This is a genomic window from Lysinibacillus sp. NPDC098008 (assembly GCF_044760715.1).
GTDB lineage: Bacteria > Bacillota > Bacilli > Bacillales_A > Planococcaceae > Lysinibacillus.
The window spans coordinates 1-57,671 of record NZ_JBIWBA010000004.1 but is presented as its reverse complement, the minus strand read 5'-3'; the positions used below and the strand labels follow the sequence as shown (position 1 = coordinate 57,671).

At 38.0% G+C, this 57,671-nt stretch carries 61 protein-coding genes, 1 tRNA gene, 1 CRISPR repeat array and 1 riboswitch (1 of these 64 running past the window's edge); of the genes, 54 read left to right on the top strand and 8 right to left on the bottom strand.

The features are described from left to right. The 5 genes from thrS to ACIQVU_RS06150 form a co-directional block, all read left to right on the top strand. A protein-coding gene (gene thrS, locus ACIQVU_RS06170; protein WP_340806878.1) for a threonine--tRNA ligase crosses the window boundary here: on the top strand, positions 1-872 show its 3' portion. The gene continues 1,060 nt to the left of window position 1, outside the view; only the last 872 of its 1,932 coding nucleotides appear in the window; the start codon falls outside the window, past its left edge; it ends in the stop codon at positions 870-872. A 399-nt stretch (positions 873-1,271) separates the two neighbouring features. Then, on the top strand, positions 1,272-1,775 hold the full coding sequence (gene infC / locus ACIQVU_RS06165; protein WP_016994853.1) for a translation initiation factor IF-3: 504 nt from the start codon (positions 1,272-1,274) through the stop codon (positions 1,773-1,775). 31 nt (positions 1,776-1,806) lie between these two features. Next, complete coding sequence (gene rpmI / locus ACIQVU_RS06160) at positions 1,807-2,007, top strand: 50S ribosomal protein L35 (RefSeq protein WP_004226312.1); 201 nt, start codon at positions 1,807-1,809, stop codon at positions 2,005-2,007. 62 nt (positions 2,008-2,069) lie between these two features. Beyond that, a complete protein-coding gene (gene rplT, locus ACIQVU_RS06155; protein WP_340806872.1) occupies positions 2,070-2,429 on the top strand; it encodes a 50S ribosomal protein L20 in 360 nt (119 codons plus the stop codon). Between the two features lie 103 nt (positions 2,430-2,532). Then, the gene (locus ACIQVU_RS06150) at positions 2,533-2,796 is read left to right on the top strand and encodes a DUF1294 domain-containing protein (protein WP_340806870.1); all 264 of its coding nucleotides are present in this window, start codon (positions 2,533-2,535) and stop codon (positions 2,794-2,796) included. Positions 2,797-2,815: 19 nt separating this feature from the next. Here ACIQVU_RS06150 and ACIQVU_RS06145 read toward each other — a convergent pair whose 3' ends face one another. Further along, positions 2,816-3,208 carry a sigma-w pathway protein ysdB gene (locus tag ACIQVU_RS06145; protein WP_340806868.1) on the bottom strand — a complete coding sequence of 131 codons (393 nt, stop codon included), beginning with the start codon at positions 3,206-3,208 and terminating at the stop codon, positions 2,816-2,818. 104 nt (positions 3,209-3,312) lie between these two features. Between ACIQVU_RS06145 and ACIQVU_RS06140 the strand changes: the two genes are divergently transcribed. The 3 genes from ACIQVU_RS06140 (at position 3,313) to argF (ending at position 6,331) form a co-directional block, all read left to right on the top strand. Continuing rightward, entirely contained in the window at positions 3,313-3,798 is a 486-nt protein-coding gene (locus ACIQVU_RS06140; RefSeq protein ID WP_340806867.1) for a dUTP diphosphatase, read from the top strand. Between the two features lie 94 nt (positions 3,799-3,892). After that, the gene (locus ACIQVU_RS06135; protein ID WP_340806866.1) at positions 3,893-4,981 is read left to right on the top strand and encodes a M42 family metallopeptidase; all 1,089 of its coding nucleotides are present in this window, start codon (positions 3,893-3,895) and stop codon (positions 4,979-4,981) included. Positions 4,982-5,365: 384 nt separating this feature from the next. Beyond that, positions 5,366-6,331 (top strand): ornithine carbamoyltransferase, encoded by a 966-nt coding sequence (argF, locus tag ACIQVU_RS06130; protein WP_340806864.1) that lies wholly within the window; start codon positions 5,366-5,368, stop codon positions 6,329-6,331. Between the two features lie 222 nt (positions 6,332-6,553). Here the strand turns inward: argF and ACIQVU_RS06125 are convergent, their stop codons facing one another. Then, positions 6,554-7,930 (bottom strand): FAD-binding oxidoreductase, encoded by a 1,377-nt coding sequence (locus tag ACIQVU_RS06125; RefSeq protein WP_340806862.1) that lies wholly within the window; start codon positions 7,928-7,930, stop codon positions 6,554-6,556. 78 nt (positions 7,931-8,008) lie between these two features. Further along, complete coding sequence (gene sspI, locus ACIQVU_RS06120; RefSeq protein WP_340806861.1) at positions 8,009-8,218, bottom strand: small acid-soluble spore protein SspI; 210 nt, start codon at positions 8,216-8,218, stop codon at positions 8,009-8,011. A gap of 238 nt (positions 8,219-8,456) precedes the next feature. Here sspI and ACIQVU_RS06115 point away from each other — a divergent pair, with 238 nt between their 5' ends. Together ACIQVU_RS06115 and ACIQVU_RS06110 are read left to right on the top strand one after the other, a co-directional pair. After that, positions 8,457-8,984 carry an RNA polymerase sigma factor gene (locus ACIQVU_RS06115; RefSeq protein WP_340806860.1) on the top strand — a complete coding sequence of 176 codons (528 nt, stop codon included), beginning with the start codon at positions 8,457-8,459 and terminating at the stop codon, positions 8,982-8,984. A gap of 193 nt (positions 8,985-9,177) precedes the next feature. Further along, positions 9,178-11,322, top strand: coding sequence for a putative bifunctional diguanylate cyclase/phosphodiesterase (locus ACIQVU_RS06110; protein ID WP_340806859.1), 2,145 nt, complete (start codon positions 9,178-9,180; stop codon positions 11,320-11,322). A 59-nt stretch (positions 11,323-11,381) separates the two neighbouring features. On the opposite strand, the gene ACIQVU_RS06105 is transcribed toward ACIQVU_RS06110, so the two are convergent. Beyond that, positions 11,382-11,573: a small, acid-soluble spore protein, H family gene (locus ACIQVU_RS06105; RefSeq protein ID WP_340806858.1), complete on the bottom strand. Its 192-nt coding sequence runs from the start codon at positions 11,571-11,573 to the stop codon at positions 11,382-11,384. 58 nt (positions 11,574-11,631) lie between these two features. Then, on the bottom strand, positions 11,632-11,796 hold the full coding sequence (locus ACIQVU_RS06100) for a YfhD family protein (protein WP_340806857.1): 165 nt from the start codon (positions 11,794-11,796) through the stop codon (positions 11,632-11,634). Between the two features lie 204 nt (positions 11,797-12,000). Between ACIQVU_RS06100 and ACIQVU_RS06095 the strand changes: the two genes are divergently transcribed. From ACIQVU_RS06095 to pheT, 3 genes are all read left to right on the top strand, one after another. After that, the gene (locus ACIQVU_RS06095; RefSeq protein ID WP_402894426.1) at positions 12,001-12,765 is read left to right on the top strand and encodes a TrmH family RNA methyltransferase; all 765 of its coding nucleotides are present in this window, start codon (positions 12,001-12,003) and stop codon (positions 12,763-12,765) included. Positions 12,766-13,146: 381 nt separating this feature from the next. Then, the gene (pheS, locus tag ACIQVU_RS06090; RefSeq protein ID WP_340808601.1) at positions 13,147-14,184 is read left to right on the top strand and encodes a phenylalanine--tRNA ligase subunit alpha; all 1,038 of its coding nucleotides are present in this window, start codon (positions 13,147-13,149) and stop codon (positions 14,182-14,184) included. Positions 14,185-14,196: 12 nt separating this feature from the next. Continuing rightward, positions 14,197-16,614 carry a phenylalanine--tRNA ligase subunit beta gene (pheT, locus tag ACIQVU_RS06085; protein ID WP_340806855.1) on the top strand — a complete coding sequence of 806 codons (2,418 nt, stop codon included), beginning with the start codon at positions 14,197-14,199 and terminating at the stop codon, positions 16,612-16,614. 682 nt (positions 16,615-17,296) lie between these two features. Here pheT and rnhC read toward each other — a convergent pair. Beyond that, positions 17,297-18,220 (bottom strand): ribonuclease HIII, encoded by a 924-nt coding sequence (rnhC, locus tag ACIQVU_RS06080; RefSeq protein WP_340806854.1) that lies wholly within the window; start codon positions 18,218-18,220, stop codon positions 17,297-17,299. Between the two features lie 134 nt (positions 18,221-18,354). On the opposite strand from rnhC, the gene zapA reads away from it, so the two are divergent. The 13 genes from zapA to ACIQVU_RS06015 all read left to right on the top strand — a co-directional run bounded on the left by zapA (position 18,355) and on the right by ACIQVU_RS06015 (position 33,316). Further along, positions 18,355-18,615 (top strand): cell division protein ZapA, encoded by a 261-nt coding sequence (zapA, locus tag ACIQVU_RS06075; protein WP_053996406.1) that lies wholly within the window; start codon positions 18,355-18,357, stop codon positions 18,613-18,615. Positions 18,616-18,620: 5 nt separating this feature from the next. After that, positions 18,621-19,160 carry a CvpA family protein gene (locus ACIQVU_RS06070; RefSeq protein WP_340806853.1) on the top strand — a complete coding sequence of 180 codons (540 nt, stop codon included), beginning with the start codon at positions 18,621-18,623 and terminating at the stop codon, positions 19,158-19,160. 60 nt (positions 19,161-19,220) lie between these two features. Further along, on the top strand, positions 19,221-20,930 hold the full coding sequence (polX, locus tag ACIQVU_RS06065) for a DNA polymerase/3'-5' exonuclease PolX (protein WP_340806852.1): 1,710 nt from the start codon (positions 19,221-19,223) through the stop codon (positions 20,928-20,930). 18 nt (positions 20,931-20,948) lie between these two features. Then, positions 20,949-23,315 (top strand): endonuclease MutS2, encoded by a 2,367-nt coding sequence (locus tag ACIQVU_RS06060; protein ID WP_340806850.1) that lies wholly within the window; start codon positions 20,949-20,951, stop codon positions 23,313-23,315. Between the two features lie 22 nt (positions 23,316-23,337). After that, positions 23,338-23,751 (top strand): DUF350 domain-containing protein, encoded by a 414-nt coding sequence (locus tag ACIQVU_RS06055; RefSeq protein ID WP_340806849.1) that lies wholly within the window; start codon positions 23,338-23,340, stop codon positions 23,749-23,751. A 478-nt stretch (positions 23,752-24,229) separates the two neighbouring features. Further along, positions 24,230-25,924, top strand: a complete 1,695-nt coding sequence (locus ACIQVU_RS06050; RefSeq protein ID WP_340806848.1) for an AMP-binding protein — start codon at positions 24,230-24,232, stop codon at positions 25,922-25,924. Positions 25,925-26,100: 176 nt separating this feature from the next. Beyond that, positions 26,101-26,682 (top strand): fatty acid metabolism transcriptional regulator FadR, encoded by a 582-nt coding sequence (locus ACIQVU_RS06045; RefSeq protein ID WP_340806847.1) that lies wholly within the window; start codon positions 26,101-26,103, stop codon positions 26,680-26,682. A 14-nt stretch (positions 26,683-26,696) separates the two neighbouring features. Beyond that, positions 26,697-27,470 carry an enoyl-CoA hydratase gene (locus ACIQVU_RS06040; RefSeq protein ID WP_340806845.1) on the top strand — a complete coding sequence of 258 codons (774 nt, stop codon included), beginning with the start codon at positions 26,697-26,699 and terminating at the stop codon, positions 27,468-27,470. A 111-nt stretch (positions 27,471-27,581) separates the two neighbouring features. Beyond that, on the top strand, positions 27,582-28,355 hold the full coding sequence (locus ACIQVU_RS06035; RefSeq protein ID WP_402894418.1) for an electron transfer flavoprotein subunit beta/FixA family protein: 774 nt from the start codon (positions 27,582-27,584) through the stop codon (positions 28,353-28,355). A 50-nt stretch (positions 28,356-28,405) separates the two neighbouring features. Beyond that, a complete protein-coding gene (locus ACIQVU_RS06030) occupies positions 28,406-29,383 on the top strand; it encodes an electron transfer flavoprotein subunit alpha/FixB family protein (RefSeq protein WP_340806843.1) in 978 nt (325 codons plus the stop codon). A gap of 170 nt (positions 29,384-29,553) precedes the next feature. After that, on the top strand, positions 29,554-29,865 hold the full coding sequence (gene trxA / locus ACIQVU_RS06025; RefSeq protein ID WP_053996396.1) for a thioredoxin: 312 nt from the start codon (positions 29,554-29,556) through the stop codon (positions 29,863-29,865). Positions 29,866-29,969: 104 nt separating this feature from the next. Continuing rightward, entirely contained in the window at positions 29,970-31,760 is a 1,791-nt protein-coding gene (uvrC, locus tag ACIQVU_RS06020) for an excinuclease ABC subunit UvrC (RefSeq protein WP_340806841.1), read from the top strand. 56 nt (positions 31,761-31,816) lie between these two features. Continuing rightward, a riboswitch (Lysine riboswitch) is annotated at positions 31,817-31,995 on the top strand. A 94-nt stretch (positions 31,996-32,089) separates the two neighbouring features. Continuing rightward, positions 32,090-33,316 carry an aspartate kinase gene (locus ACIQVU_RS06015; protein WP_340806840.1) on the top strand — a complete coding sequence of 409 codons (1,227 nt, stop codon included), beginning with the start codon at positions 32,090-32,092 and terminating at the stop codon, positions 33,314-33,316. A gap of 135 nt (positions 33,317-33,451) precedes the next feature. Here ACIQVU_RS06015 and ACIQVU_RS06010 read toward each other — a convergent pair whose 3' ends face one another. Further along, a complete protein-coding gene (locus ACIQVU_RS06010; protein ID WP_340806839.1) occupies positions 33,452-33,877 on the bottom strand; it encodes a YslB family protein in 426 nt (141 codons plus the stop codon). Positions 33,878-34,149: 272 nt separating this feature from the next. On the opposite strand from ACIQVU_RS06010, the gene ACIQVU_RS06005 reads away from it, so the two are divergent. The 24 genes from ACIQVU_RS06005 to ACIQVU_RS05890 all read left to right on the top strand — a co-directional run bounded on the left by ACIQVU_RS06005 (position 34,150) and on the right by ACIQVU_RS05890 (position 52,954). Continuing rightward, positions 34,150-34,764, top strand: coding sequence for a succinate dehydrogenase cytochrome b558 subunit (locus ACIQVU_RS06005; RefSeq protein WP_340806838.1), 615 nt, complete (start codon positions 34,150-34,152; stop codon positions 34,762-34,764). A gap of 70 nt (positions 34,765-34,834) precedes the next feature. Next, the gene (gene sdhA / locus ACIQVU_RS06000) at positions 34,835-36,589 is read left to right on the top strand and encodes a succinate dehydrogenase flavoprotein subunit (protein WP_340806837.1); all 1,755 of its coding nucleotides are present in this window, start codon (positions 34,835-34,837) and stop codon (positions 36,587-36,589) included. Between the two features lie 5 nt (positions 36,590-36,594). Next, positions 36,595-37,374: a succinate dehydrogenase iron-sulfur subunit gene (gene sdhB / locus ACIQVU_RS05995; protein ID WP_340806834.1), complete on the top strand. Its 780-nt coding sequence runs from the start codon at positions 36,595-36,597 to the stop codon at positions 37,372-37,374. A gap of 177 nt (positions 37,375-37,551) precedes the next feature. Next, positions 37,552-38,016, top strand: coding sequence for an acyl-CoA thioesterase (locus tag ACIQVU_RS05990; protein ID WP_340806832.1), 465 nt, complete (start codon positions 37,552-37,554; stop codon positions 38,014-38,016). 487 nt (positions 38,017-38,503) lie between these two features. Next, on the top strand, positions 38,504-38,725 hold the full coding sequence (locus tag ACIQVU_RS05985; RefSeq protein ID WP_004226437.1) for a helix-turn-helix domain-containing protein: 222 nt from the start codon (positions 38,504-38,506) through the stop codon (positions 38,723-38,725). A 74-nt stretch (positions 38,726-38,799) separates the two neighbouring features. Beyond that, on the top strand, positions 38,800-39,252 hold the full coding sequence (locus ACIQVU_RS05980) for a MarR family winged helix-turn-helix transcriptional regulator (protein WP_340806817.1): 453 nt from the start codon (positions 38,800-38,802) through the stop codon (positions 39,250-39,252). Positions 39,253-39,262: 10 nt separating this feature from the next. Beyond that, complete coding sequence (gene racE, locus ACIQVU_RS05975; protein WP_340806815.1) at positions 39,263-40,060, top strand: glutamate racemase; 798 nt, start codon at positions 39,263-39,265, stop codon at positions 40,058-40,060. 124 nt (positions 40,061-40,184) lie between these two features. Further along, a complete protein-coding gene (gene rph / locus ACIQVU_RS05970; protein WP_340806814.1) occupies positions 40,185-40,934 on the top strand; it encodes a ribonuclease PH in 750 nt (249 codons plus the stop codon). Between the two features lies 1 nt (position 40,935). Next, on the top strand, positions 40,936-41,529 hold the full coding sequence (locus tag ACIQVU_RS05965) for an XTP/dITP diphosphatase (protein WP_340806812.1): 594 nt from the start codon (positions 40,936-40,938) through the stop codon (positions 41,527-41,529). A gap of 11 nt (positions 41,530-41,540) precedes the next feature. Further along, positions 41,541-42,041 (top strand): metallophosphoesterase, encoded by a 501-nt coding sequence (locus ACIQVU_RS05960; RefSeq protein WP_340806811.1) that lies wholly within the window; start codon positions 41,541-41,543, stop codon positions 42,039-42,041. A 211-nt stretch (positions 42,042-42,252) separates the two neighbouring features. Continuing rightward, positions 42,253-43,224 (top strand): helix-turn-helix transcriptional regulator, encoded by a 972-nt coding sequence (locus ACIQVU_RS05955; protein WP_402894408.1) that lies wholly within the window; start codon positions 42,253-42,255, stop codon positions 43,222-43,224. 93 nt (positions 43,225-43,317) lie between these two features. Continuing rightward, entirely contained in the window at positions 43,318-43,650 is a 333-nt protein-coding gene (locus ACIQVU_RS05950) for a hypothetical protein (RefSeq protein WP_340806809.1), read from the top strand. A gap of 29 nt (positions 43,651-43,679) precedes the next feature. Continuing rightward, positions 43,680-44,405: an FxLYD domain-containing protein gene (locus ACIQVU_RS05945; protein ID WP_340806807.1), complete on the top strand. Its 726-nt coding sequence runs from the start codon at positions 43,680-43,682 to the stop codon at positions 44,403-44,405. A gap of 323 nt (positions 44,406-44,728) precedes the next feature. Then, positions 44,729-45,304: a hypothetical protein gene (locus tag ACIQVU_RS05940; protein ID WP_340806806.1), complete on the top strand. Its 576-nt coding sequence runs from the start codon at positions 44,729-44,731 to the stop codon at positions 45,302-45,304. Next, entirely contained in the window at positions 45,297-45,551 is a 255-nt protein-coding gene (locus tag ACIQVU_RS05935; protein WP_402894405.1) for a hypothetical protein, read from the top strand. The genes ACIQVU_RS05940 and ACIQVU_RS05935 overlap by 8 nt, the downstream gene beginning before the upstream one ends. 32 nt (positions 45,552-45,583) lie before the next feature. Next, on the top strand, positions 45,584-45,697 hold the full coding sequence (locus tag ACIQVU_RS05930; protein WP_340806803.1) for a WCX domain-containing protein: 114 nt from the start codon (positions 45,584-45,586) through the stop codon (positions 45,695-45,697). 158 nt (positions 45,698-45,855) lie between these two features. Further along, the gene (locus tag ACIQVU_RS05925; protein ID WP_402894401.1) at positions 45,856-46,866 is read left to right on the top strand and encodes a hypothetical protein; all 1,011 of its coding nucleotides are present in this window, start codon (positions 45,856-45,858) and stop codon (positions 46,864-46,866) included. A gap of 12 nt (positions 46,867-46,878) precedes the next feature. Then, positions 46,879-48,237, top strand: a complete 1,359-nt coding sequence (locus ACIQVU_RS05920) for a hypothetical protein (protein ID WP_402894399.1) — start codon at positions 46,879-46,881, stop codon at positions 48,235-48,237. Continuing rightward, the gene (locus ACIQVU_RS05915) at positions 48,234-48,518 is read left to right on the top strand and encodes a YkgJ family cysteine cluster protein (protein WP_053996377.1); all 285 of its coding nucleotides are present in this window, start codon (positions 48,234-48,236) and stop codon (positions 48,516-48,518) included. Before ACIQVU_RS05920 ends, ACIQVU_RS05915 begins: the two co-directional genes overlap by 4 nt. Positions 48,519-48,545: 27 nt before the next feature. Further along, on the top strand, positions 48,546-48,746 hold the full coding sequence (locus tag ACIQVU_RS05910) for a hypothetical protein (protein WP_053996376.1): 201 nt from the start codon (positions 48,546-48,548) through the stop codon (positions 48,744-48,746). Positions 48,747-48,783: 37 nt separating this feature from the next. Then, entirely contained in the window at positions 48,784-48,981 is a 198-nt protein-coding gene (locus ACIQVU_RS05905) for a hypothetical protein (RefSeq protein WP_402894395.1), read from the top strand. Between the two features lie 379 nt (positions 48,982-49,360). Then, a CRISPR array of direct repeats spans positions 49,361-50,336; the repeat unit is 33 nt; unit sequence GTTTCTCTCTGTATGGAGAGAATGGATTGAAAT. Between the two features lie 204 nt (positions 50,337-50,540). Continuing rightward, the gene (locus ACIQVU_RS05900) at positions 50,541-52,001 is read left to right on the top strand and encodes a protein adenylyltransferase SelO (RefSeq protein ID WP_402894392.1); all 1,461 of its coding nucleotides are present in this window, start codon (positions 50,541-50,543) and stop codon (positions 51,999-52,001) included. Between the two features lie 95 nt (positions 52,002-52,096). Then, positions 52,097-52,246, top strand: coding sequence for a DUF2639 domain-containing protein (locus tag ACIQVU_RS05895; protein WP_402894389.1), 150 nt, complete (start codon positions 52,097-52,099; stop codon positions 52,244-52,246). 51 nt (positions 52,247-52,297) lie between these two features. Continuing rightward, the gene (locus ACIQVU_RS05890) at positions 52,298-52,954 is read left to right on the top strand and encodes a YqjF family protein (protein WP_053996373.1); all 657 of its coding nucleotides are present in this window, start codon (positions 52,298-52,300) and stop codon (positions 52,952-52,954) included. On the opposite strand, the gene ACIQVU_RS05885 is transcribed toward ACIQVU_RS05890, so the two are convergent. Continuing rightward, positions 52,951-53,697, bottom strand: coding sequence for a glucose 1-dehydrogenase (locus tag ACIQVU_RS05885; RefSeq protein WP_402894387.1), 747 nt, complete (start codon positions 53,695-53,697; stop codon positions 52,951-52,953). The two genes, ACIQVU_RS05890 and ACIQVU_RS05885, sit on opposite strands and share 4 nt — an antisense overlap. A 243-nt stretch (positions 53,698-53,940) precedes the next feature. Here ACIQVU_RS05885 and ACIQVU_RS05880 point away from each other — a divergent pair. From ACIQVU_RS05880 to ACIQVU_RS05865, 4 genes are all read left to right on the top strand, one after another. Next, positions 53,941-54,014 (top strand) — tRNA-Arg (locus ACIQVU_RS05880). A gap of 119 nt (positions 54,015-54,133) precedes the next feature. Continuing rightward, entirely contained in the window at positions 54,134-55,099 is a 966-nt protein-coding gene (locus ACIQVU_RS05875) for a tyrosine-type recombinase/integrase (RefSeq protein WP_402894384.1), read from the top strand. 20 nt (positions 55,100-55,119) lie between these two features. Beyond that, positions 55,120-55,458, top strand: a complete 339-nt coding sequence (locus ACIQVU_RS05870; protein WP_402894381.1) for a hypothetical protein — start codon at positions 55,120-55,122, stop codon at positions 55,456-55,458. 1,961 nt (positions 55,459-57,419) lie between these two features. After that, on the top strand, positions 57,420-57,671 hold a 252-nt coding region (locus ACIQVU_RS05865), incomplete at its 3' end, for a hypothetical protein (RefSeq protein ID WP_402894378.1).

Here is a 57,671-nt window from a genome sequence, read left to right as displayed (position 1 = left end):
ACCTACCATTACGTATTGCAGAGCTTGGTACAATGCATCGTTACGAAATGTCAGGGGCGGTTTCAGGCTTACAACGTGTACGTGGGATGACATTAAATGATGCACATATCTTTGTTCGTCCTGACCAAATTAAAGAAGAATTCCAAAAAGTAGTACAGTTAATTTTAGAGGTTTATAAAGATTTCGACTTAAATGATTATTCATTCCGTCTATCTTACCGTGACCCAGCAGATACTGAAAAATACTTTGATGATGATGCGATGTGGGAAAAGGCGCAAGGTATGTTAAAAGAAGCAATGGATGAGCTTGGCTTAGATTACTTCGAAGCAGAAGGTGAAGCAGCATTCTACGGTCCAAAATTAGATGTTCAAGTGAAAACAGCTATTGGTAAAGAAGAAACACTATCAACAGTTCAACTTGATTTCTTATTACCTGAACGCTTTGACCTCACTTATGTTGGTGAAGATGGCAAGCCACATCGTCCAGTTGTTATTCACCGTGGTGTTGTATCAACAATGGAGCGCTTTGTAGCCTTCTTAATCGAAGAATATAAAGGTGCATTCCCAACATGGCTAGCACCTGTGCAAGTAGAAGTCATTCCAGTATCCAATGAAGCACACTTCGACTATGCAAAACAAATCGAAGAACAATTAACAGCAGCAGGCTTACGTGTAGAAATGGATGACCGTGAAGAAAAGCTTGGCTATAAAATCCGTGAAGCGCAAATGAAGAAAATCCCGTATATGCTTGTTATCGGTGATAAAGAAGTAGAGGCAAACGGTGTCAACGTTCGTCGCTATGGCTCAAAAGATTCTGAAACAGTAAGCTTCGAGGAATTTTTGGCAACTATTAAAGCAGAAAGCACAAAATAATACCTAGCACGAAAATCTCATTTCAATGCTTGAAGTGAGGTTTTCTGTATAAATAACCAATGTTTGGGCTAAGGTAATGATAATAAGCAAAATAAATATTTGACAGCTTATTTTATACATGCTAATATAGATAAGGTTAATGAATACAAAGTTTGTGGTTGAAGTAGAGGCTGCCCGCTTCTCACCTGATACAACGCTTTAAAGGCTGTGAACAGGTATGACACGTTGAATTGTTTTGCGTAGACTTGCGCATGCACATATAGCGGGCGGACATCTTCAAAAATGTCCGTCCTTTTTTTATGGACATGACAAGAGGATGTACCGTTCAACCGGGCAAGGCTTTGCCCAAACCATGTATTCGCGACAACTACTTGGAGGTGGATTACTATTAGCAAAGACATGTATGTAAACGAAGGCATTCGCGCACGTGAACTTCGATTAATCGATCACAATGGTGACCAACTTGGTGTAAAGACACGTAATGAAGCGCTAGAAATCGCCGCTCGTGTAAACTTGGATCTTGTCCTTGTGGCCCCTCAAGCCAAGCCGCCAGTCGCTCGTATCATGGACTATGGTAAATTTAAGTTTGAACAGCAAAAGAAAGACCGTGAAATTCGTAAAAATCAAAAGGTCATCGTAATGAAAGAGGTTCGTTTGAGCCCAACAATCGATGAGCATGATTTCCAAACGAAGTTACGTAATGCGATTAAATTCCTTGAAAAGGGCGATAAAGTAAAATGTAGCCTACGTTTCAAAGGTCGTGCGATTACACATAAAGAAATTGGTCAACGTGTGTTAGATCGCTTTGCTGAAGCTTGTGCTGAAGTATCAACGGTAGAACAAAAACCGAAGATGGAAGGCCGAAGCATGTTCTTAGTTCTTCAACCAAAGAACGAGAAATAATATTAGACGAACAGTTTAGGAGGAATTCGACATGCCAAAAATGAAAACTCACCGTGGAGCTGCGAAACGTTTCAAAAAAACAGGCTCAGGTAAATTAAAATACGACCGTGCTTATGGAAGCCACTTATTCGCAAACAAATCTACGAAACAAAAACGTCACCTACGTAAAGCAAACATCGTTTCATCTGGTGACTTCAAGCGCATCAAATCTTTACTTGTTTACATGAAATAATTGACTACAAAATAACTAACAACTAACATTCATTTTTAAATGAAAAGCAGGAGGTAATTCATATGCCACGCGTAAAAGGCGGAACAGTGACGCGCAAACGTCGTAAAAAAGTTTTAAAATTAGCTAAAGGTTACTTTGGTTCTAAACATACATTATATAAAGTTGCTAACCAAGCAGTGATGAAATCAGGTCAATATGCATACCGTGACCGTCGTCAGAAAAAACGTGATTTCCGTAAATTATGGATCACTCGTATCAATGCAGCTGCTCGTATGAACGGTCTTTCTTACAGCCGTTTAATGCACGGTTTAAAAGTTGCAGGTATTGAAGTGAACCGTAAAATGCTAGCTGACCTTGCTGTAACAGATGCTGCAGCATTCTCTCAATTAGCAGACGCTGCTAAAAAAGCAGTCGCTAAGTAATTTTTACACCCAAAGCAATAGGTGTTAAAAAGGCTGATGGATTTTTCCGTCAGCCTTTTTTATGTTAGATTAGTAGTATATGTTTTGGGTAAAGGAGTCAGGTATGGGGCAAGCATTATTAGCTTATATAAGCATTGTATCAATTGTGCTACTTATTTTAATGGGTATGGATAAATCACGAGCAAAAAATAAGGAATGGCGTATTGCAGAGCGCACGTTATTTATACTTGCAATAGCAGGAGGAGCTGTCGGCGGTGTGCTTGGTATGTATTTATTTCGCCATAAAACACGCCACAATAGCTTTGCATTTGGCTTTCCTTTGTTAGCAGCAATTCAAATCTTCTGTATTGTACAATTGTGGGCATAATAAAAGAAACACATCCTCATCATGAGGATGTGTTGCGCATAAGCTGTTCAATAGGCTGTTTCCAATTAATTTTAGCATTTGGATAGTTCATTAAAATTTCTTGCTGTAAATATTGGAAATCGCTTTTTGTAAAACCTTGCAATGTTGCAGCATCACGAGCACCGATGAAAATGGAAACAACTTCAAAGGCATCTTCTGTTGTACCTAGGTATTTTTCCCCCTCAAAAAGAGCGCCTTTATAAGAAATAAAGAAATTCTTTCGCACATTTTTTACATCGTCATAAAAATAATACTGACCTTTTTCATATGCCTCATCAAGTTTGCGCTTAGGATCGGTTATATAACGTATCGCTTTGTAAAATACATAAATAATAAGTGCTATTACAGCAAGTCGAATAAGTAACGGCAACATTTTTAAATTTCCCCCTTGAAGAAAGGTTATTCCTTCCTATACGATTAAAGGGGTCAAATAGTTTCATTTTATTTAATTATTTTTTTAAAATTTAGGAGAAGAAAATGAATTTACAACAATTGTTTAACATGCAAAAAGAGCTTGATGCTTTTATTGAGCAAACACAAAATATTCAACATGATGTATTTCAAGAAAAAGGCTTAGCATTACTAGTAGAGCTAGCCGAGCTTGCAAATGAAACGCGTTGCTTTAAATTTTGGAGTACCAAGGGACCATCAGAGCGTGAAGTTATTTTAGAAGAATATGTGGATTCTATCCATTTTATCTTATCGCTTGGCTTATTAAAGGGCTATACATCCATTGAAACATGGCCAATAAGCGCTGAAAAAAGAAATTTAACCGAGTTATTTTTAGAAACACAAAAGGCTATTTTACTGTTTATTGAAAAGCCTACCGAGAATCAATATACAACGATATGGCAATACTATGGATTGCTTGCATACAACCTTGATTTTACATTTGACGATGTTGTGAGTGCATATCTTGAAAAAAATAAAGAAAATTATAAGCGTCAGCAATCAGGCTATTAAATAAAGTAATATATCAATTTTCAGACGATTAAGCTAGGAATATTTCGATAAACGAAGTATAATAAAGAGGAAATAAGAAGTGGGAGGCAAAAGGATGACACAGCTAGATTCAACATTACAAATGTTTAAAGATTTAACAGATGCGAATGGGATTGCAGGCAATGAGCGTGCACCACGCGAAGTAATGAAAAAATATATCGCACCATATGCTGATACTGTTGAAACAGATAACTTAGGTAGTGTCATCGCTAAAAAAGTAGGCGATGAAAACGGTCCTAAAATTGTTGTAGCAGGACATTTAGATGAAGTGGGCTTTATGGTGACACAAATCGATGATAAAGGCTTTATCAAATTCCAAACAGTGGGCGGCTGGTGGAGCCAAGTTATGCTTGCTCAACGCGTCACAATCACGACACGTACAGGTGATGAAATTATTGGGGTAATTGGTTCAAAGCCACCACATATTTTACCAGCAGATGTACGTAACAAAGTAGTAGACATTAAAGATATGTTTATTGATATTGGTGCAGCCTCTAAAGATGAAGTGCTTGGGTGGGGCGTACGTCCTGGCGATATGATAACGCCATATTTTGAATTTAATGTGATGAAAAATGATAAATATTTATTGGCAAAAGCATGGGATAACCGTATTGGCTGTGCGATTGCCATTGATGTAATGAAAGCATTGCAAAATGAAAAGCACCCAAATATTCTTTATTCGGTAGCAACTGTACAGGAAGAGGTTGGGCTTCGTGGTGCGAAAACAGCAACACATAAAATTCAACCTGATATTGGCTTTGCTGTAGATGTAGGCGTAGCTGGAGATACTCCTGGTGTGACAGCGAAAGAATCAACAAGTAAAATGGGCGCAGGTCCACAAATTGTTGTCTATGATGCATCAATGGTTTCACACCGCGGCTTACGTGAGTTTGTATTAGATGTGGCAGATGACAACAATATTCCATATCAATTTGAAACAATGGCTGGTGGTGGCACGGATGCTGGCTCCATTCATCTAACAGCAAATGGCGTACCAGCGCTATCAATCGGTATTGCGACTCGCTATATCCATTCACATGCAGGTATCCTACACCGTGATGATTATGATAATGCAGTAAAACTAATGGTAGAAGTGATTAAAAAATTAGACCGTAATGCAGTCAATAAAATTACATTTGACTGATTGAATGAAAAGAACTAAATAGAAATACTATCGTTTTGCCTTCTAACTAAATGTTAGGAGGCTTTTTTTACTTATTGGTACTAAAAATGCTTATAAACAATATTACACATAGCATAAATATCGTGATTGATAATGCTCGACTCTTCATTTCTCACTATAAAATCGGATGTTTTGTATTTAAGCAGCGCGTTCATAAGTTTATATATTTCTTTCAAAAGTGACGGTATAGATGGCGACAATTTTGTTAATATGCATAAATAGTAGGTTGTACGAATTTTTGTCACAATTTAAAATAAATAAAAAAATATTATAAAAATTCAGTTGATTTTATATTTATGCATGTTATACTAAGTTCAACAGCAACGAAAGCAAGGAGCGAAGGCGATGAAATTACTCGAAGAAGTACAGTTAAAGTTAGTAGCTAGTTTAAAGGGGAAAGACTTACTAACTTTGCTAGACTATACAAGTCAAGAGGTTCAGCAATTGGTTGAGCTAGCAACACAGCTAAAAACAATTACAAAAGAAGGAAAATGCCCAAAATTACTAGAGGGTAAAACATTGGGCATGATTTTTGAAAAACATTCCACTCGTACGCGTATTTCATTTGAAGTTGGTATGAATCAATTAGGTGGAAAAGGTATGTTTATGCATGCACGTGATTTACAAATTGGCCGTGGCGAGTCGATTTATGATACGGCACATGTTTTATCAGGCTATTTAGATGGTATTATGATTCGTGCAAATTCCCATGCGATGGTGAAGGAGCTTGCTGAGCATGCAGCTATTCCTGTTATTAATGGATTAACAGATATTTATCATCCATGTCAGGCACTAGCTGATTTAGAAACAATAGCCGAAAACAAAGGGGATTTACAAGGGCTTAAAATTGCCTATGTAGGCGATGGCAATAATGTAGCGCACTCATTAGTCGTTGCTGCTGCCCATGTCGGCATGCATGTAGCGGTAGCAACACCAGTTGGTTATGAATGTGACGCGGAAGTAATAGCAAAAGCACAGGCAATTGCTGCAGCAAATGGTAGTACAATTCTTGAAACCCATGATCCTGTGGAGGCAGTGCTAAATGCAGATGTTGTTTATGCAGATGTTTGGACATCAATGGGGCAAGAGGAGGAAACAGCAAAGCGTTTACAAGACTTTGCAGGCTATCAAATTAATGATGAGCTTGTAGCACATGCTAAATCAGATTATATGTTCCTTCATTGCTTACCAGCACATCGTGAAGAAGAAGTGGCAACATCAGTTATTGATGGTCCTAATTCTTATATTTTTGAGCAAGCTGAAAACCGACTGCATGCACAAAAGGCTGTACTTGCTTCGATTCTAGCTTAAAATACAATCTCGATAAAGTTTGCTTGGGCAACAGAGGGTGTCCCTGCAAATAGGCGATAGTGGTGCACAGACAGAGGGATGTAAACCACGCGCGATGTTTGTTGTCAAGATGGATGGCTACATCGCTACATATGTAAAGCAACCTGGGAGACGCTGGGTTGCTTTTTTCTTTTAGGTAAATACATCCCGCTAATTATTTAGGTAATCAGCGGGGGCTTTTGATTATGTGAAAATTTTACCGGGATTCATAATATTATAGGGGTCTAATGCTGCCTTTATACTTTTCATGACGACTAGTGCTGCTCCATGCTCAGTTGATTGATATTTCATTTTACCAATTCCCACGCCATGCTCTCCTGTACAGGTGCCGCCTCGTAGCAAAGCATATTGAACGATACGCTCATTAAAGTGGTCTGCTTTTGCTTGTTCTTCTCGGTCAAGTGGATTGAGCATTAATAGTGTATGAAAATTACCATCTCCCACATGCCCAACAATACCACCTGCAAGTCCAACATGATCGAGCTGTTCACGTGCATATAAAATAGTTTCTGCTAGCTTTGAAATAGGCACACAAACATCTGTTGACATTAGCTTTTTGCCTGGGTATGCGTGGATATAGGCATAGGCTAATGAATGACGTGCCTCCCATAGCTTATTGCGTGCCGCATTGTCGTGCTCAAATTCAACAGATAAGCAGTTAAAGTCCTCAAAAATTTCCTTTGTAAATGCAATATCTTCTTGCATCCCTGCTTCATTTCCGTGAAATTCTAAAAATAGTGTTGGCTTTTCAGTAAAGGCTGTTTCATTATACAGATTAACCTGCTTGATAGATGCCTCATCAACGAGTTCCACTCGACCTATTGAAATACCCGCTTGCAATAATGCAGTGACAGCGCTAACAGCATCAGCAACTGTGTCAAAAATAGCACGCCCTGCTGTCACAAATTCAGGTATGCCGTAAACTTTTAATGTTAATTCTGTAAAGCAGCCAAGTGTTCCTTCTGATCCAACAAATAAACCATTTAAATGATAGCCAGAAGAGGATTTTGCAGCCAAATTTCCTGTATGGATAACAGAGCCATCTGCTAGCACCACCTCTAAATCGCGCACTTGATCTCGCATTACACCGTAGCGTACCGCAGTTGTGCCACTTGCATTGGTTGCTGCCATGCCACCGAGTGTTGCATCAGCGCCTGGGTCTACTGTGAATTGCAGACCGTGCTTTTTTAATTCTTTGTTTAATTGTGAGCGTGTCACACCGGGCTGTACCTTTACAAGAAGGTCATCTGGCCGAATTTCCAAAATGGCATTCATATCAGAGAAATCAATGGAAATACCATGTGCAATAGGAATGACATTGCCCTCTAAACTTGAGCCAACACCAAAAGGTACGACAGGTACACGTTCCGCATGCGCAATTTTTAAAATCGCGCTAACATCTGCTGTGGAACGGGGAAAGACAACAACATCAGGTAAGCTTAGTGCATGATGAGATTCGTCTTTTCCATGTAACTGTCGTACGGTTTCATTTGTAGATATTTGTTCTTCTAATAAAACTTGTTTAAGTTGATTTACAATAAGTTCTACTGCAACTGCCATGCCAATCCCTCCAAATTTTCTGATAACTAAAACTTTATCATGCATTTATTGGAAAGGGAATGCATTAACATTAAAAAGTTAATTGGCAAAAGCCTTCTCTAATTTTTGAACGAATGCATCCTGTTCAGATGTACTTGATTGCTGCCACCATTTTTCAAAAAATACACCAAGCCCCGGCAATAAATGTTCCTCTCCACGGCTAATCGCATCCTCTACAATATCTTTAAATTCGTCTGCCGATTGACCATGTACATTCGCTGCAATTGCATTTCTTATTTGAAAATTCATTGATATTCGCCTCCTTACTAGTAATTTGTCCAACCATCACTAAAATATGTATGAAGCACCAAAGAAAATAGCTTATTTTTTTATAAATAAACTATTGTTATGCATAAATATTACAAAAAATTTATGAAAACTGCTGCTGCTAAAGGGACAAATGGCTATTCGCCTATCAGCACTGTTTCAGTCTAAGATAAAAGTACCTAGGAATATTGGACTGTGCACAGTTGATAGGAAGAGGAATATGACTATTCAAGGCAAGCAAAAGCTATCACCTACCCAACCATTCGATGAAATATTGGAGGCAGTGCAACCAATGATTACAGCTATTTTTTCACAGCTCCGTATCTACAAGGATTTTGATAATTATCGTCATATTGCCGCCATTGCAGTCTGGCAAGCATGGCAAAAAGCTGATCCATCCAAAGGACAATTTTCTGCTTATATTTATACAACAGTGAAAGGGGAGCTTTTAAAGGAATTAGCAAAGGAAAAGCGTTATACAGAGAAGATAACGACTGTTGATTATGAAACACTTAACTATATATATGATGCATTGGAGGAAGGAAATAATCAAAAAAATGTTATGATGGTAGAGAGTATACTGTCCCAGTTACAGCAGGTAGAAAGAAGCATCATACTCCTTTATTATATAAAAGGATATAGTCATCAGGAGATAGCAAAGGAACTAGGTTTATCTGTCGCCGCTGTGACCAAAAGGCGTGCAAGGATAATAAAAAAGCTACAAAAACAGTTTTTTATTATAGAATAACGAAATAAATTATCAAAAGTATGCTAATATTGAAATAACATGAATATTAGCATACTTTGTAAAAATGCATACAAGTTCCGATAAAAGTGTTATGATTTGTAAGAAGTTAAGGGTATAGACAACTTATTTTAATTCGATATAGATAGTTAAAATTTCCTAGTGAATTTTGAGCATACTGTATGGAGGGTTCGGATTGGAGAAATGGTTTAGTCAGCTAGAGAAAAAAGAGGTTTGGCATGTGGTATTGCCCTTATTGCTTGTAATACCATTACTAAGCTTTAGCAATCAAATTTATGGTGTTTTTCATGGTGATATTTATAAAAATTTAAAATTAGTGATCCAAGTGTTGATTATCGTGTTTACAATGGCGATTGCTATACAATCCTATTTAGTGTTTTCACACTTATTATCAAATCAAACTTTATACATAGGGAATTTATTTTTTATCATTGCTTTGTTGGAATTAGTTAGCTTAGTGTTTAGTCAACAGCATTTAGCTGCCTGGGATTTTATGGGTGAGCCATTACATATATTAGCGCGTTTATATGTGTCACTTGGATTTTTATTTATTATTTTATGCCCTAAAAAACAATTATCGCTAAAATATCGAGCATTGACGTATGGCAGCTCTTTTCTTTTTGTGATCGCAAGTATTTTTCTTGCCTATCTAGCTACACAATTACTACAAACGCAATGGCTGATTCGCATTGATAATATAGTTCATCTTTTTTCAGTAGTTTTTCAAATCATTACAATCATCATTGTTAGTAGGTATATATACAAAATACCAAAGCGTTCAATGTGGATAATTGGTGCTGCTGCTGCTCTTATTGTAAGTGATATCTTTTTTATGATTAGCCGTGATAACAATGCGATATGGGACTTCTCAGCACTGATTTATCAATTTTTAGCGTTCTACTTTTTCTTAATGGCGATTTATTATACATCTGTTGAAAAACCATTTCAGCAGCTATTAAAAATTAAGAAGGACCTTGAGCATTCCCAGCAGGAGCTGCGATTTCAGGCATGTCATGATGATATTACACTATTGCCTAATGAACATTTATTGCTCAAAACATTAAAGGACCATTTACATGAAAATAGTTTGCAAAAGGCGGTTATTGCAGTTGAAATTGATCGCTTTGCAGCCATTCGCTCTTCTATAGGCATCAGCAACTCCAATAAAATGATGAAGCTCGTAGCGGATCGTATTCAAGCAATTGTGCCCCCCAATTATTTTGCTACGAAATTGCGTGAGGAACAGTTTGTTATTTATGTAAATGATGTAAAGAGTATTGAGGAGCTATTACAATTTTGCTTAAATTTAAAAAGTGTAATGAAGGACCCTGTGCAAGTGCAGTTGTTTTCCTTAAATGGTAACTTAAATATAGGTATTGCCTTATACGAGGAAAAATGGACAGGTGAGGAGCTATTAATGCATGCACAGTTAGCTATGCAGGAGGCAAGGCAAATCCCTCAAAGATTGCTGTTTTATAAGCCTTATATGTCAAAAGGCATTGCAGATCGTATTCTTTTAGAGCAGGAGTTACATAAAGCATTAGAAAACCATGAATTTTATTTAGATTATCAGCCACAGGTTAATTTAAAAACAGGCACCATTGAATCGGTAGAGGCTTTAGTGCGCTGGCGTCATCCAACACGTGGCTTTGTATCACCAGAATTATTTATTCCTATCGCTGAGGAAAGTGGTTTGATTATTCCACTTGGTGAATGGATATTAGAAGCAGCCTGTATGCAAGCAAAAATTTGGGAGCAGCAAGGATTACCACCGCTTAAGGTGGCAGTAAATTTATCACTTGGTCAACTATTTCAGCAGGATTTAGTGGAAATGGTGGAAGCCATTTTAGTACGTACAAAATTAGAGCCGAAATTTTTACAGTTGGAAATTACAGAAAGTATGACGATGAACATTGACCAAATGACACAGCTACTTCATGAACTAAAGGCACTTGGTATTCAAATTGCTGTAGATGATTTTGGTACAGGTTACTCATCCTTATCTTATTTAAAGGAATTTCCAATTGACTGTTTAAAAATTGACCGTACATTTGTGAGAAATGTTCCACATAATCCAAATGATGAAGCACTTGTAGCGATGATTATTTCGATGGCAAAGCATTTACGTCTAAAAGTTGTGGCAGAGGGGATTGAGGATGTGGAGCAGCTTGCATTTCTTAGCGATGGCGGCTGTGATTATATTCAAGGGTATTTATTTAGCAAGCCCATCTCTCCCCAAGAGATTTCAGAAACGTTTACAGCGCTGCATCAACATGTAAAAGAAACATTACGACGACTAAAAGGTGATTATACAATTTAGGGTGTTCAATAAACAGAACCTGCTTTTTCTAGGGAAAATGAAGCAGGTTCTTTACTTATTTAGTGGACAAGGTATTCTTCTTTTAGCTCGGATATCGCCACTTCGGAGCGCTCCTCTAAAGAGCGGCGAAGATGAACAGTGGCTGTTTTTTCATCATTATGAAGTTGGTCGATCCATACAGAAACGCCATTATAGGTTACTTCATATTCTAATGATGAGGTGACAATTTCCTGTGCACGTTGAAAATCCAATTGTAACACCCCTTTATTCCGTATTAACAGGCTGTAAGACTTCGATTGAAGGCTCGCTTTATTTTTTCTTCTTATTTTGCTGTTGTGTAACGGAATGAATAAGTTCCATAAACTCTTGGGAAAATTCCTCAGCGACCTTATTTGGCGCGATTTTTTGATTTTTTGGCGTTTGTGGTAATGAGCCTTTATTATTGCTTTGACCTTGTTTATTATCTCTACCCATATCAGTTGCTCCTTTCTTGTTGATATATCTTAATATGGCTTTGAAATAAACTTTTTTTCATGGGAAAAATTATAAACAAGGTCATGACAAATAGCCTTATATTGAAATTGGCTTATTTGTTGTTTGCAATATCGCTATGAAATAGCTTATTTTCTAATGTATAATAATGATCAATATAGAGAAAAAAGGCGGTAAGAGGCAGCGATGAAGAGAATCGAATCTACGCAAAATGCGTTAGTGAAATACTGGAAGAAATTAGCGATGACGCGAAAGGAACGTGAACGATCAGGCGAATTTATTGTGGAAGGCTTTCATCTTGTTGAAGAGGCTTTAAAAAATAAAGACCAAGTCATACAAATTATTGTGCGCGAAGGTATTGATTTACCAATGCTTTGGGCAATTGATAATGTTTCGATAGTGGAAGTATCAGCAGCTGTGGCGAAGGAATTTGCAGAAACGGAAACTTCTCAAGGTGTTTTTGCCGTGTGCAAGCAGCCTATTTTAGAGGAAGCCGTGATGACAACATGGCGTAAGGTATTGTTAATTGATGCTGTGCAAGACCCAGGGAATATCGGGACAATGATTCGTACAGCAGATGCAGCAGGGTTAGATGCCGTTATTTTAGGCAAAGGCTGTGCGGATATTTATAATCCTAAAACATTGCGCGCTGCACAAGGCTCACATTTCCATATTCCTGTTGTACGAGGCGATTTAGCAGAGTGGATAGATTTGCTGCAACATCAAGGAGTTCCTGTATTTGGCACAGCTTTAGATGAGGATGCTGTCATCTATAGCGATATTCAGCATACTGGAGCATTTGCCATTATAATGGGGAATGAAGGCAGTGGCATTCATCCGCAATTATTAGCATTAACAGATCAAAATATGATTATTCCACTTTTTGGTCAGGCTGAGTCGTTAAATGTTGCCGTAGCTACAGGTATTGTTTTATATGGCTTTGTGCAATAATGAACCAATTATTAGGCATTTGCTGCTTGCTTTGCTATCATTTATTATTGTATAATCTATTCTAAAATGTAAGCTAAATAATAAATGCGTTGACCAGGAAGTAGTAAAAAGTGTGAATGGACGACAGGGAGCGTAAGGCCATGGATTGAAAGCCAACGCCGTACCACTATACTTTTGAATTCAGCCTGTGAGCAGCTACCGGGACCAGCAGCAAGCTGTAAAGGTGTGCCGGCTTTTATAAAGTCGTTATATAAATGAAGTGATTGTAAGGCACAAACCTTACAGTAACTAGGGTGGTACCGCGAATATGTCCTCGTCCCTTTTTAGGGGCGATTTTTTTATGCCTAAAAATAGGCATGTATTTTCTAAGGAGGTTTTATGATGGAAGCACAGTTAAAACAATTAGAGCAAGAAGCACTTGCTAAAATTGAAGCAGCAGCAAATTTAAAAGAACTAAATGAAGTGCGTGTTGCTTATCTAGGGAAAAAGGGGCCTATTACAGATTTACTAAAGGGAATGGGGAAATTATCGGCTGAAGAACGCCCTAAAATGGGTGCATTAGTAAATACAGTTCGTGAAAATGTCACAGCGGTATTAGAAGCAAAGGCAGTTGTTTTGGAAGAAGCGGCTATTGCTGAAAAATTAGCGAGTGAGTCGATTGATGTCACTTTACCAGGTCGAGCAGTAAAGGTAGGGAATCGTCATCCTTTAACTCGTGTTATTGAGGAAATTGAAGATTTATTTATCGGAATGGGCTATGAAATTGCAGAAGGTCCTGAGGTAGAGAAAGACTACTATAACTTTGAAGCATTAAATTTACCAAAAGGACACCCAGCTCGCGATATGCAGGATTCGTTCTATATTTCCGAGGAAATACTACTGCGTACACATACGTCCCCTGTACAGGCTCGCACAATGGAGGCAAAAAAAGGCGAATCCATTCGCATTATTTGTCCAGGAAAGGTTTTCCGACGTGATAATGATGACGCAACACACTCTCACCAATTTATGCAAATTGAAGGATTAGTTATTGGTGAAAATATTCGCATGAGTGATTTAAAAGGAACATTGGATACTTTAGCGAAAAAAATGTTTGGAGCAGACCGTGAAATTCGACTACGTCCGAGCTTCTTCCCGTTCACAGAGCCATCTGTTGAAATGGATATTTCTTGTTTTAAATGTGGCGGAGCAGGCTGTAATGTATGTAAAGGCACAGGCTGGATTGAGATTTTAGGTGCGGGTATGGTTCATCCAAATGTGTTAGAAATGGCTGGCTATGATCCAAAGAAAGTGTCTGGCTTTGCATTTGGTATTGGCGCAGAACGTATTGCGATGTTGAAATACGGTGTTGACGATATTCGTCATTTCTATACAAGCGATAGTCGTTTCTTAGCACAATTTGAGCGAACAGAGGCGTAAGGAGGATAAAACATGTTAGTATCATTAGATTGGTTAAAAGATTATGTATATACACAGGACTTAGCACCTGAGGTATTAGCTGAAAAAATTACACGCTCTGGTATCGAAGTAGATGCTGTGATAGATCGTGCAAATGGGATGGATAAGGTTGTTGTTGGCTATGTTGTGTCCAAAGAGAAGCATCCAGAAGCTGATAAATTAAATATTTGTCAAGTTGATGTTGGAGAAGCTGAGCTACAACAAATTATTTGCGGTGCGCCAAATGTAGATGCAGGACAAAAAGTAATTGTTGCTCGTCCTGGTGCACATTTACCAGGTGGCATTAAAATTAAAAAGGCAAAGCTTCGTGGGCAGGAATCCAATGGTATGATTTGTTCCTTACAGGAGCTTGGAATTGAGGGCAAGCTTGTTCCGAAGGCATATGCAGAAGGAATTTACGTACTACCAGCAGATGCAGAGGTAGGAACGGATGCACTGACGATTTTAGGTCTACATGATACAGTGCTAGAGCTAGGCTTAACACCAAATCGTTCAGACGCTCTTTCCATGCTAGGTGTTGCTTATGAGGTAGGTGCAATTCTTGCTGAGAAAGTGCAATATCCAGAGATTACCTATCATACTGCCAATGAAAAAGCAGAGGATTTATTAAAGCTTCGTGTGGACGATTTACAGGCAAATCCAATGTATGTTGCTAAAGTTATCAAAAACGTTAAAATTGGTGAATCTCCAATGTGGCTTCAAAATCGTTTAATGGCAGCAGGTGTACGTCCACACAATAATGTTGTCGATGTCACAAACTATGTATTAATGGAATATGGTCAACCGCTTCATGCTTTTGACTATGATAGTCTAGCAACAGGTGAAATTGTTGTGCGTAAAGCAACAGAAGGTGAAAAAATTACAACATTGGATGATCAAGAACGCACATTAAAAGCTTCTGATTTAGTTATTACAAATGGTAAAGAGCCAGTAGCTATTGCTGGTGTCATGGGTGGCGCTAATTCAGAGGTAACAGATGCAACAACAACGGTTGTTATTGAGTCTGCTTATTTTGATGGCTTAACAGTTCGTCAAACATCTCGTCATCTTGGCTTGCGCTCAGATGCATCTGCTCGTTTTGAAAAAGGAGTAGACCCAAATCGTGTACTACCTGCTGCTGAACGTGCTGCAGCATTACTTGCTGAATTAGCAGGTGGAGAAGTGTTAGAAGGTACATGTGTAGTAGATGAATTAGATAAATCACCAGCGCGTGTTGTTGTTTCACCAGATTTTATTAATGAACGACTAGGGATGAAAATTGCATTAGAGGATATGCTATCGATTTTAGAGCGTTTAAAATTTGGTGTTGAAGCAGCAAATGGTCTATTAATTATTGATGCACCAACGCGTCGTCAAGATATTAAAATCGAAGAGGATATTGTAGAGGAAATTGCACGTCTTTACGGCTATGATGAAATTCCAACTACATTGCCAGAGGGTGCTACACAAGTAGGTAGTTTAACACCTTATCAGGCAAATCGTCGCGTAGTGCGTAATGTTATGGAGGGAGCAGGGCTTTATCAGGCTGTGACCTATTCATTAACATCTGAGGCATTGTCACAACGCTTTGCATTAAAAGCAGAGCCAGTAACACGCCTATTAATGCCAATGAGCGAAGAACGTTCTACATTGCGTCAAAGCTTAATTCCGCATTTAATTGAAGCAGCTGCTTATAATGTAGCACGTCAAGCTGATAGTGTTGCCCTATACGAAATTGGCTCGGTATTCCTTGGTCAATCAGGCGAAGGTCAGCCATATGAGGAAGAGCATGTAGCAGCTGTGTTATCAGGAAAATGGCTGGACCACGCTTGGCAAGGTGAGAAAAAGGCAGTAGATTTCTTTGTATTAAAGGGCATTGTAGAAGGTGTGATTGGTAAGCTAGGCTTAGCGAATCGTATAACATTTGAAAAAGCACAAGTAGATGGCTTACATCCAGGACGCACTGCTAGCATTTTATTGGATGGTGAGCAAGTCGGTATTATTGGTGGATTACACCCAGCAGAGCAAAAAGCATGGGGTGTGAAAGATACGTATGTGATGGAAATAAATTTAGTAGCACTATTTACTGCAACAACGCAAATAGAGCCATTAGCATACACACCAGTGCCACGCTTCCCAGCGATGTCGCGCGATATTGCACTTATTATGGATCGTACAACAGCAGCAGGTGAAGTCATTCGTGTGATTCGTGCAGCGGGCGTGAAGCTATTAAAGGATATTCGTGTATTCGATGTTTATGAAGGGGAGAAAATGGAGGCAGGTAAAAAGTCTGTTGCCTTCTCACTCACATATTTCGACCCAGAACGCACTTTAACAGATGAAGAGGTAGTAGCGGCACATAACAAAGTATTAAAAGCTATTGCTACAATTGAAGGTACTGAAGTACGCTAAATTTTATGGAAAAAGGCTGTCTTACGGGGCAGTCTTTTTTATGAGGGAAGGTTTGCTCAAAAAAGTGGCTGAACCGCTCAAAAGTCCAGATAAATTTGGTGTAGCATCGTGGCTCAAAAAATAGTTTCATAAATTCCGTTTAATAATGCCCGAATTGATTATGAGAATGATTTCTTTCCTGTATCAACAGCGGGAGAGCTAAGGAGCTTTTTACAGCAATGTCCTCGAAAAGAAAAATGTATTGATGCTTATGCCATTAGCAGATTCCTTATACAGCACCATCAGCCCTATGAAATATACCCATTTTGCCGTTATTCTAGTATAGAAATAGAGGCTATTCAAACTGGAGTGTTTTGTCCAAAATGTCAATGTGGACAGCTGCAATGGCTAGAGAGAAAGTGGATTTGTACTGGTTGTCTGTATTCAGATCAAAAGGCGTATTTAGTAGCTTTGCAAGATTATGGAATGCTAATCAATAAAAATATTACGCATAAACAAGCCCAGCACTTTTTACAATTGAACAATTGTAACGGCTACTAACAACAAGCACGTATCATAAAGTCAGAGCAACCAAATAAAGGAAGTATCAAATTTTATTGTAAGTGCTCAATTCAGCAGAAAAACCGCTCAAAAATGGACTAGAGCGCTCCATTCCAAAGAACAAGCGCTCAAAACCAGTCTGCTATTTAAATTTTCGTGCCTTTTCTGTATTGGCAAAATGCCATTTTGTCATCGAGCGTAGAAATTCCTCGCCTTGCTTTCGCCAAATTCGTGCTGCTTGCTGATCTACTTTGCTAGATGCCCCTTTCATTAAACCAAAACCTGCCATTTCACTTAAACGATCCATCTCCTTTAAAAATGCGGCACGCGCTAAAATGGATGCTGTCGCCACAGCTACATGTAATTGCTCAGCTTTAGTAGAAAAGAGGACATTTTCCTGCACAAGCTCTCGTTCATTTTTTAAATAGTTATAATAGACACCGCGCTCTGCAAACTGGTCAATTAAAATAAATTCAGGCTTTTCAGGAGCCATTTTTGTCAATGTATTAAGCAGCGCTTTATTGTGCATCATTGCCTTTATTTTTCCCTGTGAGTAGCCCTTTGCCTGTAAGCTATTATATTTATCGTTGCGTAGGACAAGTACACTATGAGTGCAGGCTGCACGTAAATCAGGGGCAATTTTTCGCATATAATCATCCGTTAGCATTTTTGAATCTTTCACACCAAGCTCATTGATTAATTCAATTTTAGATGAAGGTATATAGACTGCCGCAACTGTCACAGGGCCAAAATAATCGCCTGTGCCTGTTTCATCCGAGCCTAGTACAGACATTGTTGCAAAATTTTCTGGCAGTGCATCACCCTTTGCCCCAATAGAAGCTTTTTGTGTAGTTGATTGTTCAACAGTACCCCACCGTCCCGCTTCTCGCTCAGCACCTCCTCCTTGAAACATTACTTTTCCTGATTTATACATTGTGATAGCCGTATCTGGTAGCTTTGCAGCAAAGATTACACCCGGTGCTTTACGTTCGATAAAATAGCTTGCATAGTAAGCCATCACCTCTTTTTGTAGATTTGTTGAAATGGAAAGCACAATATTTGACATTTAATCGTTCCTTTCTGTCCTCGTTGTTCACAATTTTATACCTTTCATGGTATGATAATAAATAGCTTTTTTGTGTGATGGTGCTCATAAGTAAAAAAATCGTGAGTGCATCGAATTTATAGGAGGGTGCGACTATGGAAAATCAAGAAAAGAATAAAATTTCTGTGGAAATTTATGGTCATACATATAAAATGGTCGGCTCAGAATCCATTGGTCATATGCGACTTGTCGCTTCGATTGTTGATGACCGTATGCGCGAGATGAATTTACACAATCCCTCACTTGATAGCACAAAACTTGCTGTTCTAACAGCCGTAAATACCGTACACGATTATTTACTATTAAAAGAACGAATGGAGCAACTAGAAGAAGAATTGAAAAAATTAAAGGGTTGAAGAGAATGTTAGATTTAATCATATTAGTGGTGCTTTTAGCTGGTATTGGCGTCGGTGCAAAGCGCGGCTTTATTGTACAAATGATGCATATTGTCAGCTTTATAGTGGCACTAATTGTTGCGTATATTTATTATAAGCCATTAGCACAAAAATTTGTATTTTGGGTTCCTTATCCGGGTATTACGGAATCAGGTAATCTTGGTGTGGCCATTGATAGTTTAGATATAGACCGCACATTCTATCGTGTGATTGCTTTTGCGGTTATTTTCTTTGCGGTCAAAATCACGTTGCAAATTGTAGCATCTATTTTTGATTTTATTGCGTATTTACCTGTGCTGGAAACATTGAATCGTTGGCTTGGTGCATTGCTTGGTATTATTGAAAACTATTTAATTATTTTTATTTTGCTATATGTGTGTGCTTTATTGCCAGTTGAACTCATTCAAAATTTAATGTCGAAGTCATTGTTAAGTGGTCTTATTTTGGAACATACACCAGTTGTTACAAAAATGTTCCAAAATTGGTGGTATATTTATATGCAATAGTCAAACTATGCACTTCTCTCTGTTTTGAGGGAAGTGTTTTTACGATAGGAGGACCTACCGATGAATAAAAAAACCATTATTCGCACACTTGAAAAAATTGCTTTATATATGGAATTACAAGGAGAAAATCCATTCAAAGTATCTGCCTTTCGCAAAGCGGCTGCAGCGCTTGAAGGAGATGAGCGTTCATTAAGTGAAATGGACGATGTGACAAAGCTAAAAGGCATTGGCAAGGGAACAGCGGCTGTTATTGAGGATTTGCTGGCAACTGGTGAATCCAGCTTGCTAAAAGAGCTTGAAGAAATTGTACCAAAAGGGTTATTGCCGCTATTAAAATTGCCTGGCTTAGGCGGAAAAAAGATTGCTAAGCTACATCAAGAGCTCGGGATTGACTCTGCTGAAAGCTTAAAAGAAGCTTGTGAAGCGCATAAAGTTCGTGAGTTAGCGGGCTTTGCTGCTAAAACAGAGGAGAAAATTTTAAAGGAGCTAGCTAATTTAGCGAATCGCTCTGAACGTTTACCAATTTGGCAGCTAGAGCCTGTAGTTTTACAAATAGAAGCACTTCTAGGTAGTATGAAGGAAGTGGAGCGCTTCTCTGTGGCAGGAAGCTTTCGTAGGGCAGCTGAAACAAGTAAGGATATTGATTTTATCGTAGTAACAGAAGCGGCTGAGGCAATACGTGAAAAGCTGCTTCACACATTAGCTATTCAAGAAGTTGTGGCAGCGGGAGATACAAAGATTTCAGTAATTTTAGATTTAGAGGAGCCTGTTAGCGTTGACTTTCGTTTAGTGAAGGATCATGAATATGCAACAGCCTTGCATCATTTTACAGGTTCAAAGGAGCATAATGTGCGTATGCGCCAATTGGCAAAAGCACGCGGCGAAAAAATTAGTGAGTATGGTGTAGAGAAAGCTGATGGGACTGTTCAAACGTTTCAGGATGAAGCAGCGTTTTTTGCACACTTTGACTTACCTTGGATTCCGCCAAGCTTACGTACAGGCACAACAGAATTTGACAGAACGGATGCCATTCAACAGTTAGTGCGCTTGGAGGATATCAAGGCAGATTTGCATATGCATACAACATGGTCAGATGGTGCTTATTCTGTGGCAGAAATGGGCGAAGCATTGCTGGCGCGTGGCTATCAATATAGTGTGATTACAGATCACTCTCAGTTTTTAAAGGTAGCAAACGGTTTAACGCCAGAGCGTTTAAGAAAACAAGGGGAGGAAATCGAAGCATTTAATGCAACACATCCTGATTTTCGCTTATTTAAAGGCACAGAGATGGATATTTTGCCAGATGGCTCTCTTGATTTTTCCGATGATGTATTACAGCAATTGGATTTTGTTATTGCCTCTATTCATTCTAGCTTTACACAATCGCAGGATAAAATTATGGCACGTTTATTAACAGCGATGCAAAATCCGTATGTGCATATGATTGCCCATCCAACGGGACGCATTATTGCAGATCGTGATGGCTATAATCCTGATATGCCACAGTTAATTGCTTGGGCAAAGGAATATGGTAAAATTTTAGAGTTAAATGCAAATCCATATCGTCTTGATTTATGTGTAGAGCATTTAGAAATGGCTCTGGCAGCAGGTGTACCTGTAGCGATTAATACGGATGCCCATGATATTGCTCATTTACGCTTTATGGATATTGGTGTTCGCTATGCCAATCGAGCATGGCTACCAAAAGATATGATTGTGAATACATGGACACGTGAGCAGTTTGAAGCGTTTATACGACGAAATAAATAGGTTGAGGAGGTGTTCTCAGTGATTGCAGAACGCGCATTGAAAACACTGGAATATGATAAAGTACGACAGCAAGTGGCGACATACTGTACTTCCTCTATTGGTAAATCAGCCATTGAGGAGCTTGTGCCACAAACTGATTTTAATAAAGTAGTACAATTACTAGAAGAAATGGATGAAGGTTTATCCATTTTACGAGTCAAAGGCAATGTACCAATGGGAGGAATTTTTGATGTGCGTCCCTCTGCAAGACGTGCACAAATTGGAGGCATGCTCGCTGCAATCGAATTGATGGAAATTTCCAGTACGATTCGAGCAAGTAGAATTCTTCGTAATTTCATTGAAGATTTAGAGGCAGATGAAACCATTGCTATTCCACATTTTATAGCAAAAAAGGAAGCAATGCCCGTTTTAACAGGATTGCAGCATGAAATTAATAATTGTATTGATGATAATGGCGCTGTCGTGGATTCAGCAAGTCAAACATTACGTTCTATTCGTCAATCGCTACGTGCTGAGGAAGGGAAGGTACGCTCTAAATTAGAAAGTTTAATTCGTGGAAGCAATGCAGCAAAAATGCTATCAGATACACTTGTAACGATTCGGAATGATCGTTTTGTTATTCCTGTTAAGCAAGAATATCGTCACCACTATGGTGGGATTGTCCATGACCAATCTTCCTCAGGTCAAACATTATTTATTGAGCCAGATTCAGTTGTACAAGCCAATAATGAAATTCATCGCTTAAAAATGAAAGAGCAGGCAGAGATTGAACGTATTTTACTAGCGCTAAGTGCGATGGTGCAGGAGGTTGCGCCAGATTTATTTAACTTAGTAAAAGTTTTAGGTGATATTGATGTTATTTTAGCAAAGGGTAAATATGGACAAGCAAATAAATGCACAATGCCTAAAATGAATGAGGATGGCTATATTCGACTTGTGCGTGCACGTCATCCACTGTTGCCAATAGATACTGCTGTACCCAATGATATTGAATTTGGCAAAGATATTACCGCAATTGTTATTACAGGGCCAAATACAGGTGGTAAAACGGTCACATTAAAAACAGTTGGCTTATGTACGCTAATGGCGCAAGCTGGGTTACCAGTGCCAGCATTAGATGGCTCAGAATTAGCTGTTTTTAAGCAGCTATTTGCAGATATTGGTGATGAGCAATCCATTGAGCAATCTCTGTCAACCTTCTCATCTCATATGGTCAATATTGTAGACATTTTACAAAAATTTGATCATGAGTCACTTGTGCTGTTTGATGAGTTAGGCGCAGGAACTGATCCACAGGAAGGGGCAGCCTTAGCTATTTCAATTTTAGATGAAGTACATGGACGTGGTGCACGTGTGATGGCAACAACCCATTATCCTGAACTAAAGGCATATGGCTATAATCGACAAGGGGTTGCCAATGCAAGTGTGGAGTTTGATATCGAAACATTAAGCCCAACCTATCGTTTATTGATCGGTGTGCCCGGGCGTTCCAATGCATTTGAAATTTCAAGTCGCCTTGGCTTACCAGAGTCCATTATTGATCGTGCAAAGAGCTTTACAGGAACAGATCGTCATGAGGTTGAATCGATGATTGCCTCATTGGAAGAAACACGTCGCCAATCCGAAGATGATGCTGAGCGTTCACATGCATTGCTGTTGGAGTCAGAGTCTTTACGGAAAGAGCTGCAAGAAAAATTGCAAGCCTATGAGGAACGTAAAGAAGCACTTGATAAAAAAGCGAAGGACAAAGCGCGTAAAATTGTGGATGAGGCAAAAAGAGAAGCAGAGGCAATCATTGCTGAGCTTCGTGAAATGCGTAAAAATGCCGATCAAGTTGTGAAGGAGCATGAGCTGATTGAGGCACGTAAACGTTTGGAAGAAGCAACACCACTTGACAATAATAAAGTGCTGAAAAAAGCAGCTCAAGTAAAAGCACGTGCACAAAACCTAGTTGTCGGTGATGAGGTAAAGGTGTTAAGCTATGGTCAGCGAGGAACCTTGCTAGAGAAAGTATCGGACTCAGAATGGACTGTCCAAATGGGCATTTTAAAAATGAAAATTTCTGATAGTGATTTGGAGTATATTAAGCCTGAAAAAGAGCCTGTGGTGCGAACAGCGGGTGTGAAAAATCGCAATAGCCATGTAAAATTAGAATTGGATTTGCGCGGAGAGCGTTATGAAGATGCTATTTTAAGAACAGAAAAATATATTGATGATGCATTATTGGCAAACTATGGTCGGGTATCAATTATCCATGGTGTTGGTACAGGAGCTTTACGCCAAGGCATTCAAAGCTATTTGAAAAAGCATAGGCGTGTAAAATCCTTCCGTTTTGGTGAAGCAGGTGAGGGGGGCTTAGGTGTCACAGTTGTGGAATTGAAATAAGTGATAAAGGGGACGGAGAAAAATGCTGAATTCTGGCTTTTGGCGATATCCAATTATCGAAACGGCAGGATATTTTAGTGTTGTTGTGTTGTGCTTAGTCGTCTCAATGGCATTGTTCGAAGTCGTTACGAAATATAAAAATTGGGAAGAAATTAAAAATGGTAATATTGCTGTAGCACTTGCAACAGGTGGAAAAATTCTTGGTATTTGTAATATTTTTCGCTTTTCCATTGCACGTCACAATACATTAAGTGAAATGATTGGCTGGGGCCTTTTTGGCTTTACGCTACTAATTATTGCCTATTTCTTGTTTGAATTTATGACACCTCGTTTTAATGTAGATCAAGAAATAGCAAATGACAATCGTTCAGTTGGTTTTATTTCCTTCACCATTTCAGTCGGTCTATCGTTTGTAATTGGGGCAAGTATTGCATAGGAGTGTCATGACATGGAAAAATTAGCAAAGGTATTAATCATTGTTTGTATTGCATTTTTGGCAGTCGGTATCTACTATATGATGACAATTTAAGCTAAAAAACGCATCCTGAATAAAGGGATGCGTTTTTTTATGAGTTTAGCAAAGCTTGGAACGGAAATCCGTTATCATTGCTCATACAAATTTCATAAGAAAATGTTTTTTTATGTCCAAAAATACAATATAGTCAGCATAAAATTTATTTTTTGAATATAGGAATAACATAGAGATGATTAGCTTTTGCAAATGAATAATGATTCAGTATTCATCGAGGATAGTTACTCAAACAGCCATAAATAACAGTTCTAATAATGTTGTAAAATGCATAATAATTAATCGAAAATGCGTTTATTTTCTATTTTGTGTTTGAAACTATAGTTCTTTTTCATTATAATAGAAAAGAGAATTGACAAAGTTTGGGACAAAGGGGAGAGGACATATGACAGCAAAACCATGGCTAGTAAATTATCCTGAAGAAGTACCATCGTCTTTAACGTTTGAGGAAATTCCAGTGCAAGAGTTGTTGACACGTGCCTATCAAAAGAACCCATCAAAAGTAGCGGTTCATTTTATGGGGAGGGAGCTAACGTATACAGAGCTCTATGAATCTGCTTTAAGGTTCGCAAATTATTTACAGACATTAGGGGTAGAAAAAGGAGAGCGTGTGGCGATTATGTTGCCTAACTCACCGCAAAGTGTAATCGCTTACTATGGAGCTATGTATGCGGGTGCTACAGTTGTGCAAACAAATCCGCTGTATACAGAACGTGAGCTACAATATCAAATGGCTGATTCAGGGGCAAAGGTTATTCTTGTGATGGATATTTTATATCCACGAGTAATGAAAATTATAAAAGAAACAGCACTTGAAAATGTTATTGTCACAGCGATTAAAGATTATTTACCATTCCCGAAAAATTTGGTGTATCCATTTATTCAAAAAAAGCAATATGGCTTTAGTGTAAAAGTGGAGCATAGTGGGCAAAGTCATTTATTTACAGAAATTATGCGCTCTTCTCCAATAAAGATAATTGATCAAACAGACTTCGATTTTGAGGAGGACGTAGCATTACTACAATATACAGGCGGCACAACAGGCTTCCCAAAAGGAGTTATGCTCACACATAAAAATTTAATTGCCAATGTAACGATGTGCGATGCATGGATGTATAAATGTGTCCACGGCGAGGAAACAATTATGGGCATACTGCCATTCTTCCATGTTTATGGAATGACAACAGTAATGATACTATCTGTTTTTACACAAAGTAAAATGGTGCTTTTACCGAAATTTGATGCAGAAACAACATTAAAAACGATTGATAAACAAAAGCCAACGCTTTTCCCTGGTGCGCCAACATTATATATTGGGCTCTTAAACCACCCGGATATTGCAAATTATGATTTATCATCGATTAAGGCATGCTTAAGTGGCTCCGCTTCACTGCCAATTGAGGTTCAAGAGAAATTTGAAGCCATTACAGGCGGGAAGCTAGTAGAAGGCTATGGTTTAACAGAAACATCGCCTGTAACGCATGCTACACCAATTTGGGGCAAGCGAGTGATTGGCTCGATTGGCTTACCTTGGCCAAATACAGATGCTGTTATTTTACGCACAGGAGATACAGAGGAGCTGCCAGTGGGAGAAGTTGGTGAAATCGCTGTTAAAGGACCACAAGTGATGAAGGGCTATTGGAACCGACCAGAGGATACTGCTGCTGCATTTGCGGATGGCTGGTTTTTAACAGGTGACCTTGGCTATATGGATGAGCAAGGCTTTTTCTATGTAGTTGATCGTAAAAAAGACTTGATTATCGCTGGCGGCTATAATATTTATCCACGTGAAGTCGAGGAAGTATTATATGAGCGAGAAGAAATTCAAGAATGTGTTGTTGCAGGTATACCTGATCCGTATCGCGGAGAAACTGTGAAAGCATATATTGTTGTAAAAGAAGGATATTCGATTACTGAAGAAGAATTAAATAAATATTGCCGTCAACATCTAGCGTCATTTAAAGTTCCGCGTTATTATGAATTTAGAGAAGAACTGCCAAAAACAGCGGTAGGGAAAATTTTACGTCGTACGTTAGTGGAAGAGGAAAAAACAAAATTAGCGAATAAAGAAGCAAAATAAATACGTGATAAAGTATTGACAAGCAATGCTGTAAATTATAATATGAAAATATGAATGAATGACCATTCATATTTTCATATTTTTTTAGGTTTACACGTCACATGCAAGTTGTTATTTACTATTTAAGGTAAGCTTGTATGAGGATGTGCGCATGTTTTTTAGGTGGTGATATAAGAGTGAAACGAGATAAGCCAAAATATAAGCAAATTATTGATGCAGCTGTCATCGTTATTGCAGAAAATGGGTATCACCAAGCGCAAGTATCGAAAATCGCCAAACAGGCAGGGGTGGCCGACGGAACAATCTATTTATATTTTAAAAATAAAGAAGATATATTAATTTCTGTCTTTAATGAAAAAATGGCTGTTTTTGTAGAGTCATTACAAGATATAATAGAAAATGGAAGTTCATCGAGAGATAAACTTTCTCGAATGATTGAAAATCATTTTAAGGTTCTAGCGACAGATCGATACCTAGCAACTGTCACGCAGTTAGAGCTTCGCCAATCAAATAAAGACTTACGACTAAAAATTAATGCAGTATTACGCGAGTATTTACAGCTACTGGATCAAATTTTAATCGAAGGTATGCTTTCAGGTGAGCTTAATCAGACGATGGATGTACGCTTGGCACGTCAAATGGTTTTTGGCACAATTGACGAAACTATTACAACGTGGGTTATGAATGACTATCGATATGATTTACTGGAACAAGTTCCAAAGGTTCAGGCATTAATCTTGAACGGTATTAAAGCTTAAAAGGATGTGGAGAAATGGAATTTCTAAGTTGGAAAGTGGAAGATGGCGTAGCGATTATTACAATTGCACGTCCGCCAGCAAATGCATTATCTCGCGGAATCATTACAGAAGTAAATGATGTATTAGATGCTGTTGAAAATGATGACGCTGTAAGAGTTCTTGTCCTTCATGGTGAAGGCCGTTTCTTCTCTGCTGGCGCAGATATTAAAGAATTTACTGAGGTAAGCTCTGGAGAAGAGTTTACAAAGCTAGCAAGTAATGGTCAGCAAGTGTTTGAGCGTGTTGAAACATTCTCTAAGCCTGTCATTGCAGCTATTCATGGCGCAGCATTAGGCGGTGGACTTGAATTGGCAATGAGCTGTCATATGCGCTTTGTGACAGAATCCGCAAAGCTAGGTTTACCTGAGCTACAATTAGGGCTTATTCCTGGCTTTGGTGGTACACAGCGCTTACCACGCTATGTTGGTGTAGCAAAGGCGGCTGAGATGATGTTTACAAGCGAACCAATCTCTGGTGCTGAGGCTGTGCAATGGGGCTTAGCGAACCGTGCATTTTCAGATGAAGCATTAATAGATGAAACATTAACGATTGCTAAGAAAATTGCTAAGAAAAGTCCAGTAGCATTAAAAGCAGCTATTCAAACATTGCAATATGCAAAGCATGCTTCATTCTATGAAGGCATCGAAGCAGAGGCAAAATCCTTTGGCACAGTATTTGTCACAGAGGATGCAAAAGAAGGCATACAAGCGTTTATTGAAAAACGTGAGCCTGTATTTACTGGTAAATAAAATTCCCAATGTCGATAGCTATACATATGTTATCGATGTTATTGAAACTAAAAATATATAATATTTATAAGTTTACTTAGAATTATAAAACGTTCCAGGAGGTATGGATATATGAATATTTTTGCATTAATTAAACGTACGTTTGATACAGAAGAAAAAATCGTTGTGTCGGGTGGCAAAATTCAAGAGGATGGTGCAGAATTCATTATTAACCCTTATGATGAGTATGCCATTGAAGAGGCAATCCAAGTGCGTGATGCTGCTGGTGGTAAAGTAACGGTTGTCACAATTGGCGGCGAGGATGCAGAGAAGCAATTACGTACAGCGCTTGCTATGGGTGCAGATGAAGCAGTGCTTATTAATACAGAAGATGACTTAGACGAATTAGACCAAAATGCAGCTGCTTATCTTTTAGCTGAATATTTAAAAGATAAAGATGCTGATTTAATTTTAACAGGAAATGTTGCGATTGATGGTGGTTCTGGTCAAGTAGGTCCGCGTGTTGCTGACCTATTAGATATTAACTATGTAACAACAATTACAAATCTTGAAATTGATGGTACAACTGCAAAAATTGTACGTGATATTGAGGGGGACTCAGAGGTAATTGAAACATCTTTACCACTTTTAGTAACAGCTCAACAAGGTTTAAATGAGCCGCGTTATCCATCTCTACCAGGTATTATGAAAGCGAAAAAGAAACCGCTTGCAGAGCTTGAGCTAGATGATTTAGATATCGATGAAGACGATGTAGAAGTAAAGATTGAAACAGTAGATATTTTCCTACCTGCTCAAAAGGCAGCAGGACGCATTTTGGAAGGTGATCTTTCTGCACAAGTAAAAGAGCTGGTAAATCTACTTCATACAGAAGCAAAAGTCGTGTAACGAATAAAAGCGATCAATCGAATCTTAAAGGGTAACGGAGGGAATATGCTATGTCAAAAAAAGTATTAGTATTAAGTGAAGTTCGTGAAGGAAGCTTACGTAATGTTTCATTTGAAGCCATTGCAGCTGCAAAGCAAATCGCTGATGGTGGTGAAGTTGTTGGCGTATTATTAGGGGATGCAGTAGCAGATTTAACAGGTCCATTATTTGAATACGGTGCAGATCGTGTTATTACAGTGGAGCACCCACATTTAAAACAATATACATCTGATGGCTATAGCCAAGCATTATTAGCTGTTATTGAACAAGAAAAACCGGAGGGAATTGTCTTTGGTCATACAGCGAATGGGAAAGATTTATCACCAAAAATTGCGAGTAAATTACAAGCAGGTCTTGTATCGGATGTGACAGCTATTGAAGGTGCTGGCGATGATGCTGTCTTTATTCGCCCAATCTACTCTGGTAAAGCTTTCGAAAAAGTGAAAGTAAAAGATGGCGTTGTATTGGCATCCATTCGTCCAAACAATATTACACCACTCGAAAAAGTAGCAGGTAAAACAGGTGATGTTTCTGCTGTGACTGTAGATATTACAAACCTACGCACAATTATTAAAGAGGTTGTTCGTAAATCGTCAGAAGGGGTTGACTTATCAGAGGCGAAAGTAGTTGTTGCTGGGGGTCGTGGTGTAAAATCTGAAGAAGGCTTTGAGCCATTAAAAGAACTTGCAGATTTACTTGGTGGTGCAGTTGGTGCATCACGTGGTGCATGTGACGCTGAGTATTGCGACTATTCACTACAAATCGGTCAAACTGGTAAAGTTGTAACACCTGATCTTTATATTGCAGCAGGTATTTCTGGGGCTATTCAGCATTTAGCTGGTATGTCTAACTCTAAAGTAATTGTTGCCATCAATAAAGACCCAGAGGCGAATATTTTCAAAGTAGCTGATTATGGTATTGTAGGCGATTTATTTGAAGTGATTCCGCTTCTAATTGAAGAATTTAAAGCATTAAAAGTAAATGCTTAAATAGTAGGGCTGAGGAAGCTAATTCCTCAGCTTTTTATATGACTACGGAAAGCTTGATATAGCATGAATAAGCGATAGAAGGGTAAAAAATACATTCTAGGCAGATTGTTCGCTCAAGTGAATTTATCCATGCTATACTACAAGCATAGTAAGTTTAAGGAGGATTTCAAATGGCAATTGTACACGCAACGGACGCTACGTTCCAAGATGATATTAAAGAGGGGTTAGTGCTAGTAGACTTTTGGGCTGCTTGGTGTGGACCATGTAAAATGATCGGACCAGTTCTTGAAGAAATGGACGCTGAAGGAAGCGCAGCTAAAATTGTAAAAGTGGATGTAGACAACAACCAAGGCACAGCAGCACAATATCAAATTATGTCCATCCCATCTTTACTATTATTTAAAGATGGCGAATTAGTTGATAAAACTGTAGGCTTCCAACCTAAAGAAGCACTAGAAGCATTTATCGCAAAACATGCGTAAGCAATGAAATTTACAAAAGTCGAACCATCTATAGATGTGTTCGGCTTTTTTTCGTTATAATAATATCATAAATAGAAATTTTAGGAGATGGGGGCAGGTAGGCAATGAATGATTTAATAAAACGTAAGCTTGAAATTTTACCAGATCAGCCTGGCTGCTATTTGATGAAGGATCGACAGGGGATCATTATTTATGTGGGGAAAGCCAAAATATTAAAAAATCGTGTGCGCTCCTATTTTACAGGTACACATGAGGGGAAAACGCAACGACTTGTTGGTGAAATTGAGGATTTTGAGTATATTGTGACATCCTCTAATATTGAAGCACTTATTTTAGAGCTAAATCTTATTAAATTACATGACCCTAAGTACAATGTCATGCTAACAGATGATAAAACATATCCCTATTTAAAAATTACCAATGAAAAATATCCTCGCCTTCTAACAACACGTAAAGTAAAAAAAGATAAGGCGAAATATTTTGGTCCTTATCCAAATGCCTATGCAGCAAATGAAACAAAAAAGCTTCTAGATCGTCTATATCCGCTACGAAAATGTGTGCAATTGCCATCTAAAGTTTGCTTATATTATCATATGAACCAATGTTTAGCACCGTGCGTCAAAGATATTGAGCAGCAAGTTTATCAAGAGATGATTGAGGATATAACGAAGTTTTTAAATGGCGGTGTTGAGGCTGTTAAAAAGGAGCTTGAAGTGAAAATGCTGGCAGCTGCTGAAAATTTAGAGTTTGAGCGAGCAAAGGAGTTTCGAGATCAAATCGCACATATTGAAACGGTGATGCAAAAACAAAAAATTGTGTCAAATGATACAACAAATCGTGATATATTCGGCTATGCCGTTGAAAAAGGCTGGATGTGTGTTCAGGTGTTCTTTGTGCGACAAGGCAAGCTTATTGAGCGTGATGTTTCGATTTTCCCAATTTATCAAGAAGCAGAGGAGGAATTTTTAACATTTGTTGGACGTTTTTATGAAAAGCCTGAACATATTAAGCCAAAGGAGATTTTTATTCCACAGGCAATTGATGCAGCTATTTTAACAGAGCTATTAGCGATCAAAGTATTAACACCAAAGCGAGGACAAAAAAAGGAACTTGTTGATCTTGCCACTAAAAATGCTGAAATTGCAGTGGCAGCAAAATTCCAGCTCATTGAACGGCAGGAAGAGCGAACAATTGGTGCATGTGAGGCACTTGGAGAAGCAATGGGCATCTCTGCGCCCCTGCGCATTGAAGCTTTTGATAATAGCCATATGCATGGAGCTGATGCGGTTTCTGCAATGGTTGTATTTGTCGATGGCAAACCTGCTAAAAAGGAATATCGTAAATATAAAACACGTACAGCTGCCAAACATGATGACTATGGTGCAATGCAAGAGGTGATACGTCGACGCTATACACGCGTTTTAAAGGAAGGCTTACCGCTCCCAGATTTAGTATTAATTGATGGTGGGAAGGGGCAAATGGAAGTGGCTCGCGAAGTATTAGAGGATGAGCTTGGACTTGTTATACCGATTGCAGGTTTAGCAAAGGATGATAAACATAATACATCACAGTTGTTGTTTGGCGATCCCCCAGAAGTAATTGCCCTAAAGCGTACAAGCGATGGCTTTTACTTGCTACAGCGTATTCAAGATGAGGTACACCGCTTTGCCATTACTTTCCTGCGTCAGCAGCATGAGAAGCATGCTATCCAGTCTGTGCTTGATCATATTGAGGGTGTAGGTCCAAAACGAAAACAGCAATTGTTAAAGCATTTTGGCTCAGTAAAAAAAATTCGTGAGGCTAGTGAACTTGCCTTACAGGAGGCTGGAATGCCAGCTCATCTAGCAAGCAATATCTATGCCTATTTTCAGCAACAGTCATTGTCAAAGGAATAAACATATGCTAAGGTTATGAATACAAAGGCTAGACAAATTAAATACTTCACTATTTAAGTGATGATAGAGGTGCAAGGTTCAAAAGTAACACGATTGAGGATGAACAAATCCAAGGACATTGTGTGAAAGGGGAGCTTGCCGAAGTATAGCATTGTTGTTTCCAGTGCTGTACTGGTTTTGCATTTAAGAGATGTAAGACTGTCGATTCTAAACGTTTCGGAGAGCTATCACACATGCACAAGTTACGTTTATTGTACATGTTATCAGCAGCTTTCACGTTATGTGAAAGCTGCTTTTAGTTTTCTGGAGAAACAGAGAGGGGAATACAAATGGCTAGAATTGTGATGAAATGTGGAGGAGCTATTTTAGCTTCCACTGAACAAATTCAAGAAATGGCTCAAAGAGCTATTGCAGAAAAGGATAGAGGGCTAGATGTGATTGTTGTAGTTGCTGGCATAGGGCAATCTGCAAATGAGATAAAAAGAATGGTGCAGCATTTAACAGATGAGGTATCAAAGCGAGAGCTAGCTGTACTTATGTCAACATGCTCGCAGCAGTCAAGTGCCTTATTGGCTATTACACTACAGGAAGCAGGATATGGTGCGGTGTCATTAACAGGGTGGCAAGCAGGTATTCATACAGATCGTATATATAGTCATGCACGTATCGATTATTTAGATGTTAGTCGTATCGAAGAGCATTTTACACAAGGCAGTATTGTGGTTGTTGCTGGTGAGCAAGGCATTGACGATATGAATAATATAACAACGCTTGGCAAAGGGGGAGCTGAAACAACTGCTGTAGCGCTAGCTGTAGCATTGAAAGCAGAGCGTGTTGATATTTATACAGATGTTGATGGTGTTTATACAGCAGACCCTCGTTATGTAGCAAAGGCTCAGCAGCTACAGGAAATTTCCTATGATGAAATGCTAGAGCTAGCCAATTTAGGATCACAAGTTATTCATCCACGTGCGATAGAGTTGGCAAAGAAATTTCAAATGCCTGTAATTATACGTGCTAGTTCGGGGCAATCAGTAGGCACTTTATTGAAGGAGGAAGTTGAGATGGAGAAAAATTTAGTTGTTCGTGGTGTGGCCTTTGAGTCAGATATTATTCGTTTAACAGTTGGCTATGATACATATTCTGATGCTTCGTTAGCTGATATTTTTACAGTGCTTGCGGAAAATCATATTAATGTAGATATTATTGTTCAAGCCATTATTGATGGAGTGAAGCCGACTGTGTCATTCTCGATTTTAAAAGAGGAGTTTGCAGACGCATTACGTGTTTTAGAGGATAGCAAATTATCGCTAGGCTTTAACTTTGCAGACTTTGAGATTGGATTAGCGAAAGTATCCATCATTGGCTCAGGTATGGCATCTAATCCTGGTGTTGCTGCACGTATGTTTGATCGCTTACGTTGTGAAAATATCCCAGTTAAAATGGTAAGCACATCTGAAATTAAAGTATCTGTTGTTGTACCACAGGATGAGATGATTCGTGCAGCAAATGCATTGCATGATGAATTTAATTTAGAGCAAACGATTTATATATAATGAGGCGTGTTAATAGACCTTTGTTTCACAGACTTTGCCTTACCATAATCAATAGATGAATATCTTCTATAATAATAGTAGAAACTGTAATAAAAAAGGGGAAATCTCATATTCATCAGAGATTTCCTCTTTTTGTCACTTTGCAGATATGATATGTTCCTTAGCATCCCATTTTACTGTAAACATAACATATTGTTGCTTCTCACGCTTTTCATCATAGCATTCTGTTAACAAGCCCTTTTCGAGCTGAATTTGTTCAGCTATAAATCCTGCCTCAAGTCTAAAGCTGCGCTGCTTCATTTGCAGTAGTTCGGGGTCATTTGTCAATTGAAAAATGCGCCCATCCTTTGATTCCTTGATAAGCTCTAATGTACCCCAACAGGCATCTGTGAAAAATGCGATTAATTCGCCTTGTGTTTTACAGGGAAACTTGCGTGCAAGGTCTTTACCAGCCCAATAAAGGACATCATCTTCATGTTTACCAAGGATAGCAGATAAAATATGATCGCGAATAATTTCATAGCCAAATGCTGAGATTGTAGGAGATGGAGTGTTTAACATTAGTATCCTTCTTTCTTAGAATTTTCTTAAAACTCAATGTCGATAATGTAAAAATAGATTTTTCGAGAAAAAACAACGCATTATGTACTAGATTAATTCTTTAATAAGCGCTATGAAAAACGCCAAGCAACCTTGACGCTTGTAGCTCTTGAGAGTACAATAAACATGTCATAATATTGTACCATGATGAAATACACAGTCAATGAAGTATCATTTACAAAATGATGACTTCTTTTGTTGTGCTATTTTAAGTACTAAGGGGGGTAATAGTCTTGTCGAAAGATCGAGAGTTTTTATGGCGCCGCTTACATTCTCTACTTGGGGTCATTCCAGTAGGTTTGTTCTTGGTGTTCCACTTGTCATTGAACTTCACTGCTGTTGGCGGTGAACAGTCTTACAATGATGCAACAGGAGTTATGGAGTTAGTTCCTCACTCACTACTGCTGCTAATTGAATGGGTTGTGATTTATATCCCATTGCTATTCCATGCATTCTATGGTGTGTATATTGCATTCACGGCTACACCAAACACAGGACGTTTTAGTACATACCGTAACTGGATGTTCTCTTTACAACGTTTCACTGGTGTATTTTTAGTGATTTTCATTGCATGGCATATCTTCCAAACGCGTATTCAAAAGGCGCTTGGTGCTGATGTTAACTTTAACATGATGGAAGAAATCGTTGCTAATCCATTTATGCTTGGATTCTACATTGTTGGTATTCTATCAGCAACTTTCCACTTATCAAACGGTTTATGGGCATTCCTAGTAAGCTGGGGTATTACACAATCTCCTCAGTCTCAAAAGATTGCTACTTACGTAACAAACATTATTTTCGTAATTCTAAGTGTCGTTGGTGTGGCTGCTATTCTAGCATTCGTTTAATTGAATAAGAAGCTATAGTAGAAGAGCACATGCAATCATTGCAATTTTTTAAGAGGAGTGAGAAATAATCATGGCGAAAAGCAAAATAATTGTTGTCGGCGGTGGTCTTGCCGGTCTGATGGCAACGATTAAAGCAGCTGAAGTTGGTACTGAAGTTGATTTATTCTCATTAGTTCCTGTAAAACGCTCACACTCTGTTTGTGCGCAAGGCGGAATTAATGGTGCGGTAAATACTAAAGGTGAAGGGGATTCTCCATGGATCCACTTTGATGATACAGTTTATGGTGGGGACTTCCTAGCGAACCAACCACCAGTTAAAGGTATGTGTGATGCAGCACCTGGCATTATCCACTTAATGGATCGTATGGGTGTTATGTTCAACCGTACACCAGAAGGACTTTTAGATTTCCGTCGTTTTGGTGGTACTTTAATGCACCGTACAGCTTTCTCTGGTGCAACAACAGGTCAACAATTACTATATGCGCTAGATGAGCAAGTTCGTTCTCATGAAGTAGCTGGTTTAGTAAATAAATATGAACACTGGGAATTCCTTGGTGTTATTATCGATGAAGACGGCGTTTGTCGTGGTATTGTAGCGCAAGATATGCGTACAGAGGAAATTAAATCATTCCGTGCAGACGCTGTTATTATGGCGACTGGTGGCCCTGGTATTATCTTCGGTAAAACAACAAACTCTGTTATTAACACAGGCTCTGCTGCTTCTATCGTTTATCAACAAGGTGCTTCATATGCGAATGGTGAATTCATTCAAATTCACCCAACAGCGATTCCTGGAGATGACAAAAACCGTCTAATGTCAGAATCAGCTCGTGGTGAAGGTGGTCGTATTTGGACTTATAAAGACGGTAAACCTTGGTACTTCTTAGAAGAGAAATACCCAGCTTATGGTAACTTAGTACCACGTGATATTGCGACACGTGAAATTTTCGACGTTTGTGTAAACCAAAAACTTGGTATCAATGGCGAAAACATGGTATACCTAGATCTTTCACATAAAGATCCACATGAATTGGACGTTAAACTTGGTGGTATCATCGAAATCTACGAAAAATTCGTAGGGGATGACCCACGTAAATTACCAATGAAAATTTTCCCAGCAGTTCACTATTCAATGGGTGGATTATGGGTTGACTACAATCAAATGACTGAAATTCCTGGTCTATTTGCAGCAGGTGAATGTGATTACTCTCAACATGGTGCAAACCGTCTTGGTGCAAACTCATTATTATCTGCTATCTACGGTGGTATGGTTGCAGGACCAAACGCAGTAGACTATGTAAAAGGTCTTAAAAAGCATGCTGAAGATCTTCCACAAGAGATTTACGATGCTCGTGTAAAAGAGGAACAAGCGAAATGGGATGCTATCATGAAAATGGAAGGCACAGAAAACGCTTACTTACTGCATAAAGAGCTTGGTGAAATGATGACTGCTACAATGACTGTAGTACGTTACAATGATCAGCTTGAAGATACATTGAAAAAACTTGATGAGCTTACTGAGCGTTGGAACAACATCAACATCAATGATACGCAAAAATGGAGCAATCAAGGCGCACACTTTACACGTCAGCTTAAAAATATGTTAGTGCTTGCAAAAGTAATGACAAAAGGTGCACTATTACGTAATGAATCTCGTGGTGCACACTATAAACCTGATTTCCCTAACCGTGATGATGAGAACTTCTTAAAAACAACAATGGCGAAGTTTGACCCAGCTACTGGTAATCCAATCATCACGTACCAAGAAGTCGACGTTTCATTAATCCCACCACGTAAACGCGACTACTCTGCGAAAGGAGACTAAAAGTTATGCAAATCGCAGCTAATACTGGAAGAATGGTCAAAGTGGAAATCTTACGTCAAGATACACAAGGCGGCAATAGCTACTGGCAAAAATTCCAAGTGCCTTACCGTCATGGTATGAACGTAATTTCAATTTTAATGGAAATTCAAAAAAATCCTGTTACTGAAGATGGTGTAAACACATCACCAGTATCATGGGATATGAACTGTTTAGAAGAAGTTTGTGGTGCATGTTCAATGGTGATCAATGGCCGTCCACGTCAATCATGTTCTACACTAGTAGACCAATTGACAGAGCCGATTAAATTGGAGCCAATGAAAACATTCCCTGTTATTCGTGACCTACAGGTTGACCGTGAACGTATGTTCAACGCGCTTAAAAAAGTTAAAGCATGGGTGCCAATCGATGGTACGTATGATTTAGGTGAAGGTCCACGTATGCCAGAAGGTAAACGTCAATGGGCTTATGAATTATCTAAATGTATGACTTGTGGTGTATGTATGGAAGCATGTCCAAACGTGTCTGAAAAAGCTTCATTCATCGGACCAGCTCCATTATCACAAGTACGTCTTTTCAACACTCACCCAACTGGTGCTATGATTAAAGATGAACGTTTAAATGCGATTATGGGTGATGGTGGTCTTGCAAACTGCGGTAACTCTCAAAACTGTGTAGCTGCATGTCCAAAAGGTATTCCTTTAACAACATCCATCGCTTCATTAAACCGTGCAACTACAGTGCAAATGTTCCGTAACTTCTTCGGTTCTGACCACTTTGTGGACTAATAATGGACAACCTAAACTTCCTTATACATTATGTATAAGGGAGTTTTCATGTTTTTTCTATCATAATATAGTGTTTTCTTTTATAATGAATATGTATTCATTTACTATTTGCCATTAGCTATCAATGAAAAGTAGTTGCTAAAATTGGCAAATAAAATAATAGGGGATGGTGTTCACATGAAAGCAAGCTATATTGGAAACTTTCAAGAGTGGGTAAAGGACTTTTCATTTTATTCGGAAGTGCGTGTACGCTTTTCAGAAACAGATATGTTTGGGCATATGAATAATACGGTGAGCTTTATTTATTTTGAGCAAGCAAGGACAGACTATCTTCGTCATTTAGGGGTGTCAATACCTGTAACAACAGGACAGAATACACAAAGCATTCCAATAGTAGCTGATTTACAATGCGACTATATAAAGCAAGTTTTCTTTAATGATGTGTTACGAATTTACACGAAAATTGCAAAAGTCGGCAATTCATCATTGGATATTCATTATTTAGCGAAAAATCAAAAGGATGAAATTTGCTTTACAGGTCGTGGTACACTTGTTCAAATTGATGCGAAGACAGGCAAAAGTGTACCTCTTTCGGAAGAGGAAAAAGTACGCCTCGTCAACCTATCAACCATTTCACACTAATTATAAAGTTAAATTTATAGTAGCGGGCTGTGCAAAAATGAAATTCTTTTTGCACAGCTTTCTTTTTATGCTAAATGAAATTGCCTTTGTGATTGTCACAATTAATTGTGATAACCTTTACTTTTAAAAAAAGCCAAGCCTATGGAAGATTTTTTTCTTTTAATAAAATGGAAATAATTGTTCTAGTGACTGTCTGTAATGAATTTTATCCCGTATTAACGGGATCCCCACATCCAAATAATGAGTAGAAACGCAATAGCTAAGTGGGGATCACCAGCCTGTAAAAACCCGATTGGTGAAACTACCAATCAGTGGGGATAAGGATTTCCCCACTGATTGAAGGTTCACTTTATATGCAATTTTTGAATAAGAAAACACAATTTCTGAAATTTTTAAGGAAACATGTAATATTCATGCAAATAGCCGTCACCGCTCCACGCTCCTTAACATAAGTTACAATACGTGCGGGGGAGGAGGGTGTAACTGAATGAATGGCTCTCATCATCGTTCTCTTTTAACAAACCGAGAACGTGAAATATTTGCGCTTTTATTAGCTGAAAAAACAACGAGAGATATTGCAGAGCAGCTTGGTATTAGTGAAAAAACAGTGCGTAATCACATTTCCAATACAATTCAAAAGCTAGGTGTAACGAATCGATCTCAGGCGTTGATTGAGCTGTTACGCTTGGAAGAATTTAAATTAGACTAATGGACACTTGCTATTTCGTGAAAAAAACGACAAAATAGAACTATTCAACGTATTTTTAGGAGTGAAATAGTTATATGTCGAATGAAGTAACAAAGCACTCACCTGAAACCGTTGCAACGGTTGAGAAGGAATTACGCTATATAGCGGCCATCGTAAAGCAAAAAGGACGAGAAATCGTTTCCGATTATGCGATTACACCGCCACAATTTGTTGCATTACAGTGGTTAGAAGAGCTTGGTGATATGACAATTGGCGAATTATCAAACCGTTTATACTTAGCTTTTAGCACAACAACAGATTTAGTAGACCGAATGGAGAAAAATGAATTAGTAAAGCGTGTGCGCGATGAAAATGATCGACGTGTTGTTGTTGTTCATCTTCTCGAAAAGGGCGAACGCATTATCCAAGAGGTTATCGAAAAAAGGCAGCGATATTTGCAGGAGAAACTTGTTGGTTTTACTGAACAAGAAGTCGCACAATTATCAAGTTATTTAGAAAAACTACATGTACACATGAAACAGGATTGAGGCGGAAAGTATGAATGCCCCGATAGGCGTTATTGATTCAGGAGTAGGCGGTTTAACCGTAGCAAAAGAAATTATGAAACGATTGCCAAATGAAACAATCTATTATATTGGCGATACAGCAAGATGTCCATATGGTCCAAGAAGTCGTCAGGAAGTACGAAATTTTACTTGGCAAATGGCGAAAGCACTTGAAAAAATGAATATTAAGATGCTCGTTATTGCTTGTAATACAGCGACTGCAGTAGCACTCGAAAGCTTACAAAGAAATATGCCTTTTCCAGTACTAGGTGTTATTAATGCTGGCGCACGTGCAGCTGTAAAGAAAACGAAGCGACATGAAGTCGTTGTGCTTGCAACAGAAGGAACCATTAAAAGTGGGGCGTATGAGGAAGCCTTATTATCATTAAATACGTCCACACATATTATTCCACTAGCTTGTCCCACATTTGTCCCACTTGTAGAAAGTGGAGAATACAAAGGTGACTTTGCGAATAAATTAATTGCGGAAGGCTTAAGACCACTAAAAAATCAACATTTTGATACAGTTATTTTAGGATGTACACATTATCCGATCCTACAAAAACAAATTGAAGCTGTTGTCGGAGAAGATGTCCATGTTTTATCTTCTGCGGAGGAAACAGCAAAGGATGTTCAAGAAATGTTAGCGTATAATGGCACTTTGGCAGATGCTGATGCAGTGCCTGCTCATAAATTTTTTGCAACAGGTTCTGTGCCAATCTTTCGCTCTATCGCTGAAAATTGGTTAGAGAGAGGCACTCTCGATATTAAACGTATTACATTAAAATAAAAAATCAGCTTAGCAATTGGGCTAGGCTGATTTTTGCCGTTTTTAGCATGCTATCATAACTGCTTTTCTAAGTGGAATAAATTATGATAAGATGAGTGCGCGAAAGTTTTTAGGAGGAAAATATATGACAAGATTTGATGAAAGACAAGCAGATGTACTACGACCTGTAGCAATCGATAGCGAGTATCTATTACACCCAGAAGGTTCCGTATTAATTCAGGTAGGCAATACAAAAGTAATTTGTACAGCAACAATAGAAGAAAAAGTACCAGGCTTTTTACGTGGGCAAGGAAAAGGATGGATTACAGCGGAATATTCAATGCTTCCTAGGGCAACAGCTCAGCGTACACCACGCGAGTCTTCTCGTGGCAAGGTTAATGGACGAACAATGGAGATTCAACGCTTAATTGGCCGCGCATTGCGTGCTGTTGTTGATTTAGAGGCACTTGGTGAGCGTACTGTATGGATTGACTGTGATGTCATTCAAGCAGACGGCGGCACTCGTACAGCCTCCATTACAGGCGCATTTGTCGCAATGACACAGGCAATAGCTAAGCTGGCTGAAGAAAAGCCATTTGCTATCTTCCCAGTAACAGACTTTTTAGCAGCTACAAGTGTAGGGATTGTAGAAGAACAGGGTGCTATTTTAGATTTGAACTATGTAGAAGATGTTGACGCTGCTGTTGATATGAATATTGTTATGACAGGTACGGGACGCTTTGTGGAATTACAAGGCACAGGTGAGGAAGCAACATTTTCTCGTGAAGAATTAAATGATTTGTTAGCATTAGGTGAAAAGGGCATTCAGCAATTAATTGAATACCAAAAAGCGGCACTTGGTGAGCTAGCAATGATGGTGGGAGGCAATCAGTAAAATGAAACAAGTAGTGATCGCAACAAAAAATAAAGGAAAAGCACAAGATTTCGAAGCATTATTTGGTCCACTTGGCTATAAGGTGGTCACAATGTTTGAAGCCGCACCAGACATGGAAATAGAAGAAACAGGTACAACCTTCGAGGAAAATGCTATTTTAAAGGCAGAAGCACTAGCAAGAGAGCTTGGTACAATTGTCATTGCTGATGATAGCGGCTTAGCAGTGGATGCCCTAAATGGTGCGCCAGGTGTGTACTCTGCACGCTACGCGGGCGACCATGATGATGAAGCAAATATGACAAAGCTATTAGAAAACCTACAAGGGGTAGAGGATGCCAAACGTACAGCGCGTTTTTGCTGCTGTATTGCGATTGCAGGCCCAGACTTTGAAACAACAACAGTTTTTGGTACATGTGAGGGTGTAATTGCGCATGAGAAACGTGGAACAAATGGCTTTGGCTATGACCCAATCTTTTTTGTACCAAGCTTAAACCGTATGATGGCTGAGCTGACACCAGCGGAAAAAGGAGCTATTTCGCATCGTGGCAATGCGATTCGCAAGCTGAAGGAGCAATTGCCGAATCTTATAAAGTAAGAGGTGAGTCGATGAAAATATTAGTTATGAGCGATACCCATGGTGATAGCCATGTGATTGATAAAGTGAGAGGCTTTTATCCAAATATTGATATGCTAATACATTGTGGTGATAGTGAACTTCCTTTTTCACATCCAGCATTAGCAGGCATGAAAAAAGTGCGGGGAAACTGCGACCATGATGAAGCCTTCCCAAAAGAAGAAGTGTTTACTGCTAGGGATGTAACGATTTTTGCTACACACGGTCATTTATTCAATGTGAAAAGCTCTATGCTAGCATTAGCCTATCGCGCAAAAGAGGTAGGCGCACAGCTTGTATGTTTTGGTCACTCCCATACCCTGGGTGCCGAAGTTATCGACAATATTTTATTTTTAAACCCTGGAAGTCTTCTAAAGCCACGCGGTCGCAAGGAAAAAAGCTTTGCGATTGTGGAAATCAGTAGCACATCTTTTAAGGTGGATTTTTGGACGGATCATCATGAGTGCCTGGCAACCCAAACATTCCCGCGATAACAAAAAGCATAAAAATTTAAATAACACCTGAATGGTTAGAGAATAATTCTACCCATTTAGGTGTTTTTTTATGACAGAAAATAGAATGATGAAAACTCTAAGATTATTTTCAGTTGAACAATAAAAAAATATATATCAAATGACATCTTACGTCTAGGCGATTTGTTAATGTAATGAGTGAGTTAGTTGTGCTAGGAAGGGAGGTGTCATTTTGGAAAAATGGGAGCAGATACACCGTGTTCTACAATTATATGACCAGCTGCGTAACGGAGAAACAATTAATAAGTCAGAAGCAGCCACAAGACTTGCGGTTAGTATGCGTACAATACAGCGGGATATTAGTAATATTCAAGAGCATTTAGCTAACTCATTTTCTGGACAAACAATAGAATATGATGCGGTTAAAAAGGGCTATGTATTAACAGAAAGTACCCCAAAAGGAATACCAGCTAAAGAAGTATTGATAATATCGAAAATTTTGTTAGAGAGCCGTGTTTTGAGTGCTGATGAGATGAAACGTATGATTGACACTTTGCTAGCACAAAGCAATACGAAAAATAGAAAAACCATTTATACCTTTGTAGGAAATGAATTGCTACATTATCGCCCTTTACAGCATAATCAACCATTAATTGATATCGTATGGGATATTGCTGAAAGTATTCAGAAAAAGAGATTTATAGAAATTATTTATGAGCGAATGGATCAGCAACAGAAGCAACATATTGTAAAACCAGTTGCTATTTTATTCTCAGAATATTATTTCTATCTTATTGCATTTATAAAAGATAGCGAGCACCATTCTCCAGTTATTTTTCGATTAGATCGTATACGGTTATTGAAACAATTGAATGAGCCATTTTCAATTGCTGAAAAAGATCGCGTTGAGGAAGGTATACTACGTCAACGTATTCAATTTATGTATTCTGGTAACTTAGTCCGTCTGCAATTTAAGTTTCGAGGTGTGACAATTACCCCTGTATTAGACCGCTTTCCAAATGGAAAAATTATCAGGACGTTAGAAGATGGCTGGCTTGTAGAAGCAGAAGTATATGGCACAACAGGCTGCATAATGTGGTTGCTAAGTCAGGGCGATAAGGTGGAAGTGACTTATCCAGTGGATTTACGAGAGCATATGAAAAAGCTTATTGAAAACATGCTATACAGCTATAAAGAGGCTTAAGAATACATAATTGAGCTAGGGATAGAATGTTAAAAATAGTATGTTTTAAATAAGTATGGATAAATTTTTTGGCGATTAATAGGAGGCTGAATAATGAAAATTTGGGTGGCAGTGTTAGCAATGATTGGTGGTTTAGCAGGATTAGCAAGTGGTTTTATTGTTACAGCTTTTGGTACAGGCTTTGGAGAAAATGATATGGCAAATGACGGTGCAACGGTCTTTTGGCTGTCTGCTCTTGCTATCTTTATGGGCTTTATTTCTTGGAAGTTTCATAAAATTGGCGGAATAATGTTAATCTTAATTGCTATCTATGGCTTTTTTACAAATGGCTTATTTTTCATAGTAGCATTTATCTTTTTAATATTAGCAGGGATATTAGCATTTCGAATTAAACAAACACCTAAAGCAGATATAACAAATGCTTAAATATTTATTGGATGAAGAGGGGACTATGAATGAAGAAACTATTAGTAGCTAGCACTATCCTATCTTTAGGATTAATTTTAAGCGGTTGTGGAGAGGACAAGATTGCTAGCTCGCAATCAGATAATGAAACGAGTGATAAGGAAGAAAAGAAGCAAGTAACGGCTTTAGCTGAAATTCAAAAACATGTAAGCACAGCATGGAAATCATACGATACGACTTATGTTCATTCAGCAGCAATTTATGAAAACAAAGGAAATGTTCCTGTTGAAATGAAGGAAACACAAATGAATTATAAAGCGACAGATGACTCAATTCTAGGAACAGAAACAATGATTTATGCTGTACCATCCGTTATTTTGCCTGGTGAAACGGCAATTATTGTAGAAACAGGATATTTAGATGGAGTTGATCCAGAGGCATTTGCTGAAACAACTTATAATTTTAGTTTTAAGGAAACAACAGAAGACCCAACGCTTATGGAGGTAAGTGGTATAAAGGGAATTGTTGGTGAATACGGCTATAAGGTAACAGGTGTTCTTAAAAATATAACAGAAGATCAGCAAGATGATATTCGCATTGCAGCAGCTTTATTGGATGCTGAAGGAAATTTATTAGGAGCTTTAGAGGGTTCTGTCGATATAGGACTTGCACCTAATGGGGAAACAGGCTTTGAATTAAGCTATCCTGATTTACCACCAAATATACAAGATAAAATTGCTACGATTGAAGTAAAGCCATATGGATGGAATTGGTAACCAATAATATATTATTCAGTAGTATATAAAATTTAATTAGATTTCAACATATAAAAATGCCGAACTATTCAATGAAACCTTCAATTTGAAGTAAAGTGTTTCAGAATTGTTCGGTTTTTCTATTATTTTTGATTTCACAATTGTTTAAGTAGTTAATTTTATCTTAGCATGATTTTATTTTCATATAAAATATACTCACACTAGTAATTTATATGATATATTTTCACTATTAGTAAATTTAGTGGGTAGGATGACATATTATGTCTAGGTATTTTGTTGCAATACATAACAAATCCACTTATCAATTTAAAGGGGATGTTTTGATGGAAAAGGAGGAACAAGTATATCGTATATTGCAATTGTATGATCGCTTTCGTAAAGGTGAAACGATTAATAAGCTAGGAATAGCTAAAAGTTTAGATGTCAATGAACGTACCGTGCAGCGGGATATTCAAAGTATACGAACGTATTTAGAAAAGTCATCTGTAACCCAATCGATTCAGTATAGTCGGGCGGAGAAAGGCTATCGCTTGGTCGGTGATAGGGAGGGACTTTCACCAAAAGGGTTGCTAACAGTAACAAAGATATTACTAGAAAGTCGTGCACTGAATACAGCTGAAATGAAAGATTTGATTGCATCACTACTAGCACAGGGCACAAAGGATGATAAACAATTTATACATTCGATTGTAGGCAATGAGTTACTTCATTATCGCCCATTGCAGCACAATCAGCCATTGCTCGATACGCTGTGGGCTATTGCGGCCAGCATTCGCAGTAAGACCGTAATAGAAATCGAATATCAACGAATGGATTATCAAAAAAAGCATCATATTGTAAAGCCAGTTGCTATTTTATTTTTAGAATATTATTTCTATTTTGATTGCCTTTATGCATGATAGTGAGCACCCATCGCCTGTTATTTTCAGAATGGATCGCATTTGTCACTTCAAATTATTAAGCAGAAAGTTTTTCTTTGCAGAAAAAGATCGCTTTGAAGAAGGAATGCTACGCCAACGTATTCAATTTATGTATGCAGGACAGCTTGAGCGTCTACAATTTATTTTTCGAGGCGTAACAATTGACTCTGTGCTGGATCGCTTCCCAAATGGGCGCATTGTCAAAACATTAGAGGATGTTGGTTAATTGAAGCGGAGATATACGGTACAACAGGCTGTATGATGTGGCTGCTTAGTCAAGGAAAAAAGATGGAGGTCATTAAACCACAAGACTTACGCACACAAATGATAGAGATGATTGATGTAATGGTAGGTTTGTATCAGGATAAGTAGGAGATGCCCTGTCAATTGTCATCTATTTTTGAATTAAAATCATAAGAAATTTTAGCATGACTGTTTGGTGTGTTGAAGAAAGTATTCATAAAAGCTATAACGCTAACAAATGTAATCTTAAAATTTTTTACTAAAAATAACAATAGGAGTTGGTCATTATGCCATTACCATTAATTCCACTAATCGTAGCAGGAGCAGCTGCGGCTTCTACAGCAGTTGCAGGAAAAAAAGGATATGACTCATATAAAAATATGAAGGAAACAAAGGAATTAGCTGAACAACTGGAGAGAAAATACAAAAAAGCGCACACGGCTTTTGAAAAATCAAAAGATAATACTAATGCGACTTTCGAGGAATATGGCAAGCTAAAACTAGAGATTTTAGATGGAGTAATGAAAGAATTTATTCAAGAATTTAAGAAAATTAAAAATATTAATTTCACAGATCAAACTGTAATAGACAGTCTTGTGACAACACAAGAGGTGGAGCAGTTTGTGTTAAATGTTGAAAAACAAGTAGTGAAGGCCGGACAAGTCATGGCAGCAGGTTTGGCTTCTTTAGCGGGAGGAGGCTTAGCTGCAATGGGGGCAGTAGGTGCGACAACAACATTTGCAGCGGCTTCTACGGGTACTGCTATTGCAACGCTAAGTGGTATTGCTGCGCAAAATGCAACATTAGCATTTTTAGGAGGAGGCTCATTGGCTGCAGGTGGTTTAGGTGTTGCAGGAGGTACGATGGTTTTAGGCGGAATTGCATTAGCGCCAGCACTAGCAATTGGTAGCTTTATTTTTGCAGCCTCTACCGAGAAAAAGCTAGAGGACATGTATGCTAAAAAAGCAGAGGTAAAGACAGAGGTTGAAAAGTTACATGCAGCATCAGAAGTAATGGATAGCATCCGTATAGCAACAGAAAGTATGCAAGAACTAGCTGAGAGTACGGAGCGATTATTTAAAGAGAATATTGACAAGATGGCAGCGATTATTAGTCGCCAAGGAGTAGACTTTAAAAGATATTCTAATGAAGAACAAAAAACAATTCATAATAATTATAAATTAGCAGTAATTATGCGTGATATTTTGAATACAACAATTTTAAATGAAGACGGAAATTTAGCACCAAATCTCCAAGATGTTATTACTGCTGAACGTCAAAAGCTATCAGCATTTTAAGGAGGAGTAGCTGTGGTAGCGCTACGTCAAACAGAGACTGACCATATTACAGGACAATTGGTTAGTGAAACCATTGAAAAGCAAGGAAATGCACTTATTGAAACAGTGGCTGGAACCAAGCGTTTAGTTGCTGTTGCCAAGCAATATATTAATTGTGCTAGTGATAAGACACAGGGGCGTATGTTTGAAATTATTGAAACGACCAAATTTAATGTGAATGCTGCTAAAGCAGGTAGTCTATTAAGAGCTGTTACAACGGATGAACTAGGACAACCGCATGCCGCAGCCGATCTATTAATTCGCAATCCAAACGGTGAGATTTTAAAGGAAATTCAAGCAAAATCCTATAGTACAGCACCTACTGCAGCAAGAGCTATAGCCAATCCAAAATATAATGGGATGGACCGTTTAGTAAATGTCGAGAAAGCAGAACGAGTTAGTGAGTTGGTAGAGAAACGCATGAATTCACAAGGCATTTATGCTCAAGACTATAAAGATGCATATGGCGATATTACAGGTGAAACTTATTATGAGGGTATAAGTAGCGGCGGTACTACTTATCAAGAGGCAATGGATGCAGCCGAAAACGCAGAAACATTCGCAGCTAAAATGAATCGTACTGAATTGATCACAGGGGTTCAAAGTGCAATGCTTAGTGGAGCGTTAGCAGGTGCTTTTATAGGGGGGACAGTTTCAGCAACCCAAGGCTATTTTAAAGATAATTTTTGTGTAAAGGAAACAGGTAAGGCAGCAGCTAACAGTGCGGCTCGTGGCTCAGTAGTGGCAGGTATTTCTTATGGCATTAAATATTTAGGTAAAAATAATCCAATTGTTAATGGTAATGTAGCAGGAGCATTAGCAAGCTCCGCAGTAAATATGACAGAACTAACGTATAAATTTTTAACGAATAAAATAACAGTGGATGAGTATGTCACAGGGCTTGGCTCTAATGCTGTAAGCTGTTTTTCAGGTGTTGTTTTAACTGCAGCAGGAGCAGCGCTATTTGGTCCAATCGGCGCTGCTGTAGCTGGTACAGTGGGATTAATCGCTATGAAGCAATTATATAAAGTATTTGAATCGGCAAGAGGAGATGTAGAGTTAGCGCGAGAGGCTAGATTACAGGCAGAAGTATTATCTGAGCTATTAATTGCAGAAATTAAAGCCGAAGAAGCTAGACTAATTGCGTACTATGAGGAATACAGCCAAACATTGCAAGATTTAAAAAAATTAGTTGATTTAGCTGTTACAGATGGTTCATTTACTGAAAAGGCAATCGTTGCATTAGCAGATGGTCTCGCTGTTGAATTCCAATATAACACATTAGAGGAATTTCAAGACTTTATGTTAAGTGATGATAGATTAGAGCTATGATCAAGCAATTTCCTTGTACAAAATGTGGTGCTTGCTGTAGCTCGATCGAAGGTATTGATTTTTTAGAGCCATATAATCAAGACGGCGTCTGTGTAAATTTGATTGAAGGGGAATGTAGTATTTACACAGACCGTCCTTTACTCTGTCGGATTGATGAATCCTATGAAGCGATCTTTTCAGCTTACATGTCCAAGGAGGAGTTTTACGCGCTCAATGCCAAAGCATGTAATGAGTTGCAGGAGAGATTGGGGGTTGATGAAAGCTATAGGGTTTTACTATAAAGAAATAAAAGTAGGGAGGAAGAAAAGATGGGATTTGGTAATTTTCTAAAAGGAGCAGCTAAGGCTGCAGGGAATGCGATTGTTGAAAAAACGGAGGCGATTCAACAAGAAAAAGATAGAATTGCTCATTTTTCTGATGAGAAGCTTTATGAACTTGGTACACGAGGACAGGGAAACCGACGAATTGCAGCTAGAATGCTTTTAAAAGAACGTGGTTACGAACTTTAGAAGAGTTATAAGTTGACTTATATAGGGAGCCGGATTTGTGATAATTGTAGTATATTTTGGTACCGTTATTTTGATAGCATTTGCCATATGGCTACTACCTTTGCCAGGAAAGTTAATTGCTTTAGCAATTAACTTGATTATTCCAGAAGGAGTGCCTTTTATTGATGAAATCATTCAATTTCTAGGTATCATAAAAAACCTTTTTAGAATTGTAACACGTTTTTTTAGAAATTGATCTGTGTTAAAGCGAATGGAGCCGTAAGTGAACAAATATGGTAAGGATTAATGGAATGTTACTTTTCATTGGCTCTAGCCACTTCTCAAATCTACCTTTGTATGTTATTTTCAGAGAAATAGCAACAGAAAAGTAGAATTACCCAGCCTCTAATGATAGGAGCTGTATATAATGATAGTTTATAAATGTCAGAAGAGAAAACCTCTCTTTTAAACAGCAAGTGCGAATGCCAGGCAAACATAATTTTCTAGGGAGATTCGCACCTATAATTGAACCAATTTTCCATTGAAATGGAAATAGGTTTAAGCTAATATAACCATAAGCATTTATATTTTAGTGAAAATCGATTGTAATTACTACTTTTATATCGATTTTCACAGTTTCTCTCTGTATGGAGAGAATGGATTGAAATAAACTTCACAACAAATTATAATGAAGTTAGCTAAGTTTCTCTCTGTATGGAGAGAATGGATTGAAATCAATGCAATTAATGCAGCTAAAGAGGATTATGATCGTTTCTCTCTGTATGGAGAGAATGGATTGAAATCAGCAAATTTAAACCAATCAGGAAACCCCTGAAGGTTTCTCTCTGTATGGAGAGAATGGATTGAAATTTTAGTTTATTATTATATTTACTAAGTTTATCAGTTTCTCTCTGTATGGAGAGAATGGATTGAAATATTTTTTAAATGCAAACTTTCAATTAAATAATTGCGTTTCTCTCTGTATGGAGAGAATGGATTGAAATATAGTTTGCTGGATTTTTGATAACACTTGCGAACCGTTTCTCTCTGTATGGAGAGAATGGATTGAAATACGTGAATTAGGACATGTTTCATCGATTAAATAAGGTTTCTCTCTGTATGGAGAGAATGGATTGAAATCTCAGGCGTTGTGCCATAGTAAGTGTTGCCTAACGTTTCTCTCTGTATGGAGAGAATGGATTGAAATCGTTCGCCATTGTCCGGCTTCTGCGGATGATTCACGTTTCTCTCTGTATGGAGAGAATGGATTGAAATTCATCAATATTGAATCCAATATTTCTAACAATTTCGTTTCTCTCTGTATGGAGAGAATGGATTGAAATACCGAAGGTAATTCAACAGTTGGTGTAGTTGGTAGTTTCTCTCTGTATGGAGAGAATGGATTGAAATTTTTTGTAACTAGATGGTTTATCAGAACTCACTGTTTCTCTCTGTATGGAGAGAATGGATTGAAATAAATAAATCGTTCATCCAACCAGTCATCGTACCAGGTTTCTCTCTGTATGGAGAGAATGGATTGAAATTAAGCTATTTATAAATAATAAGGCAATGCTTCAAGTTTCTCTCTGTATGGAGAGAATGGATTGAAATAGAGCCAATTGTTGTTAAGCTATACATTGCCTCGTTTCTCTCTGTATGGAGAGGACACTTGAAATTTCGAGCCAGGCTTTTATTATACATTTGATTAGTCATTTCCCTTTGTATAGAGAGTTAGTTAAAGCGTGGTAAAATTAACTAGGCATGATTTATAATCAGCTAGAAAAAATAAAGGAAAACAACCATAAAGGAGACAAGATGGAAAAGACAATTGGTTGGAATTTTGATAATGATTATGTTCGTTTGCCCAGTATTTTTTATTCTGAGGTTCCGTTACAGCCTGTACGTTCACCAAAGCTAATACTATTGAATGAGGCACTTGCAGCATCGCTAGGATTAGATAGTCAAGCATTGCACACGGAGGAAGCGGTTGCTCAATTGGCAGGCAATCAAATGCCTGAAGGGGCTGAGCCGATTGCACAGGCCTATGCAGGGCATCAATTTGGTCATTTTACGATGCTTGGAGATGGGCGAGCTCTGTTATATGGCGAACATATGACACCTCAGCATAAACGGTATGATATTGCATTAAAAGGTTCAGGGCGCACAGCATATTCTCGTGGTGGGGATGGACGAGCCTCGTTAGGACCAATGCTGCGAGAGTATATTATTAGTGAGGCAATGTTTGCATTAGGGATTCCGACTGCGCGAAGCTTGGCAGTTGTCACAACAGGTGAAACCGTTATTCGCGAAACAGAATTACAGGGAGCCATTGTTACACGCATTGCAAGCAGTCATTTACGGGTAGGCACCTTCGAATATGCGGTACAATGGGGAACAGATAAGGAGCTGCAACTACTAGCAGATTATGCATTAGAACGTCATTTCCCTCATAATGACAATAGCCAAAATCGTTATCTTTATTTACTACAAGCAGTTATTAAACAACAAGCTTCTTTAATTGCGAAGTGGCAATTAGTTGGTTTTATTCATGGTGTTATGAATACAGATAATATGACCATTAGTGGGGAAACGATTGATTATGGACCTTGTGCATTTATGGATACCTATGATCCAGCAACCGTGTTTAGCTCTATTGATCGACAAGGTCGTTATGCATATGGTAACCAACCGAACATTGGTGGCTGGAATTTAACTCGCTTAGCCGAAGCTTTATTGCCGTTAATCCATGACAATCAAGAGGAGGCGATTCAGCTTGCACAGGATGCATTACAGCAATACCCACAGCTCTATTATCAAAATTGGCTAACGGGAATGCGGGCAAAGCTTGGCTTTTTTGATGAAGATCAGGAGGATGCTCAGCTTGTCGAAGACCTTCTTCAGCTTATGGCACAATATAAAGCCGATTATACCAATACATTTATCGCATTAACGGTGGAGCAGGCTGACGAATCCGAGTTATGGAATGCACCTGCATTTAAAGAATGGCATCAAAAATGGCTTGCCCGTTTAGCAAAACAGCAGCAAACAAAGGAAATGTCCCAACAATTAATGCAACAACATAATCCCGCTGTTATTCCACGTAATCATCGAGTAGAAGAGGCATTAGAGGCTGCTGTTGAGCGTGGGGACTATAGTTTAATTGATAAACTACTGAATGTTCTTGTACAGCCCTTTGCCTATACAAAGGAGCAACGAGACTATGCTTCGCTGCCAGAGCCATCGCATCAACCATATCGCACTTTTTGTGGCACATAAAAACGAGGGGAATAAATCCTCTCGTTTTTTAGTGTCCCTCTAGCAGCCAAAAGCATATTCTATGTTATGAATATAGCTAAAGGGGAATGGATAAGATGCATAAATATTCAAAGGGATGGTTTGTAAAAGAGCTACGCACACATGGGATTATTGTACATCCTCAATTAAAAAGCCATCTAGGCTTATTTAAGGAGTCCGAATTACGCAATTTATATTATCGCTATGTGGAAGTGCAGGCAAAATAGTTTGAATAACTCCTTTCTTGGAAAAACTAGACGATAGAAAGGAGTTATACTATGTGGATTGGGACGCAAACATGGCAAGATGTATTATTTTTACATTGGCCAATAGCACCTAAAATATTGGTGAAATATATTCCGCAAGAGTTAAAACTGGATATTTATAAAGATAATGCTTGGCTTAGTGTCGTTCTTTTTAAAGTCAAAGGACAACGGCTACGATTTCTCCCGCCACTTCCTGGAATTAGCTCCTATTTACAATTAAATGTTCGTACATATGTGGAGTATAACGGCAGGAAAGGTATTTATTTTTTTCATTTAGATATTACGAATCAACTTCTTGTAAAACTAGCTACAATGGGTAGTTTACCATATCGTTATACAGAAATATTTTTACAACAGGGTTTATATACAAGCCGCTATAAAACATTTGATGAAAGATTAAGGGTTATTTATAAGCCAGCAGATAATACTAATTTAGTGTTCGATCAATGGCTAGTGGAACGTTATCATTCATGGGCAAAATGGGGCAATGCTTTATTTCGTATTGATATTCAACATGCCCCATGGCAGCTACAGCAAGCCTATGCTACGATCCAAAGCAACACGCTAGCACCTTTTCTTAAAAATACATTTCAGCATACACAACCCATCGCTCATTATGCAAAACAGCAAGTAGCAAAGGTTTTTCTACCAGTTATTGAACATACTTAATCTTCATAGATCATTTTCTTTGTCATACCCCCATCAACTGTCAAATTAATACCTGTAACAAAATTATTGTTGGGGTTTGTTAAATAGAAACAAGCTTGGGCAATATCTTCAGGAACACCGACTCGTCCTGATAAATGCTGAGTATGATCGATTGGACGAAGAGCCTTATAATCCCCTGTTTCAATCCACCCTGGAGAAATACAATTTACAGTGATACGATCAGGACCCAATGACCGTGCTAAAGCATGAGTTAATGCTACAATGCCACCTTTTGAGGCTGCGTAAGCTTCTGTATAAGGCTCAGACATTTCAGCTCTGGTAGAGGCAAGTGAAACAATTGCACCACCTCTTACATTATTTCTCATTACTTTAGCTGCTTCCCTTGCACAGAAAAAGGCACTTGTTAAATTTGTTTGTAAGAGATAATTCCATTCTTCAAACGTCACATCATAAGGAGCCTTATGCTGAAATTTCCCAGCATTATTAATGAGTATATCAATCGTTTCAAATTGCTCAACAGCACGTTCCATTAAATAAACAATATCCTGTTCCTTTGTAACATCCGTTTGCACAAATAAAGCAGGGAAGCCTTGCACTAGCAACTCCTTTTCTAACTGCTGTCCTAGCTCCTGTGCAATATCAGCAATTACAACATTTGCCCCATTTCGTGCATAGGCAAGCGCAATCCCTTTCCCAATTCCTTGTGCCCCACCCGTCACAATCACAACCGAATCCTTAAACATCTGCATACCTCCAAGTGTTATAGTGCCAATATTTTAACAAACATTCATGTGTCCCCTACTATCTAAAAGATCATAGAAATGGCATCATAAACATGTTCCCAATAACTTATCACTGTTACAAGCCAAACCTTGCCTTCATAGTAAAATTAATGTTGACATTATGCTTTAAAGTACATATAATAAATATTGTCCTTCATATGGGATACATCATTGGAACGACTAAAAGTAACATCATAATATTATGTCTCAGTAGCTCAGCTGGATAGAGCAACGGCCTTCTAAGCCGTCGGTCGGGGGTTCGAATCCCTCCTGGGACGTCAAAAGGTAGTTGAATAAATGCAGTAGAATCAAGCACTTTGCTTATTATTTACTTTTACAATTCTCGGTCATATGACTGATTAGTGTAAATTTAAATAGTAGGTGAGGTGCTTTTTTCGTGTCTAAAAGGAAAGGAATATTTGATGTGAAAATTGATAATTCATTTGTTCCTTCTATTAAACGAGAGAAAAAACGTGAGAGTATTACGATTGAACAAGCGTTGAATACTGTTTTACGTCAATTAGAAGTTGAAGGTTGTCGTGAGCGTACTCTACATGATTACAATACTATCGTTAATTACTTCATTAATCAATCGAAGGTTATTTATTTAGAAGATGTAAATGACAATTTAATTCGAGATTGGTTAATGAGTATGAATGTAAAAAATTCTACACGTCTAACTCGTTTGAAGTGTTTTAAGGCATTCCTAGCAAGATGTTATGACAATGGGTGGTTTCAAACTAAGTTTTGGAAGAATATTAAAATTCGTGTGGATGAACCAATCAAAGAAGGGGCTACAGATGAAGATGTAAATATGTTACTTTCTGTCCTCGATTATTCCAATTTTTTAGATTTACGAAACGCTTGTGCCATTTTATTAATGTATAGGTGTGGATTGAGGATAGGTACGATTGCACGAATGAAAGAATCTAATATTGATTTTCAAAAAATGCAACTTAAATTAGACGGACAGTTGATGAAAAATCATAAAGGATTGATTCTTCCGATAGATGAGCAAATGGCATACCTAATTAGTGTTCTTATAAAGCAAAATGAAATGATACGAAATGAGTACAAAGAGGATAATGAACTATTATTTATCACGATTAAAGGAACGGCTACAAATAATTCCATTACATCTAATTCGATTCAGCGACAACTCAGAAAATACACCTTGAAATATGGAATAAAGAATATCAATCCTCATGCCCTAAGAAGGGGTTTTGCAAAGAATTTATATGATAAATCAAACAATATTTTACTCGTATCAAAGGCGCTTGGACATGCTGATTTATCGGTAACGACTAAATATTTACACGCTGATTTACAAGGGATTGCAGATGAATTAAAAGATTATCTATAAAAATTATAGGAGACAATACAATGCGGGAATTAAGTTTACAAATAGCTAATGAGTTTAGACACCTAGAGTCAGAAGCAGAATCAACAACATTAAACTTTTTAAAAGGGGATACGCAAGAAATGGAAATTAAAAATGAAAAATTGTACGCAACAATTGAATTAGATTTAAAGGTAACTAATCTAACTAAAGAACAATTTGTAAAAGGCTTTTATGACTTTGTATCACAATTACAATCTAAAGACGCAGCAATGGATTTTAAGGCATTAGACGCTCGTTTAATTGAAACGGTAACAGTCGATGCAGAAGGTTCGGAGGAATATGAATGCTACGATAATCAAGTCATCGGAATGGTGATTTAGAGAACGTAAATTTCCGTTTTCTAATTTTAAGCATAAATAAAGAGGGTTAGTGCCGAGAACACTTTCCCTCCAACTCATTTAGCTATACCCAATACAACTAAATATGAGCGATTATATGCCTTCATTTTACTTCAAAAAAAGTTAAAATGCAAAGGTCTAGTTTCCTATTCTCAAAAATAGGTTCGTTCCGTCTTGGTTGCCCACTAACAGACGTTAAAGACACTGGTCAGGTTTGTCGTACCATTGCAAAAAAACGACTATATCACAGCAAAACTCTTTTCTTGTTTAGAGTGTGATGAATTGGTGAGAGCCACCATAAAGGGCTAGGGGGATTACAGGCATGTTACGGCATGGGTAATCACATTCACGCTATATTTAATTGCAAATAGCACATACAGGACTGTAATTGTATGAGAATGTGACAGATGAAAATCTGCTACAAAACAAGACGATCAGAAACCTCAGACACGACATGACGGTGTAATTGGTAGTTACTTATTATCTTTTACTCAATTTAGAGTTTTAGATAGTAGGTAACAACTTTGCGAATATTTCCTAGAGCATCAGCCATTCTGGTGTAAGGGGGTTCAGTTGTCAAGCGTTAAATTACATCAATAGCAATTAATTATACTAGAGTTATAGAGTAACTAGATAAATTGTATAGTGATTAATTAGAACGTCTTAAATCAATTTGATTTAATTAAATATGAGATGCTTGAAAATTGGGGGTTGTCAAAAGCAAAAAGTAGAATGTCCAAAAGCAGACACACCTCTTGACACTTACTCTCCCTAGTGTTACAAGAGTCGATGACAATTGGTATACATGATAGAGAAATATAACAAAAAAAGATAACGACATTTTTGAATTCATATAAATATTGATATATCAACGATTGTGAGATGTTAAGTCTAAATAGATATATGAAAAGATAAAGAAATAAAAATACCTAGATGTTTAGAAACATTACAAACCATTGATATATCAACAACATGTTCAAATTTGAATGAGTATTAAGTGTTATAAATAGCGCCACATCAACGTTTGTGAGTGTTTTTCAAAAATATTCGTTAAAGGAATAAAAATAAAAAAACGTTCGAAATAGAAACGCCACGAACCATTGATACATCAATAACATAGTCATATTTGAAAGAGTATGATGTGCTACAAACAGCGTCATATCAACGTTTATAAGCACTTTTCAAGAATATTCGTTAAAGGAATAAAAATAAGCATGTTTTGCGTGCTAGAACAGAATAACTTATTTATCACAGTGGATAGAGAATGTAATCATTTAGGAAAATAGAAACACTACAAACCGTTGATGCACCAATAACATACTCATATTTGAAAGAGTACAATGTCATGCAAACAGCGTTATATCAACGTTTGTAGGTGTTTTTCAAGAATTGTCTACAAAGGAACAAAAACTAGCTAGCAAATTGAACTAACTCTTATTTATCACAGTGGATACAGGTTGAACATTTGTCAAATCTAAAAAGTAGACAAGCTAACAAACGCTTAAACCTTACTCTCTCTAAGTGTTCGAGATTATGCGTCTAATTACATATATGAAAGAAATAAATAATGTGTATATTCAGAAGCGTAGCGCAATCCTTACTCTCCCAATGGTTACAAGCTTCGATGACAAATCGTATATATGATAGAGAAAAATAATAAAGCGTACACTAAAGCACTTAATCAATACGATTGAGTGTTTTTATTATGCTTTAGTTGTCTAGTGCCATTTAGTATTTCCTTTGTTGAGGGTAGATTAATTTCTGCTCTCTATTTTTTTAGCAAATATTTAACCTAGGTTAAATAATTCCAATTGATTTAAGAAGGTTTAATAGTTAGATGACAAATACTATTAGATTGTATTTTAAACGTCTATATTAATACGCTACGTACTTAAAAGTACAGGGTATTTATATATAAAAAATAACAGAAAGTAGGTAATTTAATGCCAGAGGAACAAACAAAAGTAATTGAGCAAGTTGCGGAAGTCGAAAAAGTAGATGCTCAAAAAAGAGCAGAAGTTGAAAAACTGGAGGAAACAGAATCCCTCGAAGAACGAGTTGCTAAGATGCAAGAAGAAAATCAGAAGTTGCAAGAACAACTAGAAGAACAGCAAGTCCAAGCAGAAAAGAATAATCTTATTGCAACATTAAATGCGGAAGGATTATCTCATTTTGTCGGTTTATTTGATTTAACA

Excerpts from the sequence above, each read along its gene's own strand:
- infC (WP_016994853.1), top strand. The coding sequence starts at position 1,272 with ATGTATGTAAACGAAGGCATTCGCGCACGTGAACTTCGATTAATCGAT.
- rpmI (WP_004226312.1), top strand. The coding sequence starts at position 1,807 with ATGCCAAAAATGAAAACTCACCGTGGAGCTGCGAAACGTTTCAAAAAA.
- rplT (WP_340806872.1), top strand. The coding sequence starts at position 2,070 with ATGCCACGCGTAAAAGGCGGAACAGTGACGCGCAAACGTCGTAAAAAA.
- ACIQVU_RS06150 (WP_340806870.1), top strand. The coding sequence starts at position 2,533 with ATGGGGCAAGCATTATTAGCTTATATAAGCATTGTATCAATTGTGCTA.
- ACIQVU_RS06145 (WP_340806868.1), bottom strand. The coding sequence starts at position 3,208 with ATGTTGCCGTTACTTATTCGACTTGCTGTAATAGCACTTATTATTTAT.
- ACIQVU_RS06140 (WP_340806867.1), top strand. The coding sequence starts at position 3,313 with ATGAATTTACAACAATTGTTTAACATGCAAAAAGAGCTTGATGCTTTT.
- ACIQVU_RS06135 (WP_340806866.1), top strand. The coding sequence starts at position 3,893 with ATGACACAGCTAGATTCAACATTACAAATGTTTAAAGATTTAACAGAT.
- argF (WP_340806864.1), top strand. The coding sequence starts at position 5,366 with ATGAAATTACTCGAAGAAGTACAGTTAAAGTTAGTAGCTAGTTTAAAG.
- ACIQVU_RS06125 (WP_340806862.1), bottom strand. The coding sequence starts at position 7,930 with ATGGCAGTTGCAGTAGAACTTATTGTAAATCAACTTAAACAAGTTTTA.
- sspI (WP_340806861.1), bottom strand. The coding sequence starts at position 8,218 with ATGAATTTTCAAATAAGAAATGCAATTGCAGCGAATGTACATGGTCAA.
- ACIQVU_RS06115 (WP_340806860.1), top strand. The coding sequence starts at position 8,457 with ATGACTATTCAAGGCAAGCAAAAGCTATCACCTACCCAACCATTCGAT.
- ACIQVU_RS06100 (WP_340806857.1), bottom strand. The coding sequence starts at position 11,796 with ATGGGTAGAGATAATAAACAAGGTCAAAGCAATAATAAAGGCTCATTA.
- ACIQVU_RS06095 (WP_402894426.1), top strand. The coding sequence starts at position 12,001 with ATGAAGAGAATCGAATCTACGCAAAATGCGTTAGTGAAATACTGGAAG.
- pheS (WP_340808601.1), top strand. The coding sequence starts at position 13,147 with ATGGAAGCACAGTTAAAACAATTAGAGCAAGAAGCACTTGCTAAAATT.
- pheT (WP_340806855.1), top strand. The coding sequence starts at position 14,197 with ATGTTAGTATCATTAGATTGGTTAAAAGATTATGTATATACACAGGAC.
- rnhC (WP_340806854.1), bottom strand. The coding sequence starts at position 18,220 with ATGTCAAATATTGTGCTTTCCATTTCAACAAATCTACAAAAAGAGGTG.
- zapA (WP_053996406.1), top strand. The coding sequence starts at position 18,355 with ATGGAAAATCAAGAAAAGAATAAAATTTCTGTGGAAATTTATGGTCAT.
- ACIQVU_RS06070 (WP_340806853.1), top strand. The coding sequence starts at position 18,621 with ATGTTAGATTTAATCATATTAGTGGTGCTTTTAGCTGGTATTGGCGTC.
- polX (WP_340806852.1), top strand. The coding sequence starts at position 19,221 with ATGAATAAAAAAACCATTATTCGCACACTTGAAAAAATTGCTTTATAT.
- ACIQVU_RS06055 (WP_340806849.1), top strand. The coding sequence starts at position 23,338 with ATGCTGAATTCTGGCTTTTGGCGATATCCAATTATCGAAACGGCAGGA.
- ACIQVU_RS06050 (WP_340806848.1), top strand. The coding sequence starts at position 24,230 with ATGACAGCAAAACCATGGCTAGTAAATTATCCTGAAGAAGTACCATCG.
- ACIQVU_RS06040 (WP_340806845.1), top strand. The coding sequence starts at position 26,697 with ATGGAATTTCTAAGTTGGAAAGTGGAAGATGGCGTAGCGATTATTACA.
- ACIQVU_RS06035 (WP_402894418.1), top strand. The coding sequence starts at position 27,582 with ATGAATATTTTTGCATTAATTAAACGTACGTTTGATACAGAAGAAAAA.
- ACIQVU_RS06030 (WP_340806843.1), top strand. The coding sequence starts at position 28,406 with ATGTCAAAAAAAGTATTAGTATTAAGTGAAGTTCGTGAAGGAAGCTTA.
- trxA (WP_053996396.1), top strand. The coding sequence starts at position 29,554 with ATGGCAATTGTACACGCAACGGACGCTACGTTCCAAGATGATATTAAA.
- uvrC (WP_340806841.1), top strand. The coding sequence starts at position 29,970 with ATGAATGATTTAATAAAACGTAAGCTTGAAATTTTACCAGATCAGCCT.
- ACIQVU_RS06015 (WP_340806840.1), top strand. The coding sequence starts at position 32,090 with ATGGCTAGAATTGTGATGAAATGTGGAGGAGCTATTTTAGCTTCCACT.
- ACIQVU_RS06010 (WP_340806839.1), bottom strand. The coding sequence starts at position 33,877 with ATGTTAAACACTCCATCTCCTACAATCTCAGCATTTGGCTATGAAATT.
- sdhA (WP_340806837.1), top strand. The coding sequence starts at position 34,835 with ATGGCGAAAAGCAAAATAATTGTTGTCGGCGGTGGTCTTGCCGGTCTG.
- sdhB (WP_340806834.1), top strand. The coding sequence starts at position 36,595 with ATGCAAATCGCAGCTAATACTGGAAGAATGGTCAAAGTGGAAATCTTA.
- ACIQVU_RS05990 (WP_340806832.1), top strand. The coding sequence starts at position 37,552 with ATGAAAGCAAGCTATATTGGAAACTTTCAAGAGTGGGTAAAGGACTTT.
- ACIQVU_RS05985 (WP_004226437.1), top strand. The coding sequence starts at position 38,504 with ATGAATGGCTCTCATCATCGTTCTCTTTTAACAAACCGAGAACGTGAA.
- ACIQVU_RS05980 (WP_340806817.1), top strand. The coding sequence starts at position 38,800 with ATGTCGAATGAAGTAACAAAGCACTCACCTGAAACCGTTGCAACGGTT.
- racE (WP_340806815.1), top strand. The coding sequence starts at position 39,263 with ATGAATGCCCCGATAGGCGTTATTGATTCAGGAGTAGGCGGTTTAACC.
- rph (WP_340806814.1), top strand. The coding sequence starts at position 40,185 with ATGACAAGATTTGATGAAAGACAAGCAGATGTACTACGACCTGTAGCA.
- ACIQVU_RS05965 (WP_340806812.1), top strand. The coding sequence starts at position 40,936 with ATGAAACAAGTAGTGATCGCAACAAAAAATAAAGGAAAAGCACAAGAT.
- ACIQVU_RS05960 (WP_340806811.1), top strand. The coding sequence starts at position 41,541 with ATGAAAATATTAGTTATGAGCGATACCCATGGTGATAGCCATGTGATT.
- ACIQVU_RS05950 (WP_340806809.1), top strand. The coding sequence starts at position 43,318 with ATGAAAATTTGGGTGGCAGTGTTAGCAATGATTGGTGGTTTAGCAGGA.
- ACIQVU_RS05945 (WP_340806807.1), top strand. The coding sequence starts at position 43,680 with ATGAAGAAACTATTAGTAGCTAGCACTATCCTATCTTTAGGATTAATT.
- ACIQVU_RS05940 (WP_340806806.1), top strand. The coding sequence starts at position 44,729 with ATGGAAAAGGAGGAACAAGTATATCGTATATTGCAATTGTATGATCGC.
- ACIQVU_RS05935 (WP_402894405.1), top strand. The coding sequence starts at position 45,297 with ATGCATGATAGTGAGCACCCATCGCCTGTTATTTTCAGAATGGATCGC.
- ACIQVU_RS05930 (WP_340806803.1), top strand. The coding sequence starts at position 45,584 with ATGATGTGGCTGCTTAGTCAAGGAAAAAAGATGGAGGTCATTAAACCA.
- ACIQVU_RS05925 (WP_402894401.1), top strand. The coding sequence starts at position 45,856 with ATGCCATTACCATTAATTCCACTAATCGTAGCAGGAGCAGCTGCGGCT.
- ACIQVU_RS05915 (WP_053996377.1), top strand. The coding sequence starts at position 48,234 with ATGATCAAGCAATTTCCTTGTACAAAATGTGGTGCTTGCTGTAGCTCG.
- ACIQVU_RS05910 (WP_053996376.1), top strand. The coding sequence starts at position 48,546 with ATGGGATTTGGTAATTTTCTAAAAGGAGCAGCTAAGGCTGCAGGGAAT.
- ACIQVU_RS05900 (WP_402894392.1), top strand. The coding sequence starts at position 50,541 with ATGGAAAAGACAATTGGTTGGAATTTTGATAATGATTATGTTCGTTTG.
- ACIQVU_RS05895 (WP_402894389.1), top strand. The coding sequence starts at position 52,097 with ATGCATAAATATTCAAAGGGATGGTTTGTAAAAGAGCTACGCACACAT.
- ACIQVU_RS05890 (WP_053996373.1), top strand. The coding sequence starts at position 52,298 with ATGTGGATTGGGACGCAAACATGGCAAGATGTATTATTTTTACATTGG.
- ACIQVU_RS05885 (WP_402894387.1), bottom strand. The coding sequence starts at position 53,697 with ATGTTTAAGGATTCGGTTGTGATTGTGACGGGTGGGGCACAAGGAATT.
- ACIQVU_RS05870 (WP_402894381.1), top strand. The coding sequence starts at position 55,120 with ATGCGGGAATTAAGTTTACAAATAGCTAATGAGTTTAGACACCTAGAG.